This window comes from Spirillospora sp. NPDC047418 (assembly GCF_040643275.1).
Lineage (GTDB): Bacteria > Actinomycetota > Actinomycetes > Streptosporangiales > Streptosporangiaceae > Spirillospora.
The window spans coordinates 111,623-165,996 of sequence record NZ_JBEYTW010000009.1 but is presented as its reverse complement, the minus strand read 5'-3'; the positions used below and the strand labels follow the sequence as shown (position 1 = coordinate 165,996).

Here is a 54,374-nt window from a genome sequence, read left to right as displayed (position 1 = left end):
GACCGCGACCCGTGCGGGGTGCCGTTCGGGGTGATGTGGCGGGCGCCCCCGCCGGGGTGGTGCCCGGTCTCCGCGGGCCCGGCCCGGCGCCGGGCCGGGCCCGCGGATCAGCCCTGCCGCTCGGCCGACAGCCGCTGCCCGATCGTCTGGTGCAGCCGCTGGAGCCCGGACGTGCCGACCAGCCCGATCTGGCCTTCGAGGTCGCGCAGGAGGACGTCCTCGTTCATCACGGCCTCCGACGACTGCATCATGACGGTGCCCTGGCCGGTGAAGTCGAACTGGTGCTCCTCGCCGGAATGCCCGCCGATGCCGAACGCCATGCGGGCGGCGCCGAACGCCCCGCGCATGTAGGAGTGGTCGTAGTGGTGGCAGGGCGAGGGGCAGTCGGCCCAGCCGAGCAGCGCCTGCGGGTCGACCCGGATCGGCGGCTCGACGAAGTGGACGGGCCCGTTGGAGGCCGCCACGAACCGGCCCGTGCCGATCAGCGTCAGGAACCCGGGGATGATCGACTGCTTCAGCTCCAGGCCCGGCTCGAACGCCAGCAGGTTCCCGGCCCGGACGGTGAGGTTCCCGTTCTCCAGGTCGAAGGAGTTGACGTCGAACCCGCGGTCGGCGAGGACGAGCTTGCCCTGCCCCTGCGCGACGATCCAGTCCTGCGCGTACAGCGGGGAGTTGAACGTGTGCGCGACGAGGGAGTCCAGCGGCCCCGCCGACAGCGCCTCGAACCTGATCTGCCCGTAGTAGGCGATCATCTTGCCCTTCTGCGCGAACCACTGCCCGTTGAGGTCGACGCTGAAGGCGTAGGGGTTGACGTTGTCGTTGGACGGGAGCGTGTGCGGGTTCCAGGTCCGCGTGCCGAACGTGCTCACGGGTCAGATCTTCCTCTCACTGGCCTGGACGTAGACGACGCCGGAGCCGCTCAGCTCCAGCTGGAAGCCCTCGCCGGAGCCGCGTCCGATGATGTCGCGCAGCCCGACCGCCGTGGTCAGCTTGTTCTGCACCTGGCCGCGGTGGGCCACGTACGCCTGCGGGTCGACGTGGACGGGGCGCTGCGGGGTGATCGGCAGCTCCATCACGCCGCCGTGCGACAGCAGCGCGCACGAGCCGTGCCCGGTGAGCGTCGTGGTGAACAGGCCCTGCCCGGTGACCGCGCCGCGGACGATGCCGCGCACGCCGCCCTGCTCGCCCATGAACATCGTCCCGACCTGGAGCGTCGTGTCGTGGACGAGGAGCCGGTCGGCCTCGGCGTACAGGGTGTCGGCGCCGTTCAGGTCGAGGACGGCGACCTCCAGGCCGCCGTGCCCGAACAGCACGCCGCCCTGGCCGGTGACGTGCATCATCGCGCTGCGCTCGCCGGCGACGGCGCGCCCGAGCGCGCCGCCGATGCCCTGCCCGGCGGTGGCGGTCGGCGCGAACGACACGGACCCGGTGTAGCCGAGCATCGCGCCGCGCTTGCTGTAGACCTCCTGCCCCGGCCCGATCGGCACCTGGAGCATCTTGGAGTTGATCGACTGGTATCCGGGCATCAGATCTCCAAGATTCCGCCGCGTTCGGCCGGCTGGACGTACACCAGCCCGTGCCCCTGGTACCGGAACTGCACGCTCTCCCCCGATCCCTGGCCGATCACCGTCCGCCAGTTGACGTCGGTGACCACGTCCTGCTGGAGCTGCCCGTGATGGCACACGTACGCGTGGGGGTCGACGCACAGCGGTGTCTGCGGCGTCACCTCCAGCGCGATGGCCGGCCCCTCGGACAGGACCGCGACCGTGCCGTGCCCGTCCACCTTCGTGGTGGCGAGGCCCTGGCCGGTGCCCATGCCCCGCAGCCCGACGAACTGGACGCCGGTCTGCAGGTTCCCGTCGAGGGCCAGCAGGCTCTCCGACTCCACGAACAGGGTGTCGCCGGTGAGCTGGACGAGCGTGACCTCCGTCGCCTCGCTCGCCAGGTACACCGTGCCCTGCCCGGTGATCTCCATGAGGGTCATGCCCTCGCCGGCGATCCGCCGTTTGAGGGCGCCCCGCAGTCCCTCCCCGCCCGTCATGCCCTGCCGCTTGAACGCCATCTGGCCCTCGTAGGCGACCATGGAGCCGTTCAGCGCCCTGATGGTCTCGCCGGCGAGGTCGACGGCGAGCATCTTCGACCCGTTCATTCGAAATTGCGCCACGAAGCGAGAAGATACAGCCCGGCGCGTTGCCGGTCCCGCTCACGCGCACATCGGGAAGGATGAGCACCATGTGGATCGCTCCCGAACGCCGCAGTCTCAGCCGGTGGGCCGTGCCAGGGCTCGTCCTGGCCGCCGGTGTGGTGGTCGGGGCCGTGCTGGCCGCCGACGGGCGGTCCGGGACGGCCCTCGTAGCGCTGGGCGCGCTCGCCGGGTACGCCCTGTACCTGGGCTACCGGCGCAACGAGCCGGCGCTGCCGATCAGCGACGGGTTCGGGTCGGGCACCCGGGCCCGCGCCCATCTGCGCGCCGCCGCGACCACCGGCGACGTGCTGACGGTCGCGGTGGTCGGCGCCCTCGTCGTCCAGGCGCTGCGCGGCTCCGACATCACCGCCTTCGCCTGGCTCGCGGCGGTCGCCGGCGTCACCTACCTGCTCGCCGCCCTGGCCGGCACCCGCAGCCTCTGAACCTCCGCCGCCGGGGCATGGCGGGCTGAGCGCGCCGCTGCGCGATCAGGCCGGATCCGGCGGCCCCTCGGCGGGATCGTGCCGGGAAAGTCCGGTGGCGGCCGTTTCCTGGGCGAGGATGGCCGCCTGCACGCGGCCGGCCAGCCCCAGCTTGCCGAGGATGCGGCTGACGTGCGTCTTGGTCGTCGTCTCCGCCATGTCGAGGCGGGCCGCGATCTGCCCGTTCGACAGGCCCTCGCCCAGGCACGCGAACACCTCGCGCTCGCGCGGCGTCAGCTCCGCCAGGCCGGGCGCCTCCGGTTGGGCCGCGGGCCGGGCCGCGAAGGCGCCGATCAGCCGCCGGGTCACCCGCGGGGCGATGATGCCGTCGCCGGCCGCGACCGTCCGGACGGCCTCCACGAGCCGGTCGGCGTCCACGTCCTTCAGCAGGAAGCCGGCGGCGCCCGCGCGGAGCGCGCCGAAGACGTACTCGTCCATGTCGAACGTGGTCAGCACCAGGACGTCGGTGAACCCGGCGATCTCCCGGGTCGCGCTGATCCCGTCCAGGCGGGGCATGCGGACGTCCATGAGCACCACGTCCGGGCGCAGCTCCCGGGCCAGCTCCACCGCGCGCAGCCCGTCCTCGGCCTCGCCGACGACCCGCACGTCCGGCGCGCCGCGCAGGATCAGCACCAGACCGGCCCGCACCGCCGCCTGGTCGTCGGCGACCAGCACCTCGATCATGGCGTCCCCTCCAGCTCCACCGGCAGCTCGGCGTGCACCCGCCACCGCCCGCCGTCCGGGCCCGCGTCGAACTCCCCGGCCAGCATCACCGCGCGCTCGCGCATCCCGACCAGGCCGCTGCCGCTGCCCGGCAGCCGGGAGCCGTCCCGGCCGAGCGGGCTGGACACGTCGATCACGAGCCGCCGGCCGTACTCGACCCGGACCCGCGCGCGGCCGGGCCCGGCGTGCTTGAGCGCGTTGGTCAGCGACTCCTGGACGATCCGGTACGCGGCCAGCTCGACCGCCGCGGGCAGCTCCGCCGGCTCCCCCGTGACCTCCAGGCACGCCGACAGATCCGGCCGCGCGGTGTGCCGGACGAGCCGGTCCAGCTCGGCGATCCGCGGCCGGGCGGCGGGGTCGGCGTCGCCGCCGTCCCGCAGCAGCCCGATCATCCGGCGCATCTCGGCGAGGCCCTGCACGCTGTTCTCCCGGATGACCCGCATGGACTGCTCGATCTCGGCCCGGTCGAGGTCGGGGACGCGCAGCACCGCCGAGGAGTGCAGCGCCACCGCGCTCAGATGGTTGGCGATCACGTCGTGCAGCTCGCGGGCCATCCGGGCCCGCTCGGCGGTCACCGCGGCGCGCCGGTCCAGCTCGGCCAGCCGCGCCACCTGCTCGGCCCGCTCGCGCTCGGCCTCGGCCCGCCGCCGCTCCGCCTCCGCCCGGTACCGGTGCTCGCGCACCGCCATCGCGGTCAGCACCGGCGACACCCACACCAGCCCGGCGACCGCGCCCGCCACCACGCCGACCGCGACGACGCGCAGCGCGATCCAGACGCCGGCCGCGACCGCCAGCGACGCGAACACCGTCGACCCGAGCAGCCACTCCGCCGTCCGCCGCCGCCCGTACAGGCTCGCCGCGTACAGCGCGTCCCCGTAGATCATCGCGGTGGCGATGCTCGGCCCGAACGCCACGTCGGCGAAGTTGAAGGGGGTGGCCAGCGCCAGCCCGGTCAGCGGCGCCGTCCGCCGCAGCAGCATCGCCGCGCACAGCCCGAGCAGCGGGACGAGGCGCACCCACCGCGAGGGGTCCCAGCCCGGCGTCCACGTCGAGTAGCCGTGCGCCGCGAGCATCAGCAGCCCGCCGGCGAGGGCGGCCGCCACGATCAGCGCGTCCTGGCGCGTGGTCAGCCGTCGGATCTGGTGCACGGATACATCTCAGCATCCCGGCCGCCATGCCTCGTCCGCCCGGGTGAGGAGCGCGCGTACATCCTTCGGACGACCCGGGAACCTCACCGCGGACGACGATCCGGCGCCGTCCCGCCGCCAGGATGGAGACCGTGCTCATCGCCGTCATCGCCGGATGCGAGATCGGGTTCTGGATCGTCCTCGCCGCCGGCCTCCTCGCCCGCTACCCGCTGCGGCTGCGCCGCACCGGCGCGGCGCTGCTGCTCTGCGTCCCGCTGCTGGACCTGGTCCTGCTGGCCGCCACCGCGATCGACCTGCGGGGCGGGGCGACGGCCGGGACCGGCCACGGCCTCGCCGCCGCCTACCTCGGCTACTCGGTCGCGTTCGGGCACAGCATGGTCCGCTGGGCGGACGAGCGCTTCGCGCACCGCTTCGCCGGCGGCCCGCCGCCGCGCGGGAAACCGGAGTACGGCGGTGCCCGCACCCGCTACGAGTGGCGCGAGTTCGGCAAGGCGGCCCTCGCGACCGCCGTCGCCTGCGCCCTCCTCCTCGCCATGATCGTCCTCGTGGACGACCCGGACCGCACGCGGGCCCTCACCGCCTGGCTGGGCCGCCTCGGCACCGTCCTCGCGGTCTGGTCCCTCTGGCCGATCACCCACACCCTGTGGCCCGCCAAGCCGAAGGACCGCGCGGACCCCGCACCGCGGGAGTGACGACCGGGAGAGGGCGGTGGCCCGGGGGACGCGTGAAGGCCGCGCCCCCGGCCTGGGGCGCGGCCTTCACGCGAGGTGGTTCAGACGTTGAAGCCGAGGGCGCGGAGCTGGTCCCGGCCGTCGTCGGTGATCTTGTCGGGGCCCCACGGCGGGAGCCACACCCAGTTGATCTTGACGTCCTTGACGAGGCCCTCCAGCGCGCTGTGGGCCTGGTCCTCGATCACGTCGGTGAGCGGGCAGGCGGCGCTGGTGAGCGTCATGTCGATCGTGGCCACCTCTTCGTCGAGGTTGATGCCGTAGATCAGGCCGAGGTCGACGACGTTGATGCCGAGTTCGGGGTCGACGACGTCCTTCAGCGCCTCCAGGACCTCATCCTCCTGAGGGGCCGTGCCGGTCGCGGGCGTATCGGTCATGATGCCTCTCCGAGTGCGCGTGCGGTCGCGTCCTTCCACGCCATCCAGGCGAGGAGGGCGCATTTGATCCTGGCGGGGTACTTGGAGACCCCGGCGAAGGCGATGGCGTCCTCCAGGACGTCCTCGTCGGGCTCGACGTCCTGGCCGCGGGACTGCATCAGGGCCAGGAACTCCTCGCCGACGGCCATCGCCTCCTTCACTGACTTCCCGATGATCAGGTCGGACATCACCGAGGCGCTGGCCTGGCTGATCGAGCAGCCCATGGCGTCGTAGGACACGTCGGCGACCGTGGCGTCCTGGCCGCCGCCGTCCAGATGGACGCGCAGCGTCACCTCGTCACCGCAGGTCGGGTTGACGTGGTGCGCCTCACCCTCGAACGGCTCCCGCAACCCCTTGTGGTGGGGGTTGCGGTAGTGGTCCAGGATGACCTCCTGGTACATCGCCTCCAGCTGCATGTCGTCCCTTCCAAGCCTTTTTCGCTACAACCGGCCCGCGCGTCAGCGTGTTCCGAAGAACTTCTGCGCATGCCGTACCCCGTCGGCGAGCGCGTCCACATCGGCGAGGGTGTTGTAAAGGTAGAACGTCGCCCGGGTCGTCGCCGGAATGCCGAAGCGCCGGCAGATCGGCCACGCGCAGTGGTGGCCGACGCGGACCTCGACGCCCTGGTCGTCCAGGACCTGGCCGACGTCGTGGGGGTGGATGTCCTCCACGGTGAACGACACCGCGCCGCCGCGCGCCTCGGTCGTGCCGGGGCCGATGATGCGGACGCCGGGGATCTCGCCGAGCCGCTCGAGGGAGTAGCCGACGAGGGCCTCCTCGTGGGCGTGGACGCGGTCCATGCCGAGGTCGGCGAGGTAGTCGCAGGCGACGCCGAGGCCGATGGCCTGCGCGGTCATCGGGACGCCGGCCTCGAACCGCTGCGGCGGCGGCATGAACGTGGTCTGCTCCATGTGGACGACCTCGATCATGGACCCGCCGGTGATGAACGGCGGCATCGCCTCGAGGAGGTCGCCGCGGCCCCACAGGACGCCGATACCGGTCGGGCCCAGCATCTTGTGGCCGGAGAACGCCAGGAAGTCGGCCCCCAGCTCGGTGACGTCGACCGGCTGGTGCGGGACGGACTGCGCGGCGTCCAGCAGGACGAGCGCGCCGACGGCGTGGGCGCGCTCGATGATCCGCTCCACCGGCGGAACGGTGCCGAGCACGTTCGACTGGTGCGTCAGCGCGACGATCTTGGTGCGCTCGGTGACCAGGTCGTCGAGGTCGTCCAGGTCGAGGCGGCCCTCGTCGGTGATGCCGAACCAGCGCAGCGTCGCCCCGGTGCGCCGGCACAGCTGCTGCCACGGGACGAGGTTGGCGTGGTGCTCCATCTCCGACACCACGACCTCGTCGCCGGGGCCGACCGCGAACCGCTCGGCCTCCGGGCCGGCGGTCGCGGCGTTGCTCATCGCGTACGCGACGAGGTTGATGCCCTCGGTGGCGTTCTTGGTGAACACGATCTCGGCGGGCGACGCGCCGATGAACCGGGCGATGGACGCGCGGGCGTTCTCGTACGCCTCCGTGGCCTCCTCGGCGAGCAGGTGCGCGCCGCGGTGCGGGGCCGCGTTGTGCCGCTCGTAGAACTCCCGCTCCGCGTCCAGCACGCGGACGGGCTTCTGCGATGTCGCCCCCGAGTCGAGGTACACCAGAGGACGCCCGCCGCGGACCGTCCGGCCCAGCAGCGGGAAGTCCTTCTTCAGCTCCTCGGGCAGCATGGTCATAGGGTCGCGCCCGCCTTCGCGTACTTCTCGTAGCCCTCGTTCTCCAGCTCGTCGGCCAGCTCGGGGCCGCCCGCGGCGACGACGCGGCCGGCCGCGAACACGTGCACGAAGTCGGGCTTCACGTACCGCAGTATGCGGGTGTAGTGCGTGATGAGCAGGACGCCGGTGTCGCCGCCAGAGAAGCGGTTCACGCCCTCGGAGACGACCTTGAGGGCGTCGACGTCGAGGCCGGAGTCGGTCTCGTCGAGGATCGCGAACTTCGGCTTGAGCAGCTCCAGCTGGAGGATCTCGTGCCGCTTCTTCTCACCGCCGGAGAAGCCCTCGTTCAGGCTGCGCTGCGCGAACGCCGGGTCGATGGACAGGTTGTCCATCGCCGCCTTCATCTCCTTGGAGAACTCGCGGAGCTTCGGGGCCTCGCCGCGGACGGCGGTCACCGCCGAGCGCAGGAAGTTCGAGACGGACACGCCCGGCACCTCGACCGGGTACTGCATCGCCAGGAACAGCCCGGCGCGGGCGCGCTCGTCGACCGACATCGCGAGGACGTCCTCGCCGTCCAGCGTGACCGTGCCGGACGTCACCGTGTACTTGGGGTGCCCGGCGACCGCGTAGGCCAGGGTGGACTTGCCGGAGCCGTTCGGCCCCATGATCGCGTGGGTCTCGCCGGCCGTCACGGTCAGGTCGACCCCGCGCAGGATCTCCTTCGCCCCGTCGGAGCCGTCGCCGACGGAGACGTGGAGGTCGCGGATCTCTAGCGTGGCCATAGTGCGTGTGGTTCCTTCGTCGTCGGGTCAGTCGTCGCCGAGCGAGACGAAGACGTCCCCGCTCTCGACCTTGACCTTGTAGGTGGCGACCGGCTGCGTGGCCGGCGGGTTGGTGGGCTTGCCGCTGCGCAGGTCGAAGCACGACCCGTGCAGCCAGCACTCGATGGTGCCGTTGTAGATCTCGCCCTCCGACAGCGAGACCTCGGCGTGCGAGCAGATGTCGTTCAGGGCGTACACCTCGTCGCCGCTGCGCGCGATGACGACGGGCGTGTCGTCGACCTCGACGCCGAGGGCCCCGTCGGCGGGGACCTCGTCCAGCGCGCACACCTTCACGTACGTCATCGAGCGGCTCCCTGGTCCAGCTCTTCCTCGATGGCCTCGCGCACCTTGTCGCGGACCTCGGCGACCTCGATGCGCTCGACCAGCTGGCCGAGGAAGCCCCGGACGACCATGCGGCGGGCGTCGTCGAAGGTGATGCCGCGGGCCCGCAGGTAGAACAGGTGCTCGTCGTCCAGGCGCCCCGACGCGGAGGCGTGCCCCGCGCCGGTGACCTCGCCGGTGAGGATCTCCAGGTTCGGCACCGAGTCGACCCGCGTCCCGTCGGTGAGGACGAGGTTGCGGTTCAGCTCGTAGGTGTCGGTGCCCTCCGCCTCCGCGCGGATGATCACGTCGCCGATCCACACGGCGTGCGCGTCCTGGTCCTGCAGGGCGCCACGGTAGTCGACGCGGCTGCGGCAGTGCGGGACGGTGTGGTCGACGAGGAGGCGGTGCTCCAGGTGCTGGCCGCCGTCGACGAAGTACACCCCGTACAGCTCGGCGTCGCCGCCCGGCGCCGCGTAGGCGATGGACGGCGAGATCCGCACGACGTCGCCGCCGAGCGAGATGTTGTGCGAGACGAACCGGGCGTCGCGGCCGAGCCGGGCGTGCTGGTGAGCGACGTGGACGGCGTCGTCCGCCCAGTCCTGCAGGCTGATCACCGACAGCCGGGCGCCGTCGCCGACGACGAACTCGATGTTCTCGGCGTAGGTCGCCGAGCCGCGGTGGGTGAGTACCACCGTGGCCTCGGCGAGCGGCTCCACCACGACGGTGGTGTGGCCGTAGGCGGCGGCCGAGGCGTCCTCGCCGCGCCGCCGCAGGACGGTCGGCGCCGAGGCGACGGCCTCCTTCGGGACGGTCACGACGGTGGCGTCGGCGAAGGAGTTCCACGCCTGGGCGCTGACCCGGTCGGCGGGCACGTACGCCTTGCCGAGGCGCGGGTCGTCGCGCCCGACGGTCTCGACGGTGACCTCGGGGGCCGCCTCGACCTCCAGCAGGACCTTGCCGCCCTCCTGCGCGGTGCCCTGGTGCAGGCCGCGGAGGCGGCGCAGCGGGGTGAACCGCCACTCCTCCTCGCGGCCCGTCGGGACCTCGAAGTCGGCGACGTCGTAGGACGCCTTCTCGTGCAGCGTCGAGAGAGGCTTGGTGTCGAGCCCCATCAGCCGACGGCTCCTTCCATCTGCAGCTCGATGAGCCGGTTCAGCTCAAGGGCGTACTCCATCGGCAGCTCCCGCGCGATGGGCTCGACGAACCCGCGCACGATCATCGCCATCGCCTCGTCCTCGGTGAGGCCGCGGCTCATCAGGTAGAACAGCTGCTGCTCCGACACCTTGGAGACGGTGGCCTCGTGGCCCATCTCCACGTCGTCCTCGCGGACGTCGACGTAGGGGTAGGTGTCGGACCGGCTGATCTGGTCGACCAGCAGCGCGTCGCACTTGACCGTGGACTTGCTGTGCGCGGCGCCCTCCTGGATCTGCACGAGCCCGCGGTAGGAGGTGCGGCCGCCGCCGCGCGCCACCGACTTGGAGATGATCGTGCTGGAGGTGTTGGGCGCGGCGTGCACCATCTTGGCGCCGGCGTCCTGGTGCTGGTCCTCGCCGGCGAAGGCGATCGACAGGGTCTCGCCCTTGGCGTGCTCGCCGAGCAGGTAGACCGCCGGGTACTTCATGGTGACCTTGGAGCCGATGTTGCCGTCGACCCACTCCATGGTGGCGCCCTCGTAGGCGACGGCGCGCTTGGTCACCAGGTTGTAGACGTTGTTCGACCAGTTCTGGATGGTCGTGTAGCGGACGCGGGCGTCCTTCTTGACGATGATCTCCACGACCGCCGAGTGCAGCGAGTCCGACTTGTAGATCGGCGCGGTACAGCCCTCGACGTAGTGGACGTAGGAGCCCTCGTCGGCGATGATCAGCGTCCGCTCGAACTGGCCCATGTTCTCGGTGTTGATCCGGAAGTAGGCCTGGAGCGGGATCTCCACGTGCACGCCCGGCGGGACGTAGACGAACGAGCCGCCCGACCACACGGTGGTGTTGAGCGCGGCGAACTTGTTGTCGCCGACCGGGATCACCGAGCCGAAGTACTCCTGGAAGATCTCCGGGTGCTCGCGCAGGCCGGTGTCGGTGTCGACGAAGATGACGCCCTTCTCCTCAAGGTCCTCACGGATCTTGTGGTAGACGACCTCCGACTCGTACTGCGCGGCGACGCCGGCGATGAGGCGCTGCTTCTCCGCCTCCGGGATGCCGAGCCTGTCGTAGGTGTTCTTGATGTCGTCGGGGAGCTCCTCCCACGACGACGCCTGCTGCTCGGTGGAGCGCACGAAGTACTTGATGTTGTCGAAGTCGATGTCCGACAGGTCCGAGCCCCAGGTGGGCATCGGCTTCTTGTTGAACAGCCGCAGCCCCTTCAGGCGCAGGTCCAGCATCCACTCGGGCTCGTTCTTCTTCCCCGAGATGTCGCGGACGACGTCCTCGTTCAGGCCGCGGCGCGCCGCGGCGCCGGCTTCGTCCGAGTCGGCCCAGCCGAACTTGTACCTGTCGAGCCCCTCGAGTTCCGGGTGGGCTGCTGTAGTCATAGAACAACTCCAGAGAGTGATATGTTCGTCACGTCGCGATAGCCGAGCGACCGGCGGCAGGGCATGCCGTTGCAGGACGTGGAGACTTCGCTGCTGGGCGGTCTGTGAAGCGTCAACCTCGGCCCCCCGGGTCGGACCCCTCGGCCTCGGCCGCTGGGCGGATGTCAAAGGGAGATCCCTCCGGACCGCCCCCTCGGGCCCGGTCGGCGCACAAGTCGACCGGGCTGACGTGGGTGGTGCAGATCCCGTCGCCGTGGGCGATGGTGGCCAGCCGCTGGACGGGGGTGCCGAGCAGCCTGCTGAACGCCTCGGTCTCGGCCTCGCACAGCTGCGGGAACTCCGCGGCGACGTGCGCGACCGGGCAGTGGTGCTGGCACAGCTGCTCGCCGCCGCCCGGCTGGGGCGCCTTGGCCGCGGCGGCCGCGTAGCCGTCGCCGGACAGTGCCTCGGCGAGCATGCGGACCCGCTGCTGGGGCGGCGCGCCCTCCACGACCGGCCGGTACCGCTGCTCCAGGTCGGCGATCTGCCGCCGGGCGAACTCGGCGACGGCGTGGTCGCCGGCCTTCTCCGCCAGGAACCGCAGCGCGCTGCCCGCCAGGTCGTCGTAGGCGTGCACGAACGCGCTGCGCCCCGCGTCGGTGATGGCGAACCACTTGGCGGGGCGTCCCCGGCCGCGCCGGGTCTGCGGCACCCGCGCCTTGCGGACCTCGATCATGCCCTCGGCCAGCAGCGCGTCCAGGTGCCGGCGGATCGCGGCCGGCGTGAGGCCGACGCGCTCGCCCAGCGTGGACGCCGTGACCGGCCCGTGCTCGAGGATCAGCCGGGCCACCCGGGCGCGCGTGTCGCGCTCGGTGTGGCCGGGGCCGGACGGCATGCCGGAACGCCGCGCGGCGGCGGCTCCGGTGGTCGTCTGCTCCTCGCTCACGTATTTCACAACATCAGTGTGCCGTAATTCCTTCCCCCGAAACACCGGAACGCCGATGTCGTAGCTCACGCAGGCAAGCCTTACCTAACCTGGACGTTCTCCGGCGGCGGGCGCGGCGGCCCCGCGCGGCAGCAGCAGCACCGGGCACGGCGCGGCGCGCAGGATCTTGCCGGAGCTCTCCCCGAGGAAGACCTTGCGCAGCGGCCCGTCCTGGCCGGACAGGCAGGCCAGCACCTCGCCGTGCAGCATATCGACGGTGCCGAGCGTCTTGGCGATGTCGGTCCCGATCGCGGTGAGCCGCTCCACCGGCGTCCCGCCGCCGAGCAGCCCGGCGGCGTACCGCAGGTCCTCCTCGGCCTGGGCGAGCTGGCGGTCCAGCACGCCGCCCGGGGCGCGGAACCTGGCCGCCAGGCCGGGCGGCCGGATCAGGAGGGTGAGCAGCCGCAGCTCGGCGTCCAGCCGCTCCGCGACCGCGGCGGCGGCCGTCAGCGGCCCGTCGGCGTCCTGCCGCCGCCAGTAGGCGAGGGTCATCCGCGCGATGCGCCGCGGCGGGTGGGCCGCGTAGCCGCGCGGGGCGAGCATGACCGGGACGGGCGAGCCGTGCAGCAGCTGGTCGGCGGTGCTGCCGATCGCGACCCGGCCGCGCCGCCCGCGCGGCGCCGAGCCCGCCACGATCAGGTCGGCGCCCACGTCGCCGGCGACCTGGATGAGGCCGCGCCCGCTGCTGCGGTGGGCGTGGACGCGCACCTCGACGTCCCGCTTCGGGACGTCCATCTCCGCGAGGCGCGCGGCGGCCTCGTCGAGCGCCTCGTCCGACTGGCCCCTGAGCCAGGCGACCCATTCGGCGTCCACCGCGCCGGGACCGGGGGTCGGCCACGGCGGCGGATGGACGTGGACGGCCGTCAGCGGCGCGCGCATCGTCCGGGCGAGCAGGGCGGCCAGCGCGAGCGCGTCGGCGCCGCGCTCGTCCGGCGCGTACCCGACCAGCACCCGCATCGGCCTCGTGTCGTTCTCCTTCGCGGCGTTCACCGCCTCCCCCTTCCCGCGGATCGCTCCGCCAGGCGTGAATGCCGGTGGCCGTACAGGAAGTAGGCGGCCAGCCCGACGGCGCACCACAGCGCGAACACCACCCAGGTGACGCTGCCGAGGCCGACCATCAGGTACACGCAGAACCCGACGCCGAGCAGCGGCGTCACCGGGAACAGCGGGGTCCGGAAGCTGCGCGGCAGGTCCGGCCGGGTGCGGCGCAGCACGATGACGCCGACGCTGACCAGCGCGAACGCGAACAGCGTCCCGATGCTGGTGGCGTCCACGAGCCGGCCGAGCGGGATCACCGCGGCCAGGACGCCGATGAACGCCGCGACGATGACGGTGTTGGCGACGGGCACCCGCCGGCCCGGGCTGACCTTCTGGAACACGTCCGGGACGAGCCCGTCCCGCGCCATGGCGAACAGGATGCGGGTCTGCCCGTACATGACGGTGAGGACGACGCTGGCGATGGCGATCACCGCGCCGAGCGCGAGGATCATCGACGGCCAGGACCGCCCGGTCGCCACGTCCAGCACCTCCGCCAGGGACGCCTCCGAACCGCTCAGCGCGAACTTCTCCCAGTGCATCGCGGCGACGGCGGCGAGGCCGACCAGCACGTACAGGACGGTGACGATGGCCAGCGACAGGACGATCGCGAGCGGCAGGTCGCGGCGCGGGTTCTTCGCCTCCTCGCCGGCGGTGGAGGCGGCGTCGAAGCCGATGTAGGAGAAGAACACCTTGCCGCCGGCGGCGCTGATCCCCGCCCAGCCCATCGGCGCGAACGCGCTCAGGTTCCCCGCCTTGAACGCGGTGAAGGCGACCGCGCAGAAGAACAGCAGCACGGCGATCTTCAGGAACACCATGACCGTGTTGGCGGCCGCGCTCTCGGACGTGCCGCGCAGCAGGAGCAGCGCCGCGATCAGCACCACGACCACGGCCGGGACGTTGACCAGGCCGCCGTCGCCGGGCGGGTTGGCGATCTCCGCCGGGATCGTGAAGCCGAGCGCCGAGTCGAGGAACGCGTTGAGGTAGGAGCCCCAGCCGACCGCGACGGCCGACACCGACACCGCGTACTCCAGCAGCAGGCACCACCCGCAGACCCAGGCGACCAGCTCGCCGAGCGTCGCGTAGGCGTAGGAGTAGGACGAGCCGGACACCGGGATCGTCCCGGCCAGCTCCGCGTACGACAGCGCCGAGAACAGCGCGGTGACGGCCGCGAGCACGAACGCCAGCACGACCGCCGGGCCGGCCAGCGGCACCGCCTCGCCGAGGACGACGAAGATGCCGGTGCCGAGGGTCGCGCCGACGCTGAAGAAGGTGAGCTGCAGCAGGCCCATCGAGCGCTTCAGCTCGCCGCCCTCGCCCTGCCCGCCCTCGGCGACGATCCGGTCGACCGGCTTGGTGCGCAGCAGGCTGCGCGCGAACGACCCCGGCGCCGTCCCGGTGGTCACAGGGTGCTCTCCAGCGGCCAGGTGGCGTTGGGCGTGACGATCGTCCCGGCGGTGCCGGCGAGGATCTCCACGCACTGGTCGAGCAGCCCGATCGCGGCCATGTCGCCGGTCCGCTCGACGAAGCTCACCGCCGCCTGGACCTTCGGGCCCATCGACCCGGCGGGGAAGTCCTCGGCGCGCAGCTCGTAGGGGGTCGTGTGGCCGATCTCCTCCTGCTCCGGCGTGCCGAAGTCGCGCATCACGCGGGGCACGTCGGTGAGGATGAGCAGCGCGTCCGCGTCCATGCTCTCGGCCAGGACGGCCGCGGTGAGGTCCTTGTCGATCACCGCCTCGACGCCCTCCAGCCGCCCGACGTCGTTGCGGAACACCGGGACGCCGCCGCCGCCCGCGCACACCACCACGGTGCCGAGCCGGACCAGCTCGCGGATCAGCCGGGTCTCGATCACCCGCTGCGGGCGCGGGGACGGCACGACGCGGCGCCACTTCTCCCCGTCCTGCCGGACGGTCCAGCCGTACTCGCCGGCGAGCTTGTCGGCCTCCTCCCGGTCGTAGACCTGCCCGACGAACTTGGTCGGGTTCTGGAACGCCGGGTCCACCGCCGACACCAGCGTCTGGTTGATCATCGCCATCACCTGGCGGCCGGGCAGCGCGTTCTGCAGCGACTGCAGCATCCAGTAGCCGATCATGCCCTGGGTCTCGGCGCCGATCGTGTCGAGCGGGTAGGGCCGGGTGAGGTTCGGGTCGTTGACGCTCTCCAGCGCCAGCACCCCGACCTGCGGCCCGTTCCCGTGCGTGATGATCAGCTCGTGCCTCTCGGCGAGCGGCGCGAGCGCCCGCACCGCCCGGTCGACGTTGGCGCGCTGCGGCCCGGCGTCGGCCAGGTCCCCCCGTTTGACCAGCGCGTTCCCCCCGAGCGCGACGACGACGCGCATCCGTTCCCCCTTCACCCGCCCGGCCCGCCGAGCGTCGCGACCATGACCGCCTTGATGGTGTGCATCCGGTTCTCGGCCTCGTCGAAGACGATCGAGGCGCCCGACTCGAACACCTCGTCGGTGACCTCCAGCGCCTCCAGGCCGGTCTTCCGGTAGATCTCCTCCCCCACCGCCGTGCCCCTGTCGTGGAAGGCGGGAAGGCAATGCATGAACTTGACCTCCGGGTTGCCGGTCGCCCGCAGGACCCCGGTGTTCACCTGGTAGGGCTTGAGCAGCGCTATGCGCTCATCCCAGACTTCCTCGGGCTCGCCCATCGACACCCACACGTCGGTCATGACGAAGTCGGCGCCCCGGACGCCCTCGGACACGTCCTCGGTGAGGGTGATGTCCGCCCCGGTCTTGGCCGCCACCGCCTTGGACGGCTGGACGACCGTTTCCTCGTCCGGCCACAGGGTCCGTGGCGCGACGATGCGCACGTTCATGCCGAGCAGCGCCCCGGTGGCCACATAGGAGTGGCCCATGTTGTTGCGCGCGTCGCCCAGGTAGGCGTACGTGACGTCGGGCAGGGGCTTGTCGCTGTGCTCGCGCATGGTGAGCATGTCAGCGAGCATCTGTGTGGGGTGCCACTCGTCGGTCAGGCCGTTCCACACGGGGACGCCCGCGTACTCGGCGAGCTCCTCCACGAGCCTTTGGCTCGACCCCCGGTACTCGATGCCGTCGTACATCCGCCCAAGGACGCGGGCCGTGTCCTTCATCGACTCCTTGTGGCCGATCTGCGTCCCGCCGGGGCTGAGGTAGGACGTGTGGGCGCCCTGGTCGTGCGCGGCGACCTCGAACGCGCAGCGCGTCCGGGTGGACGTCTTCTCGAAGATCAGCGCGATGTTCCTGCCGGTCAGGGCCCGCCGCTCCGTCCCGGCGTACTTGGCGGCCTTCAGCTCGGCCGCGAGATCGAGCAGGTGCCCGAACTCCCCGGGCGTGAAGTCGAGTTCCTTGAGCAGGCTGCGGCCGCGGAGGTCGAGCGCCATTTCCGGTCTCCCGAGAGTCGTGGGTCGTCAGGCGTCCCGGACGAGCGGGCAGGTCATGCAGCGCGGGCCGCCCCGCCCCCGGCCCAGCTCGCTGCCGCGGACGGTGATGACCTCGATCCCGTTCCGGCTCAGATGGTTGTTGCTCGTCGCGTTGCGCTCGTAGGCGACGACGACGCCGGGCGAGACGGCCAGGACGTTCGCGCCGTCGTCCCACTGCTCGCGCTCGGCGGCGAACACGTCCTGCGTCGGGGTGAGGACCTTGACGGCGTCCAGGCCGAGCGCCGCCGCGATCGCCCGGTACATGTCCTCCGGGGGATGGTCGGTGATCTTCAGTTCCTTCTCGGTGTCGCCCGGCTCGACGGTGTGGGACGGCAGCATGCCGAGCCCCGCGTAGGCGGTGAACACGCCGTGGTCGACCATCGTCATGACCGTGTCCAGGTGCATGAACGCCCGCCTGTGCGGCATCCGCAGCGCGACGATCCGGGTGCACGACCCGGCGGCGAACAGCGACTGCGCGAGCATCTCCACGGCCTGCGGCTGCGTCCGCTCGCTCATCCCGACCAGCACGGCGCCGTTGCCGATGACCAGGACGTCGCCGCCCTCCAGCGTCGCCGGCGCCATCGCCGTCCCGCTGCTCCAGACGTGGAAGCCGCCCTCGGCGGGCCGCCCGTACCCGGCGGCGAACAGCGGATGCCAGCGGTAGACCGCCTCCATGTTCACCGTCTCGCGCAGCCGCGCCTTCTTGCGCATCGTGTTGATCGAGACGCCGTCGTAGATCCAGCACGAGGTGTCGCGGGTGAACAGGTGGTTGGGCAGCGGCGGCAGGACGAAGCCGTCCATGGGGATGGAGTGGAACGCGATCGACGCGGGCTCGGGGATCCGCTCCAGGATCTCCCGCTTGGTGATGCCGCCGATCAGGAACGAGGCGAGCTCCCGCACGTCCATGGAGTCGAGGCAGTTGCGGATCGCGTCGGTGGCGAGCGGGCCGAACCAGTGCGGGTCGACGACGGCGTCCATGATGTGCTTGCGCGCCTCGGGGATCCCGACGGTCTCGATGAGCAGGTCCATCAGCAGGTGCGTGCGGACGCCCTCAGCCCGCAGCACGTCCTCGAACTCCTCGTGCTCCTCCACGGCGCGCCTGACCCACAGCACGTCGTCGAACAGCAGCCCGGCCGCGTTGGACGGGGTGAGCCGCTTCAGCGACAGCTCCGGCCTGTGCAGCAGCACCTCCCGGAGCCGGCCGGCCTCCGAATCGACGTGGAACGCCATCCCCCACCTCCTCGGGGCCCGGCCGCGGCGCCGCACGGCCCCAGGTCACCGGGCACGGTCCGGCGACAGGTCCGCAATTCCCGCGGTCCGGCGCCCGAAACTGGGCCGGCGCGGCCCGCGGGCTTTGCCCGACCTTCACCCGGGCGGGCGGCGGGACCCGGCACGGACCTGCCGCGGCCCGGACCTAAACTCGTCTGCATGACACCCCCCGGAGGCGGCGGCCGAGACAGCGCGGTCGAGCTGCACTCTCTCGTGAAGCGCTACGGCGCGGCCACGGCCGTCGACGGCCTGTCCCTCAGCGCCGCCCGGGGCGCCGTCACCGCGCTGCTCGGCCCGAACGGCGCGGGCAAGACGACGACGATCGAGATCTGCGAGGGGTTCCGGCGGGCCGATTCGGGCACCGTCCGCGTCCTCGGCCTCGACCCGGTCGCCGGCGGCCGGGCGCTGAAGCCGCGGGTCGGCGTGATGCCGCAGTCCGGCGGCGTGCCGGGCACCGCCCGCGCCGGCGAGTTCCTGCGGCTCGTCGCCTCGTTCCACGCGACGCCGCTCGACCCGGACGCCCTGCTGGCGCGGCTCGGCCTCACCGAGCACGCCCGCACCCCGTTCCGCCGCATGTCGGGCGGGCAGCAGCAGCGCCTGTCCCTCGCCGTCGCCATCGTCGGGCGGCCCGAGCTGGTCTTCCTCGACGAGCCCACCACCGGGCTGGACCCGCAGGCCAGGCACGCCACCTGGGAGCTGATCGAGGAGCTGCGCGCCGCCGGGGTGTCGGTGGTCCTCACCACCCACAACATGGAGGAGGCCGAGCGCCTCTGCGACCGCGTCGTCATCGTCGACCACGGGCAGGTCGTCGCCGAGGGCGCCCCCGAGGAGCTCACCGGCGCCGAGCGGCAGCTGCGGTTCCGCGCCCGGCCCGGCCTCGGCCTGGACGAGCTGCTGGCCGCGCTGCCCGCCGGGAGCGCGGCCAAGGAGTCGCCCGCCGGGCACTACCTGATCGAGGCGGACGTGCGCCCCGAACTGCTCGCCACCGTCACCGCCTGGTGCGCCTCGCACGGCGTGCTGACCGAGGACCTGCGGATCGAGCGCCGCACGCTGGAGGACGTCTTCCTCGAACTCACCGGACGGGAGCTGCGGTCATGACCGCCCCACTGGACCTGTCCCCCGCGCCGGGGGCCGTGCCGCTGCCGCGGATGATCATGTCGCAGGCCGGCTACGAGTTCCGCACCGTGCTGCGCAACGGCGAGCAGCTGCTGCTGACGCTGATCATCCCGGTGGTGCTGCTCGTCCTGTTCAGCGCGACGTCCCTGCTGGACCTCGGCTCCGGCCGCCGCGTCGACTTCCTCGCGCCCGGCATCCTCGCGCTCGCGGTGATGTCCACGGCGTTCACCGGGCAGGCGATCGGCACCGGGTTCGAGCGGCGCTACGGCGTCCTCAAGCGGCTCGGCGCCACCCCGCTGCCGCGCGCCGGGCTGATCGGCGCCAAGACCGCCAGCGTGCTCGCCGTCGAGGCGGTGCAGGCCGCGGTGATCTGCGCGGTGGCGCTGGGGCTCGGCTGGGAGCCGCACGGCGACCCCGCCTCGGTGCTCGTCCTGCTGCTGCTCGGCACCGCCGCGTTCTCCGGGTTCGGGCTGCTCATGGCCGGGACGATGCGCGCCGAGGCGGCCCTCGCCGCCGCGAACCTCGTCTACATCCTGCTGCTGGCCGTCGGCGGCGTCGTGTTCCCGCTGGAGAAGTTCCCCGGCCCCGTGCGGGACGCCCTGGAGCTGCTGCCGATCTCGGCGCTGGCGGGCGGGCTGCGCGACGTCCTGCAGGACGGCGCCGCGTTCCCCGCGCAGCCGCTGCTCGTCCTCGCGGTGTGGGCCGTCGCCGGCCTCGCCCTCGCCGCCCGCTTCTTCCGGTGGGAGTGACGCGTGGCACTCGCTGAGGCGCCCGGCTCGCTCGGCGGCGCGAGCCGTCTTCCCGCCCGCACGCGCGCGCTGTCGCTGGGCTCGGTCCCGCCGCCCGCGCTGATCTTCCTCGGCATCGTCTCGGTGCAGGTCGGCGCGGGCCTGGCCAAGCACCTGTTCGAGCGGATGCCGCCGACCTCCGTCGTGTCGATCCGGCTGCTGGCCTCGGCGCTCGTGCTGGGCTTCCTGGCCCGCAGGGCGCTGCGGACCGTGCTGCGCGACCACTCCTGGACGAGCCTGGCCGTCGTCGCCGGGTACGGGATCTCGCTCGCCGGGATGAACTTCGCGTTCTACCAGGCGCTGGCGCGGATCCCGCTGGGCGTGGCGGTGACGATCGAGTTCCTCGGCCCGCTGTCGGTCGCGATCGTCGGCTCCCGCCGCGCGCGGGACGTCCTGTGGGTGCTGCTCGCGGGCGCGGGCGTGGTCATGCTCGCCCGGGGCGGCGGCGACGCCGACCTGCTCGGCATCGCGTTCGCGCTGCTCGCCGCGGTCGGCTGGGCGTCCTACATCCTGCTCACCGCCGCCACCGGGCGGCGCATCCAGGGCACCACCGGGCTGGCCCTGGCCAGCATCATCGGGACGCTGGTCGTGCTGCCCGGCGGCATCGCGACCGGCGTCGCGGCCGGCGGCGGCGCCCTGCTCGACCCGGAGCTGCTGCTGATCGGGCTCGGCGTCGGCCTGCTGTCGTCGGTGATCCCGTACTCGCTGGAGCTGGAGGCGCTGCGCCGGGTGCCCGCCCGCGTCTTCGGGATCCTGATGAGCCTGGAGCCCGCCGTCGCCGCGCTCGTCGGCCTGGTCGTCCTCGGCGAGATCCTCACCGGCCGCCAGTGGGTCGCGATCGCCTGCGTCATCATCGCCTGCGCAGGCGCCACCCGCGGTCAGAAGGAACCCGTGGAGGCTCCCGAGGCGTGAGTGGCGGCCCGATGTGGCAGCGTGGAAGGATCGGCGTGCAAGGATCAAGGCACGGGTCGTCCAGCGTGGGGAGAGGAGCCGCCGTGACCGGCCGGACCGAGGACCAGGGGATGCCGCCCGAGTTCTTCGAGGGAGGGTCGGCGTCCTTCGTCGACTTCCTGCGCCTGCACTCGCCCGAGCTGCTGCCGGTCCGCCGCGTCCCGGAGGGCGACGCGCCCGAGGTGCCGCACGGCACGACCGTCCTGGCGCTGGAGTTCCCCGGCGGCGTCATGATGGCGGGCGACCGCCGCGCCACGCAGGGCAACCGCATCGCCTACCGGGAGCTGGACAAGGTCCAGCGCGCCGACGAGTACTCCGCGGTCGCGTTCGCGGGGACGGTCGGGCTGGCGCTGGAGATGGTCCGGCTGTTCCAGGTCGAGCTGGAGCACTACGAGAAGATGGAGACGGTCCCGCTGTCGCTGCCGGGCAAGGCCCGCCGGCTCGGCGCCGTCATCCAGGCCAACCTCGCCCAGGCACTGCAGGGCCTCGCGGTCGTCCCGCTGTTCACCGGCTTCGACCCGGGCACCGGCGAGGGGCGGATCTACACCTACGACATCACCGGCGCCCCGCAGGAGGCCCGCGACTTCCACGCGGACGGGTCCGGCTCCCCCTACGCGCTGGGCGCGCTGAAGAAGCTCTACCGGCGCGACCTGTCCCTGGAGGACGCCGCCACCGTCTGCGTCCACGCCCTGTTCGACGCGGCCGACGACGACACCGCCACCGGCGGGCCCGACCTGATGCGGCGCATCTACCCGACGATCGCGGTCGTCACCGAGGACGGCTACCGGCGCCTCCCCGACGACCAGGTGTCCGCGATCGCCGGGGAGGTCGTGCGGGGCCGCATGGACGACCCCGGCGGCCCCACCGCGCCCCTGCGCTGACGGCGGGGCGCTGATCACCGGAAACGTCGTACCCGGCTTCTAGACTCGGCCGCATGGCACGCGCGAACGACGAGGCCGCAGCCCTCATCCAGGAACTGGCCGACCTGCTGTCGATCACGGGCGGCGACGCCTTCAAGATCCGGGCGTACGAGAAGGCCGCGCGAGCGATCGCCGGATACCCGGACGACATCGCCGATCTCGACCTGGCCGGGCTGCGCAGGATCCCGACCGTGGGCGAGGCGATCGCGAAGAAGGTCCTCGACTACACGACGACCGGCACGATCCGGCAGGTCGAGGAGCTGCGGACACAGATCCCCGCCGGGGTCCGGGCGCTCACCGCCATCCCGACGCTCGGCCCGAAGAAGGCCCTGGCCGTCTACGAGGAGCTCGGCGTCTCCTCGGTGGACGAGCTCGCGGCCGCCATCGGGGAGGGCCGCCTGCGCGGCCTCAAGGGCTTCGGCGCCAAGACCGAGGAGAACATCCTCCGCGGCATCGAGCTGATGCGCAGCTCCGGCGAGCGCGTCCTGGTCGACGCCGCCGCGGGCGTCGCCGACGAGATCGTCGCGGCCCTCTCGAAGCTCCCGCAGGTGGAGCGCTGCGAGCACGCCGGGTCGCTGCGGCGGATGCGCGAGACGATCGGCGACGTGGACGTCCTGGCCGCCTCCCGCGACCCGCGCCCGATCATGCAGGCGTTCACGGCGCTGCCGCTCGTCGCGGAGGTCGTCGTGAGCGGCGACAAGAAGACCTCGATCCGCACCGCCAAGGGCCTCCAGGTCGACCTGCGGGTCGTCCCGCCTGAGTCGTGGGGTGCGGCGCTGCAGTACTTCACCGGCTCGCAGGCCCACAACATCCGCACCCGCGAGATCGCGGTCAAGGCGGGCCTCAAGCTGTCGGAGTACGGCCTGTTCGACGCCGGGTCGGACGAGCTGATCGTGTCCGAGACCGAGGAGGAGGTCTACGAGCGGCTGGGCCTGCCCTGGGTGCATCCGGCCCTCCGGGAGGACACCGGCGAGATCGAGGCGGCCCTCAAGGACGAACTGCCGCGCCTCGTCACCGTCGAGGACCTGCGCGGCGACCTGCACAGCCACACCGACCTGACCGACGGCGTCGCGTCCCTCGCGGACATGGCCGCCGCCGCGCACGCCCGCGGCCTGGAGTACTACGCGATCACCGACCACGCGCCGAACCTGGTGATGCAGCGCATGACGGACGAGAAGATGCTCGCCCAGCGCGACGAGGTCGCCGAGCTCCAGCAGAGGTATCCCGGCCTCGTCCTGCTCCACGGCACCGAACTCAACATCGACCCGGACGGCGGCGTCGACTGGGACGCGGACTTCCTCTCCGGCTTCGACGTCTGCGTGGCGTCCGTCCACTCCCACTTCACCCAGGACCGGGACGCGATGACCCGCCGCCTCGTCCGCGCCTGCGAGAACCCGCACGTCCACGTCATCGGCCATCCGACGGCCCGCAGCATCGGCCGCCGCCCGCCCGTGGACGCCGACTGGGACGAGGTCTTCCGCGCCGCGGCCCGCACCGGCACCGCCATGGAGATCGACTCGTTCCCCGACCGCCTCGACCTGCCCGCCGACCTGGTCCGCCGCGCGAAGCGCCTCGGCGTGAAGTTCTCCATCGACACCGACGCGCACTCGCTGGGCGACCACCGCAACATCCGGTACGGCGTCGGCACCGCCCAGCGCGGCTGGCTGACCCCCGACGACGTCGTCAACACCTGGCCCCTCCCCCGCCTCCGCGAGTTCCTCCGGTCGAACTGACCGAGGCCGTCAGGCGGGCTGCGGGGCCTCCGCCTGCGGGACGGCGGCGGGCGCGGGCGCGGCGGCAGGGACGGGGCCCCGGTCGCGGAGGGCGAAGAAGAGGCGGAACGCGGCGATCCACATCAGCACCGAGCCGAGCATGTGCAGTAGGACCAGGCCCGCGGGGACGCCCAGGAAGTACTGGGTGTAGCCGATGGCGCCCTGGACCACGATCAGGGCCGCCAGTTCCAGCGCGCGGCGGCGCGCGGCCGCCGGGGCGCCGGTGCGGTAGAGGGCGACGATCACGGCCAGGGTCAGCGCGATGGTGAGCCAGGCCAGCTCGCCGTGGATGCGGGCGACGTCGGTGATGTTGAAGCCGTAGCGGCGGGAGTCGGCGTCCCCCGCGTGCGGGCCGGTGCCGGTGACGACGGTGCCCGCGACGAGGACGGCGGCGCAGGAGACCAGCAGCGCGGCGGCGAGGCGGCGCGTCCACGGCCCGGCGAGCCGGCGCGGCGGGGCGTCGCCCTCCCCGGCGCGGACCCACAGCGCCACGCAGCAGACCAGCAGCGCAGGCGAGACGAGGAAGTGCAGCGACACGGCCGCCGGGTGCAGCTCGGTGAGGACCACGATGCCGCCGATGACCGCCTGCGCGACCACGCTCATCGGCTGCGCCAGCGCCCACCACACCAGGTCCTTGCGGCGCGGCCGCAGCCGCAGGGCCGCGACGAACACCAGAATGCCGATGCCCAGCACCAGGAAGGTGACCATCCGGTTGCCGAACTCGATCGACATGTTCAGCAGGTGGTGCTCGGGGCTGTGCGTGGGGACGAGGCTGTCGCCGGTGCAGCGCGGCCACTCGGGGCAGCCGAGCCCGGACTTGGTGACGCGGACGGCGCCGCCGCTGATGACGATGAGCACGTTGCCGATGACGCCGAGCAGCGCGAGCAGCCGCAGCGATCCGGGGGTCGGACGCCACACGGCGTTCCAGGTCCGGATCAGGGGGTTCGACGACGGTCGCTCAGCCACGGCACCAATCGTATGGCCGGGTGCCCGTGCCCTCGACCCGACCCCCGGTTACGTGCCGTAAGGGCCGGGCGGCCGCGGCGGCAGGAAACCGGACGGCCCCTGCCCCGCCCACGGCGGGCCGGCCGGCCAGGTCACCCCGCGGCGCGGCGGCGTGCGCAGGAACGCCTGCCGGGCGAGCGACATCAGCTCCAGCAGCGAGTCGCGGCGGGTGACGAACCAGCGCTGCTCGGCCACCCCCCGGTCGGCGCGCTTGTGCAGCAGCGCCAGCTCCGTCGCGGCGAGCTGGTAGTCGGTCATGGCGCGGCCGGCGGGCGGGCCGCCGACCGACCTGGCCCAGCGGCGGGCGGCGCGGCGGGACGGGATGGAGCGCAGCATCCGCACGTCCTGCGGCGTCACCAGGCCCGTCCCGGCGTACATCGGCAGGTAGCTCTCGATGCGGCGGACGGTGCCGCGCCGCTCGACGAAGACGATCACGATCAGCGCGACCAGGACGCAGAAGTCCAGCAGGTAGACGATGCCGAGGCCGGCGAGCCCGAACGCGCCCGCCGAGCCGTTCCACAGCCCGTGCAGGATCATCGCGCCGAGCAGCCCGGCGAGCGGCGCGACGACCTGGCCGCGCCGGTGCGTGGCGGCGTAGGCGACGCCGAGCCCGGTCATGGACGTGAACAAGGGGTGGCTGAGCGGCGCGATGAGCCCGCGCAGGATGAACACCGCCTGGAGCTGCTGGGCGCCGCCGTCCTCGAACGCCCGCATGTAGTAGGTGATGTTCTCCATCATGGCGAAGCCGAGGCCGACCATCGCGGCGTAGATGATCCCGTCGGCGAAGCCGTCGATCTCGTTGCGGCGGAACCACAGCAGGCCGAACAGGACGGCGCCCTTCAGCGTCTCCTCGATGATCGGCGCGCCGAACGTGGCGCTGACGAAGTGGCCCTCGGTCTCCCCGAAGATCGGCACGGTCACGTAGAGCAGCCCGGCGGTGTTGAGGACGAGCGCGCCGAGCACGGCGATGCCCGCCCCCCACATGAACGAGAACGCCAGGGCGCGCGGCGGTTCCGGCTCCAGCCGGTCCAGCGTGAGGGCGAGCGCGACCAGAACCGGGATCGGCAGGATGGCGAGCAGCACCCCGACCCAGAAGCCCGCCCCGCCGAACGCGGCGTCCGCGCCGAACGCGACGAGGATGCACAGCCCGGACACGGTCATGCCGACGATGAGGCCGACCGGGGGCCTGCCGGGCACCCGGCCTTCGAGCACCGCTTTCGGATCCATGCGCGCCATGACGTGAGCGTAACGGAAGCCGGGCCCGGCGCCGGGCCGGAGCGTCACCGACGGTGACCGCCCGGCCGCGCCGGCTCAGTGCGGCGTCGGCTCAGTGCGGCGTCGGCTCAGTGCGGCGTCGGCTCAGTGCAGGAGCGGGTCGATCGCCACGGCGGTGAACAGCAGCGCCAGGTACACGTTGGAGAGGTGGAAGAACCGCATCGGCCGCAGGTGGACTCCGGTCACCCCGGCGAGCACCGCCTTCAGCAGCCGGTGCCCCTCGGCGAGGAACACCAGGCCGAGCACGACCGCGACGGCCCCGTACACCGGGCTCATCCCGGCGACCGGCCACAGCGCCAGCGACGCCGCGACGGTGGCGTAGGTGTAGGCGAGGCTCTCGGTGACGACGCGGCGCTCGGACGCGACGACCGGCAGCATCGGGACCTTGGCGACGGCGTAGTCCTCGCGGTACCGCATCGCGAGCGTCCAGGTGTGCGGCGGAGTCCACAGGAACACCACCATGAACAGCACCAGCGGCGTCCAGGCGACGGACCCGGTGATCGCGGCCCAGCCGATGAGGACGGGCATGCACCCGGCGATGCCGCCCCAGACGACGTTCTGGGAGGTGCGCCGCTTGAGCAGCAGCGAGTACACCAGGACGTAGAACAGGATCGCGAACACCGACCCGGCCGCGGCGACCGGGTTGACCGCCAGCAGGAACCCGGCCGTGGACAGCACGGCGAGCGTGACCCCGAAGATCAGGGCGCGGGCCGGGGTGACCTGGTGGCGGGCCAGCGGGCGGCGCCGGGTGCGGCGCATCTTGGCGTCGATGTCGCGGTCGATGTAGCAGTTGATCGCGTTGGCGGATCCGGCGGACATCGTCCCGAACGCCAGCGTGAGCAGCACGGTGGACAGCGGCGGGACGCCGTCGGCGGCCAGGAACATCACCGGGATGGTGGTGATCAGCAGCAGCTCGATGACGCGCGGCTTCGTGAGCGCCACATAGGCGCGCAGTCTCGTGCCCACCGTCCGGGGGGCGGCACTTTCGGCGGGGTCCGGCACGAGGGCCGGAGCGAGCGCCCGCGGCTCCCGCTCGTCGAGCTCGACCCCGCGCTTGTTACTGAGCACCGTCACAATCGGGTCCACGTCCAACTAGGGATGAGAAATCGGTCCACCTCGGCGGTGCCCCCGCGTTCCGGGCCGGCCTCGGGTTGATGCGACTTCGGCTTGGTGTTGTTGCCGCGACCGCTTGCCGTCAGCCGCGCAATCACTGTAGTCCGACCCCTCGGGGGGTCGTGCACCGGGTCACCGGACGCGCCGCACGGTGACCGCCGGGCCGGGCGGGCGCGTCCCCGGTTCACCCGCCGGATCACCCGTGCGGGGGGTTAGCGCGCGAGGCGTCCGGGCAAGGGTGCAGGGAGGTGCCGCGGGCGCCGCTCCCCCGGTGCGCGGCCCCTCCGGACGGCACCCGCACGGCCCCGGGCGGCCCCGTGCGGCATCGAGCAGCATTGTGCGGCCCGGACTGCGGCGGCCCTCCCGCGCGATAGGCTCGCCAGGGGCGCGGCATGATCTTCGCCCGCCGCGGACCGGGCGGCGGCACGGGGCAGGGGAAGCTGTGGCGCACAACCTTACAGAGTGGACTTGAAACACCGGTTCGAGAGGAGCCTGGCGTTCCGTGAGCAGGGACAACAGCACGTTTGAGTGGTCCGAGACGGACCGGCGCGCGGTGGACGTGATCCGCGCCCTCGCCATGGACGCGGTCGAGGAGGCGGGCTCCGGTCACCCCGGTACGGCGATGAGCCTCGCGCCCGCCGCCTACCTTCTCTTCCAGCGCTACCTCCGGCACGACCCGACGGACCCGCACTGGGCCGGGCGGGACAGGTTCGTGCTCTCCTGCGGGCACTCCAGCCTGACCCTGTACATCCAGCTGTACCTGTCGGGCTACCCGATGACGCTGGACGACCTGAAGGCGCTGCGCAAGTGGGGCAGCCTCACCCCCGGCCACCCCGAGCACGGGCACACCGCCGGGGTGGAGACGACCACCGGGCCGCTCGGGCAGGGCATCGCCAACGCGGTCGGGATGGCGATGGCGGCCCGCCGCGAGCGCGGCCTGTTCGACCCCGACGCGCCGCAGGGCGAGTCCCCCTTCGACCACATGATCTGGGCGTTCGCCTCCGACGGCGACGTCGAGGAGGGCATCAGCCACGAGGCGAGCGCGCTGGCGGCCCACCAGCGGCTCGGCAACCTGGTGCTGCTCTACGACGACAACAAGATCTCCATCGAGGACGACACCGCGATCGCGATGTCGGAGGACGTGCGGGCCCGCTACGCGGCGTACGGCTGGGACGTCCACCACGTCGACTGGACCGAGAACGGCGACTACGAGGAGAACGTGGCCGCGCTCGCGGCGGCGTTCGACGCGGCCAAAGCGGAGACGGCCCGCCCGTCGTTCATCGCGCTGCGCACGATCATCGGGTGGCCGGCGCCGAACAAGAAGAACACCGGCAAGATCCACGGTTCGGCGCTCGGCGCCGACGAGGTCGCCGCGACCAAGCGGATCCTCGGCATGGACCCGGCCGAGACCTTCCAGGTCCCCGAGGACGTGCTGGCGCACGCCCGCGAGGTGTCCGCGCGGGGCCGCGCCGACCACGCCGCGTGGAACGGGGTGTTCGACGCGTGGCGGTCGGCGAACCCCGACCGGGCCGCCGAGTACGACCGGATCTCCGAGCGCGCGCTGCCGCCCGGCTGGGACGAGGCGCTCCCCGCGTTCGAGGCCGGCAAGGACATCGCGACCCGCGCCGCGTCCGGGGAGGTCCTGGCGTCGCTGGCGCCGGTGCTGCCGGAGCTGTGGGGCGGCTCGGCCGACCTCGCCGACAGCAACAACACGACGATGAAGGGCGAGCCGTCCTTCATCCCCGAGGAGTTCCAGACCAAGGAGTTCCCCGGCGGGCGGTACGGCCGCACGCTGCACTTCGGCGTCCGCGAGCACGCGATGGGCGCGATCTGCAACGGCATCGCGCTGCACGGCGGCACCCGGCCCTACGGCGGCACGTTCCTGATCTTCAGCGACTACATGCGCCCGGCGGTCCGGCTGGCGGCGCTGATGCGGCTGCCGGTCACCTTCGTGTGGACGCACGACTCGATCGGGCTCGGCGAGGACGGCCCGACGCACCAGCCCGTGGAGCACCTGTGGGCGCTGCGGGCGATCCCCGGCCTGGACGTCGTCCGGCCGGGGGACGCCAACGAGACGGCGGTCGCGTGGCGGACCGTGCTGCGGCACACCGACCGTCCGGCGGGCCTCGCGCTGACCCGGCAGAAGCTGCCGACGCTGGAGCGCGGCGGCGAGATCGCGTCCGCGGAGGGCACTGCCAAGGGCGGCTACGTGCTGGCCGACGCCGACGGCGGGCAGCCCGAGGTGATCCTCATCGCGACCGGCAGCGAGGTCCAGCTCGCGCTGGAGGCCCGCACGGCGCTGCAGGCCGAGGGCACCCCGACCCGGGTCGTGTCGATGCCGTGCGTGGAGTGGTTCGAGGAGCAGACCGACGCCTACCGGCAGGAGGTCCTGCCGCCCGGGGTGAAGGCCCGCGTGTCGGTCGAGGCGGGCATCGCGCTCGGCTGGCGGGGCTACGTCGGCGACGACGGCGAGTCGGTGAGCCTGGAGCACTTCGGCGCGTCCGCCGACTACAAGACGCTGTTCCTGCAGTTCGGGATCACCTCCGAGCGGGTCGTCGCGGCGGCCAAGGCGAGCCTGATCAAGGCCGGCGTGCACGGCGCCGGGCGCGGCGAGACCACCGGCAACTAGGGGACCGGCGGGGCCCGCCGCCGCCCGCGGCCGGGCCCCGCCGCCGTCCCGCCCCCGGATCCGGCTGACACGATGACGAGGAGAAGAGCGATGAGCGACATTCTGAAGGAGCTCTCGGACGAGGGCGTGTCGATCTGGCTGGACGACATCAGCCGGGATCGGCTGCGGACGGGCAACCTGGCGGAGCTCGTCAAGGACAAGCACGTCGTCGGCGTCACGTCCAACCCGACGATCTTCGCGAAGGCGCTGAGCAAGGGGAACGCCTACGACGACCAGGTCCGCGACCTGGCCCTGCTCGGCGTGGACGTCGAGGAGGCGTCCCGCGCGATCACCACCCACGACATCCGGTGGGGCTGCGACGTGCTGCGCCCGGTCTACGACCGGACCGGCGGCGTGGACGGCCGCGTGTCGATCGAGGTCGACCCGCGGCTGGCCAAGGACACCGCCAAGACGGCCGCCGAGGCGCGGATGCTGTGGTGGCTGGTGGACCGGCCCAACCTGTTCATCAAGATCCCGGCGACCCGGGAGGGCCTGCCCGCGATCACCGAGACGCTGGCCGCGGGCATCAGCGTGAACGTGACGCTGATCTTCTCGCTGGAGCGGTACGGCGAGGTCGTCGACGCGTTCTTCGCCGGCATGGAGCAGGCCCGCGAGAACGGCCACGACCTGTCGAAGATGGCCTCGGTGGCGTCGTTCTTCGTCAGCCGGGTCGACACCGAGATCGACAAGCGGCTCGACAAGATCGGCTCGGACGCGGCGAAGAAGCTGCGCTCCAAGGCGGGGCTCGCCAACGCCCGGCTCGCGTACGCGCTGTACGAGGAGAAGTTCGGCACCGACCGGTGGAAGGCGCTGAAGGACGCCGGGGCCCGTCCCCAGCGGCCGCTGTGGGCCTCGACCGGGGTGAAGGACCCGAACCTCAGCGACACGCTGTACGTGGACGAGCTGGTCGCGCCGGGCACCGTGAACACGATGCCGGAGGCGACGCTGGTGGCCGAGGCCGACCACGGCCAGGTCCGCGGCGACACCGTCCGCGCCACCTACGACGACGCCCGCGCGCACATGGCGGCGCTCAAGGACGCCGGCGTCGACTACGACGACGTCGTGCGTGTCCTGGAGGACGAGGGCGTGGAGAAGTTCGCGGCCTCCTGGCAGGGCATGCTCGACTCCATCACCGGCGAGCTGGAGGCCAAGGCGGCCGGCGCGTGACCTCGGTGGTGACCGCCGGGGGGATCTCGGTCACCATCCGCGGCGCCGTCGTCGACGAGGGCGAGACGGTCCTGGACCGTCTCGTCTCCGACGGCGTGCCGGGCTCGCTCGCGTCCCGCAGCGCCAAGCTGTGGGGGCCGGACGCGGTCCCGCTCGCCGCCCGCCGGCTCGGCTGGCTGGACCTGCCGGAGACCTCGCGGTCGCTGCCGGACCGGCTCGCCGGCCCGCTGGGCGAGGCGCGCGACGCCGGCCTCGACCGGATCGTGCTGGCGGCGTCGGGGGGCGCGGCCCTGGCCGCCGAGGCGATGTGCCGGACGGCGGCCGCCGAGCTGACCGTCCTGGACACCACCGACCCGCACGAGGTGTCGGGCGTCCTGGCCGGCGACCTGGCCCGGACGCTCGTCGTCGTGGTGGGCGAGAGCATCGAGGCGGAGGCGCTGCGCCGGGTGTTCGGGCGCGCGTTCTCCGCGGCCGGGCTGGGCGGCGCCGAGCTGGCGCGCCGGTTCGTCGCGGTCGCCGAGGAGGGGTCGGACCTCGCGCGCGCCGCCGCGGACGTCGGCCATCATCTCGTCCCGGCCGAACCCGACGTCGACGGCCGGTTCGGCGCGCTCGGCGCCCGCTCGCTGGTGCCGGCGGCGCTCGCCGGTTTGGACGTGGGGGGCCTGCTGGACGAGGCGTCCGGCCTGTCCGCGGCGCTGCGGCAGCCCTATGACAACCCGGCGCTGGCGCTCGGCGCCGCGCTCGGCTCCTCGGCGCTCGGCGTCCGCGACAAGCTGGTGATCGCCGACCACGGCTCGGGCCTCGCCGGCCTGGACCGGTGGGCGGAGCAGCTGGTCGCCGGTTCGCTCGGCAAGGACGGCAAGGGCCTGCTGCCGGTCGTGGTGGAGAGCGTCGACGCGCCGGGCTTCGAGCTGGCCGGCGACCTGCGGCGGGTCATCCTCGGCCGCCGCCCGGACGAGCCGGGCCCCGGCCGCGAGGCGGGGGCGAGCGTCGCCGGCCCGCTCGGCGCGCAGTTCCTGCTGTGGGAGTACGCGGCCGCCGTGGCGGCCCGGGTGATCGGCGTGAACCCGTTCGACGAGCCCGACACCGAGCAGTCGCGGGCGAGCACGGCCGCGCTGCTGCGGTCGGAGGAGGGCACCGCGCCGACGGTGGTACGGCGGCCCCCGGAGCTGGTCGAGGGCGCCGTCGAGGTGCACGCCCGGGAGGAGGCGCTGCGCGGCGCGCGGACGCTGACCGAGGCGCTGGAGGCGGTCCTCGCGGACGTCCCGGGCGGCGGCTACCTCGCGGTGCTCGCCTACCTGGACCGCTCCGGCGACGCGGCGGCGGCCGGGCTGCGGCCGCTGCTGGCCGCGCGGGGCGCCGGGGTGCGCAGGAATCCGGCGCCGGTCACGTTCGGGTGGGGGCCGCGCTACCTGCACACGGCCGGGCAGTACCACAAGGGCGGGCCGCTGAACGGGGCGTTCCTGCAGATCACCGGCGCCGTCACGAGCGACGTGCCGGTGCCGGGCCGGCCCTACAGCCTGGGCGAACTCCAGCTCGCGCAGGCGTTCGGCGATCTGCGGGTGCTGCGCGCGCTGGGCTGCCCGGCCGTCCGGCTGCACCTGCGCGACCGCGCGGAGGGCCTGGCGCAGCTCGCCGCGGCGCTCGCCTGACGGCCCGTCCGGACGCACCGCGACCGGGCGGATCCGGCACGCGACCAAAGAAGATCAACGGAGATGGTCGCGAATGCCCGTTCTCTCCTGAAACGATGGGGGCCGGGAGGGAACGGTGTCCGGATTCGACGTATTGACGCGCGGTGAGGTGCTGGACTCGGCGCTGCGGGCGAGGGACTACCTCGTGAGCTGCGGCGTCCCCGGCGCGCTGGCCGCCAAGGACCCGCGGCTGTGGGGGCGGCGCGCGGTGGACCACAGCCGGCTCGGCTGGCTCGACCTGCCGTTCGCCTCCCGGGGGCTGCTGAACCAGGTGAACGGGCTGGTCGCGGAGGCGCGCTACTCGGGCCTCGACCACATCGTGCTGATCGGGGTCGGGGCGGAGAGCCTCGCCGCGCAGGCGATCATGGAGGCGCACGCGCCCGCGCTGGCCGGCGCGGGCGGCCCGGGCGCCGCGGCCGGTACCGGTACCGGGGCGGGCGGCGAGCGGACGACCGGCGAGCTGACCGTGCTGGACGGCGGCGACACCGCCGCGCTCGCGTTCGCGATGGAGCGGCTCGACCGCACCCTGGTCGTCCTCGCCAGCAAGGCGGGCGTGTCGCTGGAGGGCGACGCCTACCGGCGGATCTTCGCCGAGGCGTTCCGGGAGCGGGGCCTGTCGGAGCGGGAGATCGCGGGCCGGTTCCTGGTCATCACCGACCACGGCAGCCCGCTGCACGACTTCGCCCGGCAGTGCGGCTACCGGATCGGGCTGACCGACCCCTACCTGCCGGGGCACTACGGCGCGCTGTCGGCCTACGGGCTCGTCCCGGCGGTGCTGGCGGGCGCGGACGCCGACCGGCTGCTGGACGAGGCGGCGTCGCTGGTGCCGTCGCTGTCCAGGGACGAGGACAACCCGGGGCTGCTGCTCGGCGCGGTCATCGGCGGCTGCGCGCAGCAGGAGCCGGGCGGGCTCGCCCGCGACAAGGTGCTGCTGCGCGAGCCCGGCGGGCCGGGCGCGCTGAGCGCGTGGATCTCCCAGCTCCTCGCGGTCGGCACCGGCAAGCGGGGCCGCGGCGTGCTGGCGTTCGAGCCGCCCGGCGGGCGCGGGGAGTTCCCCGACGTGCACGGCGTGTCCATCAACCCGAAGTCGGCGGGGCAGGACGACGCCGACACCTCGGTGTGGGCGCCGCTCGGCGCGCAGTTCCTGCTGTGGGAGTACGCGACGGCGGTCGCCGGGTGGCTGCTCGGGGTGAACCCGTTCGAGGCCGGCAGCACCGTCGTGCAGGAGGCCGAGGACGACGCGGCGGCGCTGCTGCGCACCGCGTCCTCGGGTTCGCTGACGCAGGAGCGGCCCGTGTACGTCGAGGACGGCATCGAGGTGCACGCCGACTTCCCGTGGCCGCCGGGCGCCGAGCTGGTGACCGTCCTCGGCGGGCTGGTCGCCTCGGTCCCGGCCGACGGCTACCTGTCGGTGATGACGTACCTGTCGGGCGACTTCTCCGGCCGGTACCTGGCGCCGTCGCTGTCGCGCGCGTCCGGCCGCCCCGTCGCCTACGGGCCGGGGCCCGGCTACCCGCACGCGACCGGCCCGGTGCACAAGGACGGCCCCGGCAACGGCGCGTTCCTCATCATCACCGGCGACCCGGCGCCGGGCGACGCGCTCGCCGCCCACCCCGTCCCCGGCCGCCCCTACAGCCTGGCGCAGCTGCGGCTGGCGCGGGCCCTCGGCGAGCTGCGGGCGCTGCGCGAGCGGCGGCTGCCGGTGATCCGGCTGCACCTGCGCGACCCGATCGAGGGCGCGGGCAGGCTGACCGAGGCGGTCCGGGCGGTCGCGGGGGCGCGCAGGCCGTGAGCTTCACCGCCGTCGTCTCGGGGGAGACGGCCATCACGGCCCGCGGGCCGCTCAAGGAGGCCGCGGAGCGCGTCCTCGGCCGGCTGTGGATCGACCAGGTGCCGGTCCGGCTCGCCTCCGAGGACTCCTCGCTGTGGCCGTCGGCCGCCGCCGGGGCGGCGGGCGGGCCGCCGTGCTGGCCCGGCCAGCCCGGCCCGGGCCGCGCCGTCCTGGACCGTGCCGAGGAGCTGCGCGGGCGGGCCCGCGGCGGCGGGCTGACGGAGGTCGTGCTGCTCGGCGGCGGTCCCCCGGCCCGCGCCGCCGCGCTGACCGCCGCCGCGGGCGGCGTCCCGCTCACCGTGCTGGACGGGCCGGAGCCCGGCCCGCTGCTGCGCCTGCGCGACGACCCGGACCGGCTCGGCCGGACCGTGGTCGTGGCCGCCGGGGACGACCCGGGCACCGAGACGCTCCGCCGGGTGCTGGCCGGGATGCTCGGGGACGCCGGCCTGTCCCCCGCCGAGGCCGCGCGCCGGATCGTCGCGGTCGCCGAGCCGCGCTCGGCGGCGGCCAAGCACGCGGCCGAGGCGGGGCATCCGCTCGTCGAGGCCCCGGCCGCGACCGCGTTCGGGGCGCTGTCGCCCTACGCGCTGGTGCCCGCCGCCCTCGCCGGCGCCGACGTCCGGACGCTGCTGGGCGAGGCGGCCGCCGTGCTGCCGGCGCTGACCCGGCCGGAGAACAACCCCGGCCTCGTCCTCGGCGCGATCCTCGGCGGGGCCGCCCGCACGGGGCGCCGGACGGTGGTGCTCGGCGGCCGTCCGGCGGGCATGCCGGGCATCGCGCGCTGGGCGGCGGCGCTGCTGGAGGAGGCGACCGGCGGCCGGCTGGTCCCGGTCGTCCAGGACGGCGGCCTCCCCCTCGCGCCGGCCGGCGACCTGTTCCTGGTGACGTTCGGCGGGCGCCCGCACCAGGACGACGCCACCGTCACCGGGCCGCTCGCCGCCCAGCTGGTGGTGTGGGAGTACGCCGCCGCCGTCGCGGCCTACCTGCTGGAGGCGGATCCGCTGGCGCCCGCCGCCCGCTCCGCCCCGATGACGCTGGACGACGGCGCCGGCGAGCCGCTGTTCGCCGACGGCGACCACGGCCGGGCCGTCGAGGCGCACACGACCGTGCCCGCGCTGGCCGGCGCGGACGGGCTGGCCGCGCTGCTGGACGGGCTCACCGCCGGGATCGGCCCGGACGAGCACCTGGACCTCGTCGCCTACCTGGATCCGGACGAGGCCCGCGGCCAGGGCGCGCAGGTGCGGCGGCTGGCCGCGCTGCTCGCCGCGCGCTGCGGCCGGCCGGTGCGCACCGGCTGGGGCGCGCGGCCCCGCGCGGGCGGGAATGATCGAACCGGCGGGTGCGTATACCTGTTGGTGACCGGGAACGTCGTCCGCGACGTGCCGGTCCCTGGACGGCACCACCGGCTGGGCATGCTGCAGCTCGCGCGGGCGCTCGGGGACGCCCGCGACGCGCGCGCGGCGGGGCGCCCGGTGGTGCGGCTGCACCTGCAGAACCGCTGGGCGGGGCTCGCCCGGCTGCTCGATGCGGCCAGAGGCGTGCGATGACGCGCGGATCCGCGATTGCGGCCCGCGGGACGAGTTGGGGCAGGATGCTTGAAGCAGTGAGACGAGTAGGCCGAGCAAGACGAGTAGGCGCAGTTCGACCAGAGGGGGCCACGTGACCAACCCAGCCAATCCGCTCCGCGATCCGCGGGACAAGCGCCTGCCGCGGGTGGCCGGGCCGTGCGTGCTCGTGCTGTTCGGAGTCACCGGCGACCTGTCCCGCAAGAAGCTGCTTCCGGCGATCTACGACCTGGCGAACCGGGGGCTGCTGCCGCCGGGCTTCTCGCTGGTGGGCTTCGCGCGCCGCGACTGGGAGAACGAGGACTTCCGGCAGATCGCCTACGAGTCGGTCAAGGCGCACGCGCGCACCCCCTTCCGCGAGGACGTGTGGACGCACCTGTCGGAGGGCATGCACTTCGTCCCCGGCGAGTTCTCCGACCCGGGCGCGTTCGACGCGCTGTCGATGGCCGTGAAGGAGCTGGACGAGAGCCGCGGCACCGGCGGCAACTACGCCTTCTACCTGTCGATCCCGCCGAAGTTCTTCCCGCAGGTCGTCGAGCAGCTGCAGCGCAGCGGCCTGGCCGACCGCAAGGAGGGCGCCTGGCGCCGGGTCGTGATCGAGAAGCCGTTCGGCCGCGACCTGAAGACCGCGGTGGAGCTGAACGACACCGTGCACCGGGTCTTCCCCGAGGAGTCGATCTTCCGGATCGACCACTACCTCGGCAAGGAGACGGTGCAGAACATCCTGGCGCTGCGGTTCGCCAACACGATGTTCGAGCCGATCTGGAACCGCTCGTTCGTCGACCACGTGCAGATCACGATGGCCGAGGACATCGGGATCGGCGGCCGGGCCGGCTACTACGACGGCATAGGCGCCGCCCGCGACGTCACCCAGAACCACCTGCTGCAGCTGCTCGCGCTGACGGCGATGGAGGAGCCCACCTCGTTCAGCGCCGAGGCCGTCCGCGCCGAGAAGGCCAAGATCCTCGCCTCGGTGCGGGTGCCCGGCGACATCGCCCAGGCCACCGCGCGCGGGCAGTACGCGGCGGGCTGGCAGGGCGGCGTGAACGTCCGGGGCTACCTGGAGGAGGACGGCATCCCGGCCGACTCCCGCACCGAGACCTACGCCGCGATCAAGCTGGAGATCCAGAACCGGCGCTGGGCGGGCGTCCCGTTCTACCTGCGCACCGGCAAGCGGCTCAGCCGCCGCGTGACCGAGGTCGCGATGGTGTTCCAGAAGGCGCCGCACCTGCCGTTCTCCGAGACCGACACCGAGGAGCTCGGGCAGAACGCCCTGGTGATGCGGGTCCAGCCGGACGAGGGCATCACCGTCCGATTCGGCTCGAAGGTGCCCGGCACCTCGATGGAGATCCGCGACGTCAACATGGACTTCGCCTACGGCGAGTCGTTCACCGAGACCTCCCCCGAGGCCTACGAGCGGCTGCTGCTGGACGTGCTGATCGGCGACCCCCCGCTGTTCCCCCGGCAGGAGGAGGTCGAGCTGTCCTGGCAGATCCTCGACCCGATCACCGAGTACTGGGCGTCCCGCAGCGGGCTCGACCAGTACAAGTCCGGCGGCTACGGGCCCGCCAGCGCCGACGAGCTGATGGCGCGGGACGGGCGCACCTGGAGGCGGCTCTAAATGAACATCGATCTCACCGGCACCACCACCCGCAAGATCCAGGACGCGCTGACGCAGTCCCGGCACCTGATGGGCGGCCCGGCCGTCGGCATGGTGCTCACCCTGATCATCGTGACCGACGAGTCGGCGCAGTACGACGCGGTCCGCGCCGCGACCGAGGCGGCGCGCGAGCACCCGTGCCGGGTGCTGACCGTCATCTCCCGCGACCCGCGCGGCGGCTCGTCCCGGCTGGACGCCGAGATCCGGATGGGCGAGACCGGCCCCGGCGAGACGGTGCTGCTGCGCATGTACGGGCCGCTCGCCGAGCACGCCGACTCCGTCGTCGTCCCGCTGCTCATGCCGGACACGCCGGTCGTGACGTGGTGGCCGGGCGGCAAGGTGCCGAAGGTGCCGGCCGAGGACCCGCTCGGCGCGCTCGCGCAGCGCCGCGTCACCGACGCCTACGCGGCCCGCGACCGGCTCGGCACCCTCGCCCAGCTCGCGCGGGGCTACCGGCCGGGCGACACCGACTTCACCTGGACGCGGCTCACCGCGTGGCGGTCGCTGCTGGCCGCCGCGCTCGACCAGGACCACGACGAGATCGTGTCCGGCGAGGTCTCCGCCGAGCCGGACAGCCCGAGCGCGGAGCTGCTGGCCGCGTGGCTGTCGATCCGGCTGGGCGTGCCGATGCAGCGGACCGTGTCGGAAGGGCCCGGCCTCACCGGCGTCCGGCTGACCACGACCGGCGGCGACATCCAGATCCACCGCCCGGACGGGCGGGTCGCGACGCTGTGCCGGCCGGGCCAGCCCGACCGGCAGGTGTCGCTGCTGCGCCGCCCGATGCCCGAGCTGCTGGCCGAGGAGCTGCGGCGGCTGGACCCCGACGAGGTCTACCGCGACGCCGCCGGCCGGTTCGCCAAGGACCTCGCGCACGGCACGGCGGCGCCGGGCGTCGCCGGCGACCCGGTGTCGGCGACCCCCGAGGCGGCGGCGACCGAGGCCGCCGAGCAGCACGTGCAGGAGCGGCGGGGGGACGCGTGAGCGCCCCCGAGGTCCTGGTCCACCGCGGCCAGGACGTGCTCGCCGCGGCCGCCGCCGCGCGGCTGGTGACCCGGATCGCCGACGCGCAGGCGGCGCGCGGCTCGGCGTCGGTCGTGCTGACCGGCGGCGGCGTCGGTACGGCCGTGCTGGCCGCGCTCGCCGCCACCGCCGCGCGCGACGCGGTCGACTGGGGCCGGCTGGACCTGTGGTGGGGCGACGAGCGGTTCCGCCCCGCCGGGGACGCCGAGCGCAACGAGACGGGGGCGCGGGCGGCGCTGCTGGACCACGTCCCGGTCGACCCGGCGCGGGTGCACCCGATGGCGCCCTCGGACGGCCCGGACGGCGACGACCCGGAGGCGGCGGCGGAGCGGTACGCCGCCGAGCTGCGCGCCGCCGCCGGCCCGGCGGGCGGCCCGGTCCCGGTGTTCGACGTGCTGATGCTCGGCATGGGCCCGGACGCGCACGTCGCGTCGCTGTTCCCGGGCCTGCCGGCGCTGCACGACGAGCGCCCGGTGGTGGCGGTGCGCGACTCCCCCAAGCCGCCGCCGACCCGGATCTCGCTGACGTTCCCGTCGCTGCGCGCGGCGCGGGAGGTGTGGGTGCTGGCGGCCGGCGAGTCGAAGGCGGACGCCGTCCGGCTGGGCCTGGCGGCGGGCACGGAGCCGGAGAAGGCGCCGGTCGCCGGCGCGCGGGGCCGGGACCGCACCCTGTTCCTCCTGGACACCGCCGCCGCGTCCCGGCTGCCCCGCTGAGAGGAGACCGAAGAGTATCCGCGGTTCGGCATGCCTCGTGCTGAACCGTGCATAACCTGGGCACGTGAATATCTTGTGCACCCCTTGATCGGGGCATGACCCGCCGGTGCGGGTCGAGCAGGCGAGCGTGAGGAGTTCTCAGGTGCTCAAGGGTCGGACCGGGACGGCGGGCGCGGCGCTCGCAGGGGCGGTGCTGGTGGCCGTCGCGGGCTGCTCGTCCGGCGGCGGCGGCAAGGGCGGCGACGGCGGCGGGGCCAAGGCCGCGGACGCGGTGAAGCTGGCGATCACGCCCGCCACCGGGACGCGGCAGGCGGCGCCCGACAAGCCCGTCACCGTCACCGCGGACAACGGCAAGCTGACCAGCGTGACCCTCACCTACGGCCAGAAGGGCGCCAAGGCCGAGGGCACGCTGGCGGCCGACGGGAAGTCGTGGAAGTCGGCGTGGACGCTGCGTCCGTCCACGACGTACACGGTCACCGCGAAGGGCACCGGCGGGGGCGGCGAGGAGGTCACCGCGACCTCCACGTTCACGACGCTGAAGCCGGCGAAGAAGCTGACGTCCGGCATGTCGCCGCTGGACGGCGAGACCGTCGGCGTCGGCATGCCGGTGCAGCTGCTGCTGTCGCGGCCGGTGGGCACCAAGGCCGGGAAGATCGCGGTCGAGAAGGCCCTCGAGGTCCGCATGTCCGAGCCGGTCGAGGGCGCCTGGTACTGGATCAGCGACAAGGAGGTCGACTTCCGGCCCCGCGAGTACTGGCCGTCCGGGCAGAAGGTGAAGGTCGTCGCGCACCTGGCGGGGCTGAAGGTCGGCGACGGCGTCTACGGGGTGAAGGACCGCAGCGCGAGCTTCACGGTCGGACCGCGGCACATCACCACGATCGACGCGAAGAAGCACCGGGCGACGGTCACCGACGGCGGCAGGACCGTGCGGACGATGAAGGTCAGCCTCGGCAAGCCCGGCCACGACAGCTACAGCGGAACCATGATCGCCCAGGAGAAGGCGAAGGACATCATCATGGACTCCGCGACCACCGGCGACCCCGGCGAGTACCGGATCCCGACCAAGTGGAACGTCCGCCTCACCTACAGCGGGACGTTCGTCCACTCGGCGCCGTGGTCGACCGACGCGCAGGGCAACGACAACGTCAGCCACGGCTGCGTGAACGCCGCCCCCGCGGACGCCAAGTGGTTCTTCGACTTCACCAACCGGGGCGACATCGTCAAGGTGACCGGCACGTCGCGCAGGCTCCAGTTCGGCAACGGCCCCACACCGTGGGCGAAGTCGTGGGACGGCTGGCTGGCGGGCAGCGCCACCGGCCAGGCGGTGACGGGCAAGCCGCTCAAGTGACCCCCGCCCGTGTGCTCCCGGCGATCAAGGGCACACTTGGTGCCATGCAGAAGCTCTCCTTGGACGCACAGGTACGGGACCATCTGAAGCGCGCGGCGGCCGGCTCCACCGGGCGCAGCGCCGACACCGTCTACGGCGGGCATGAGCACGTCCTGCGCCAGACGCTCGTGGCCCTGACGGCGGGCACGTCGCTGTCGGAGCACGAGAACCCGGGCGAGGCGACCATCTACGTCCTGCACGGGCGGGTCCGGCTGGTGGCCGGGGAGAACCACTGGGACGGGATATCGGGCGACCTGCTGATCGTCCCCGACGCGCGGCACAGCCTGGAGGCGCTGGAGGACGCGGCGGTCCTGCTCACCGTCGCCAAGGCCGGCTGAGCCGCGCGGCCGGGGAGGTCAGTCGCGCCGCAGGTGCGCGTGGCAGGCGCCGGGTTCGGCGAAGGGCTCCAGCCGGTCGGCCTCGACCGGCGCGTCCAGCTCCTTCAGCGCGCCCTGCATCAGGCCGAGGTGGACGTCGCACACCAGCGGCCCGTACTCCTCGGCGAGCTCCAGGAACGGGCAGTGCCGCAGCCGGATGAGGTCGCCGTCGGGCCGGGGGGCGAAGTCCAGGTCGTCCAGCAGGGCGGTGAGCCGCTCGGTCGCCTCCGCGCCGGTGAGCCGCTGGAACGGCGGCGGCCGGTCGACCAGGAAGCGGCCCCACTCGCGGCCCGCCTGCGCGGCGCCCTCCCGGGCGGCGGGCCCCTCCGAGGCCAGCCGGCTGAGCAGGATCTGCGCGAGCAGCCGGTAGCCGCGGGCGCCGCCGCGGTCCATGCCGGCGCGCGGGGTGTAGACGGTGCGGGGCCGGCCGGGGCCGGTCGGCCGCTCGGCGGTCCGCTCGGCGGCGCCCTCGGCGGTCAGCGCGTCCAGATGGAACCGGGCCGTGTTGGCGTGGACGCCGAGCCGCTCGGCGACCTCGGCGACGCCCAGCGGGCCGCCGGCGTCGCGCAGGATGCCGAGGACCTCCTGGCGGCGGGAGTGTTCGGTGGACATGCCGCTCATCCCTCCCCCGCCGGCGGCTGGGCCGCGACCAGCGGATGGTCGCGGCTCTGCGCGCCGAGCCTGGACGCCCCGCCCGGCGAGCCGAGGTCGTCGAAGAACTCGGCGTTCGCCCGGGTGTAGGCCGTCCAGCGCTCCGGAAGGTCGTCCTCGAAGTAGATGGCCTCGACGGGGCACACCGGCTCGCAGGCGCCGCAGTCGACGCACTCCTCCGGATGGATGTAGAGGGCGCGCTCGCCCTCGTAGATGCAGTCGACCGGGCACTCGTCGACGCACGCGAGGTCCTTGACGTCGACGCAGGGTTCGGCGATCACGTAGGTCACGGGAGCTCCTCCTGGTCGGCCACGTTTCTAACAGTGCCACATGTAATAATAGGCGAACAGGGAGAGGAAAAGGGGTGACCATGCCAGACGTCTTCATCCAGGCGACCGAGACCGACCCCGCCGTCCGCGCCGCGGCCGTCGTCCGCCACATCCACGACCGGCTGCGCAACCGGCTGGCCTCACTGGCCGACCACGAGCCCGGCATCGTGGCCGGATTCTGCGCCGGCGAGCTGCGCCGCCACCTCGCCGCCGCCGACGAGGCACTGTACGCCCCGGCCGCGGGCTCCCCGGAGACCCGGCTGCTGGTCCGGGCGATGCGCACCACCGCGGCCGAGATCGAGCGGCGCATCGGCGTCCTGGACCCGTCCGGCGACCCGGCCGCGTTCGCCCGCAACATCGGCTCGGTGCTCGCCGTCCACTTCACCGTGGAGGAGACCGTCCTGCTCCCGGCCCTGGCCGAGATGCCCGGCGCCGACCTCGGCCTGCTGGTCGCCGACCTGCAGACGCTGCTGGACGGCGGGCGCCTGGAGCGGCCCGACGTCATCGACGTGCGCGAGATCCCGCGCGGGCAGAAGCATCCGCGCATCTTCGCACGGTTCTCCCGGCTGGCGCCCGGCGAGTCGTTCGCGCTGGTCAACAACCACGACCCGAAGCACCTGCGGCGCGAGTTCGAGGCCGCCCACCCCGGCGCCTTCACCTGGGAGTACGAGGAGACCGGCCCGGAGCTCTGGCGCCTGCGCATCGGCCGCCCCGCCTGACGCCCGCCCCCGCGCGGCCCTCCGGCATGTCGACCAAAGTCGGCGCCCCCCCTACCTGCGGCCGCTGGCCTGGGCGGACGGTGTGGCTACCGTGGGGCGCGTGGAACTCTTCCGGCGATCGTGGCGCGCATGGCTCGGCGACCTGGGCCTGACCGCCGCCGCGGGCGCGCTCGGCGTGCTGCTGCTGCTCGGGACGAAGGAGGACCCCCCTCCCGACGTGGCGATCGTGGTCCCGCGGGATCTCGCGATCGGCGCGGTCTGGCTGGTCTTCCTTCTGCTGTTCCGGCGCCGCCATCCGGTGGCCGTCGCGGTGACGATGATGTTCGCCCAGTGGACGGCGACGTCGGCGCTCGGCACGGCCGCGGTGGCCGTGTACTCCCTGGCGATGCTGCGTTCCTGGCGGGCCCTCCTGCCGGTCGCGGCCGCGAACATGGCGCTGATCGTCGCGCTGTTCTGGATCACCTCCACCTGGCAGCAGTTCCGCCAGGGCACCGTCGTCTTCGTGCTGATGTACGCGGTGCTGATCACGGCGGGCATGCTGGTCAGGTCGCGGCGGCAGCTGATCGCGTCGATGGAGGAGCGGGGCCGCGCCGCCGAGACCGAGCAGCGGCTGCGGGTCGAGGAGGCGCGGCTGCTGGAGCGCGAGCGGATCGCGCGGGAGATGCACGACGTCCTCGCGCACCGCATCTCGCTGCTGGCCGTGCACGCGGGGGCGCTGGAGTTCCGCCCGGACGCGCCCGCCGACCAGCGCGAGGCCGCCGGGGTCATCCGGCAGAGCGCCTACGAGGCCATGGAGGACCTGCGCGAGGTGATCGGCGTGCTGCGGGCCGGCGCGCCGGCCGCCGATCCGGAGCGGCCGCAGCCGACGCTCGCGGACGTGGCGGCGCTGGTGCTGGAGTCGCGGCGGGCCGGCGGGCGGATCACGCTGGAGGAGGACGTCCCCGACCCCGGCCGCGTCCCGGCCCGCGTCGGGCGGCACGCCTACCGGATCGTCCAGGAGGGGCTGACGAACGCGCGCAAGCACGCGCCGGGCGCGGACGTGCGGGTCGTCGTCCGCGCGGGCGCCGACCTGGACATCGAGATCGCCAACCGGCTGCCGCCCGGCCCGCCCGCCGCGCCGCTGCCCGGCTCGGGCACCGGGCTCGTCGGCCTCGCCGAGCGGGTCGCGCTGCTCGGCGGCACGCTGGAGCACGGCCGCACCGCCGGCGGCCGGTTCCGGCTGCGCGCCCGGCTGCCGCTCGGCGCCGCGCATGCCGCCGGGAGCGGCGGGAAGGGGGAGGTGCATGGCGAACTCCACTGACCGGCCCGTCCTGGAAGAGCTCGACCGCGCCGAGTGCCTGCGCCTGGTCTCCGGCGGCACCGTCGGCCGGGTCGCGTTCGACGACGGGGAGGGGCCGACGGTCATCCCGGTGAACTACGCCCTCGACGGCGACGCCGTGATCTTCCGGACGTCGTCGTCCGGCCGGATGAACCGCAGCCTGCTGACGTCGGTGGTCGGCGGGGAGGTCCGCGCGGCGTTCCAGGTGGACCGGTTCGACGAGGCCGACCGCATGGGGTGGAGCGTGCTGCTGCGCGGCGGCGTGCATCCGCTGTCGGACGAGGAGGTCGCGAGGGTCGCCCAGGTCGAGCCGTGGCCGGGCGACGACCGCGACGAGTGGTTCCGGCTGGCGGCGCACGAGGTCAGCGGCCGCCGCCTGCGCCGCCCCTGAGCGGCCCGTAGGGTGGCGGGATGGACTCCCCTCCCGTCCGCGTGCTGATCGTGGACGACGACGCGCTGGTGCGCGCCGGCCTGTCGATGATGCTGGCGAACGCCGGCGACCTGGAGGTGGTCGCGGACGTCGCCGACGGCGCCGAGGTCGTCGCCGCCGTGAACCGGCACCGGCCCGACGTCGTCCTGATGGACATCCGGATGCCGCTGCTGGACGGGCTCGCGGCGACCGAGCTGCTGCGCTCCCGCCGCGACCCGCCCGAGGTCATCGTCCTGACGACGTTCGACACCGACGACCACATCCTGCGAGCGATGCGGGCGGGCGCGAGCGGCTTCCTGCTGAAGCACACCCCGCCGCCGGAGATCATCCGCGCGATCCGGCAGGTCGCGGCAGGCGAGCCGATGATGTCCCCGGCGGTGCTGCGCAAGATGATGGCCTACCTCGCCGAGAGCGGCGGCGACCCGCGCCGGGACCGCGCCCGCGAGCTGCTGGCCCGGCTGAGCGACGGGGAGCGCGCGGTGGCCGCCCTCGTCGGCCGGGGCCGGACCAACAGCGAGATCGGCCGGGAGCTGTCGCTGAGCGTCGCCACCGTGAAGGCGTACGTGTCGCGGCTGCTGGCGAAGCTCGACCTGAACAACCGGGTGCAGGTCGCCCTGCTCGTCCACGACGCCGCCCTCGGCGACTAGCGCTCGGCTAGCGTCCCCCGGGGCGCCAGCGGGACGTCCCGGAGCAGCAGCGCCGCCGCGAGGCCGGCCGCGAGGACGGGCAGCGCGGCGACGAAGACGCCGGAGAACGCGTCCGCGAAGGCGGCGGCGACGCCGTCCCGCACGGGTCCGGGCAGGGTGGCGAGGACCTCCGGGCGGACGGCGTCGGCGAACGCGGGGACCCGCCCGTCCGGGACGCGCCGGACGACCTCCGCGGCGAACCGGTTCGTCATGATCGCGCCGAAGACGGCCATTCCGGTGGCGGTGCCGAGCATCCGGGTCGCGAACACGCCGGAGCTCGCCGCGCCGAGGTCCCGCTGCGGCGCGGCGTTCTGCGCGATCAGCACGACGACCTGCTGCGACAGCCCCGCCCCGAACCCGAGGACCGCCATGAAGCAGCCGGCGGTGAACAGGCTGGTACCGGCGTCCATCGTGGCCAGCAGCGCGATGCCGGCCAGGCTGATCGCCATGCTCGCCGCCGGGAGCCGGTGGTAGCGGCCGGTGCGGTGGATGTAGCGGCCGGCGCCCATGGAGGCGGCCAGCAGGGCGGCCATCATCGGCAGGAGCAGCAGGCCGGACCTGGTGGCGTCCACTCCCCCGACGACCTGGAAGAACATCGGCAGGTACGTCGCGAGCCCGAACCCGGTGGCGCCGCCGACGGCCGCGACGACGCAGGCGACGCCGAACGACCGGTCGCGGAACAGCCGGGGCGGGATGACGGGTTCGGCGGCCCTCCGCTCGGCGAGGACCCACACCGCGAACAGGGCCGCGGCGCCCGCCGCCAGCGCGAGGACGACCGGCGAGCCCCACGCGTAGCGCGTCCCGGCCCAGCTGGTGAACAGCGTGAAGCAGGTGACCGCCGCGCCGAGCAGGACGATGCCGGGGTAGTCGATCCGGGACCGTCCGGCCGGCTCCGGCAGGCGCAGGAACAGCAGGGTCGTCGCGGTGGCCGCGATGCCGAGCGGCATGTTGAGGTAGAACACCCACCGCCACGACGCGTGGTCGGTGAGGAACCCGCCGACCAGCGGCCCGGCGATGCCGGACACCGCGAAGATCAGCGCGGAGTACCCCTGGTACTTGGCGCGCTCGCGGGGCTCGAACAGGTCCCCGGTCACCGCGAACATCGAGCTCATCAGGCAGCCGGCGGCGGCGCCCTGCACGACGCGGAACGCGATCAGCCAGTCCATGCCCGGCGCCGCGCCGCACGCCGCCGACCCGGCCAGGAACCCGATCAGCCCGGTCAGCAGGACCGGCCGGCGCCCGAACAGGTCGCCGAGGCGCCCCGACAGCGGGACGGTGACGCTGGTGGCCAGCACGTACGCCGTCGAGACCCAGGCGATCCGGTCGAGGCCGCCGAGGTCCCCGACGATCGTGGGCAGCGCGGTGCCGAGCACCGTCGCGTCCAGCGAGGACATGAGCCCGGCGAGCATCAGCCCGCCGAACACCCAGAGCCGCTCGCGGCGGCCCATCGACACGGTCGATCCGATCATGTGCACCTCACATTCATATGCGTTTCTCAGATAAATGCTAAGAGCACACAGATGAGTTGCGCAAGCCCACTAGACTGAGTGCCATGGGCGAGGAGGCACTGGACTCGGTCGAGCGGAGCATGGTCCGGCTGCGCCGCGGCATGTCCCGGCAGCGGCTCGGCAAGGCCGCGATCCGGGACCACAACCTCCCCGTGGACGTGCAGGTCCTGCACGTCGTGGACGTCGTCGACGAAGGCCCCGACCGTCCCGGCGAGGAGATGAGCGTCGGCCTGGTCGCCGCCCGCCTCGGTGTGGACGCCTCGCGCGGCAGCCGCATCGTCGCCGAGGCGGTCAAATCCGGCTATGTCCGGCGCGTCGCGTCCCAGGAGGACGGCCGCCGCATCCACCTGGAACTCACCGACGCCGGCCGCAGCGTCGTCGAGGCCACCCGCCGCACCCGCCAGGAGCACTTCGCCAAGGCCATGGGCGGCTGGACGCCCGCCGAGCGCGCCGAGTTCGCCCGCCTCCTCGCCCGGTTCGTCCACACCTACGAGGACTGACCCGCCCGCCGCGCCCGGCGGGAGTGCGCCCGGCCTCTCGTGCGGGGCCGACGTCCACCGCGCATCATCCCCTGGTCGCAGGTCGGAGGCGTCCGGATACATCCGGAGTTGCGGGCCCGCGGCCGTGAGCCGCGACCGGCGGCGGACGGTGCGGGGCGGATCGCCCGCCTAGGCTGGTCGCATGGGTGGTCACCGCGGTCTGCCGGTGCCGCACGGCCGGTTCCGGGACGCGGCGCTGGCCGGCGGCGTGCTCCTGGTGGTGGCCGTCAGCAGCCTGAACTCGTTCATCGGCGCGGCCGAGGAGTCGCCGGGGCGGAAGGCGGCCGGCTGGGCGCTGATCGTCCTCGCCTGCGGGGCGCTGTACTTCTCCCGCCGGTTCCCGGTCGCCGTCGCGTCCCTCGCCCTCGTCGCCACCGGCGCGTACTACGTCGTCAGCGTCAACGACGGCGGGCTGATGATCGCGCTGATCGTGGCGCTGTACATGACCGCGGCGTGCGGCAGGCTCCAGGCGGCCGTCGTCCTCGCTGCGCTGACCGTGATCGGGACGGGCACCGGGACGCTGGCCGGGAACGACGACGTCAACGCCGTCGCCCTGTTCATGCTGGCCGGCTGGGTGGTGGCCGTGGTCGCGCTCGGCCGGGTCTGGCACGGCCGCCTCGCCTACCTGCGGGAGGCCGAGCGCCGCGCCGCCGGCGAGGAGCGGCTGCGCATCGCCCGCGAGCTGCACGACGTCGTCGGGCACCACCTGTCGCTCATCAACGTCCAGGCGGGGACGTCGCTGCACCGCTTCCACCGGGACCCGGCGCAGGGCGAGGCCGCGCTCGCCGCGATCAAGGAGTCGAGCCGGGAGGCGCTGCGCGACCTCCGCGCGACGCTCGGGATCCTGCGGCAGGCCGACGAGGAGGCGCCGACCGCGCCCGCGCCCGGCCTGGACGGGATCGCCGAGCTGATCGGGTCCGCGCGGTCGGCGGGGCTCACGGTGCACAGCCGTGTCGCGGGCGCGGCCGATCCGCCGACCGAGGTCGGGCTCGCCGCCTACCGGATCGTCCAGGAGTCGCTGACGAACGTGTCGCGGCACGCCCCCGCCGCGCAGGTCACCGTCAGCGTCGAGGACGCCGGCGCCGCGGACGGGCCGGGCGAGCTGCGCATCGAGGTGGCCGACGACGGCCCCGGGCAGGGCGCGGGCGCGCCCGGTCACGGCGTGCGGGGCAGCGGCGTGCGGGGCATGCGGCAGCGGGCCCGCGCGCTCGGCGGGGAGCTGACCGCGGGCCCCGGGCCGGACGGCGGCTTCCTCGTCCGGGCGCGGCTGCCCTACCGGAACGGGGCGTCCGGCCGATGATCGAGGTCCTGCTGGCCGACGACCAGGGCCTGGTCCGGGCCGGGTTCCGCTCCATCCTCGACGACGAGGACGACATCACGGTCACCGGTGAGGCCGCCGACGGCGAGCAGGCCGTGGCCGCCTGCCGCGCGCTGCGTCCGGACGTGGCGCTGCTCGACGTGCGGATGCCCCGGATGGACGGCCTGGAAGCCGCCCGGCGGATCACCGCCGACCCGCGCCTCGACGGCGTCCGGGTCGTCATCCTCACCACGTTCGACCTGGACGAGTACGTGTACGGCGCGCTGCGCGCCGGCGCGACCGGCTTCCTGCTGAAGGACACCGAGCCGGCCGAGCTGATCCAGGCCGTCCGGGTCGCGGCGCGCGGCGACGCGCTGATCACCCCGTCGGTCACCCGGCGGCTCATCGGGGAGTTCGCCGGGCGCGTCGAGGTCCCCGATCCGGGGCCCCGGCTGAGGTCGCTGACCGAGCGGGAGCGCGAGGTCATGCTGCTCGTCGCCGCCGGGCAGAGCAACGACGAGATCGCCGCCCGGCTGGTGCTGAGCCCCGCCACCGTGAAGTCGCACGTGAGCCGCGTCATGGCGAAGGCGGGCGTCCGCGACCGCTCGCAACTGGTCGTGCTCGCCTACGAGTCCGGCATGGTCAACCCGCGCTGGATGCGACCCGGGCTGTAGCCGGGCCGCCGGGCCCGCAACTTCCGGGGTGGCCCGGATGCCGACCGCAGGCCGATGCCGGGCGGCACGCCGCGCGCCGACGCTGGAGGCATGAACCTTCCCGGCGCCCTCATCGGTTTCGCCGTCGGCGGAGCCGCGGGCTTCCTGCTGACCGAGACGGTGGGCGCGTTCTTCACCTTCGTGATCGACCGGACGCTCGACGTCGACGGCACGCCCGTGCTGCTCGCCGCCTTCATCGCCGTGCCGATCCTGACCGCCCTGCTCGGCGCCGTGATCGGCGCCCGCTTCACGAACCGAGGTTGACGTGCCGATACCCACCTCCCCGGGCCGCTTCGGGCGCCTGGCCGGCTGGTCGCAGCGCCACCGCTGGACCGCGCTCCTGCTGTGGGTCGCGGTGGTCGCGGCGATCACGGTCGGCTCGCAGGCCGCCGGCAGCGCCTACCACAACGACTTCGCGCTGCCCGGCACCGAGTCGCAGGCCGCCGCCGACCTGATGACCGAGCACGGCTCCCGGCAGGCGGACGCCACCGTCCAGATCGTCGCGGCCGACGAGCGGGGCCTGGCCGGCGACCGCGCGGACATCGGGCGGATGCTCGACCAGGTCCGCGGCCTGCCCGGCGTGACCGGCGTCGGCGAGCTGTCGGTCTCCGGGCCGGGGACCATCGGCTACGCGACGGTCACCCTGGACGGCACGGCGCAGGACGTCCCCGCGGAGCAGGTCACCAAGATCATCGAGACCGCCCAGGGCGCCGCCGGGGACGGGCTGCGCGTCGAACTCGGCGGCGACCCGGTGCGCGGCGCCGAGGAGGGCGGGGGCGGCGCGGCCGAGGGCGCGGGCATGCTCGCGGCCCTGGTCATCCTCGTCCTGCTGTTCGGCTCGCTCGTCGCCGCCGCGCTCCCCCTCGTCACCGCCCTGTTCGCGGTCGGCGGCGCGGTCGGCCTGATCGCGCTCGCCTCGCACGTCTTCACCGTCGCCGACTTCACCCCGCCGATCATGATGCTGATCGGGCTCGGCGTGGGCGTCGACTACGCGCTGCTGATCTTCTACCGGTACCGGCAGGAGCTCCGCGACGGCGCCGGCCCGGCCGCCGCGACCCGCCGCGCGCTGGACGCCGCCGGGCGCACCGTCTTCTTCGCCGGCTGCACCGTCATCATCGCCCTGCTCGGCCTCATCGCCCTCGGGCTCGGCTCCCTGCAGGGCGTCGCGCTCGCCGTGGCCCTGACTGTGCTCGTCACGATGGCGGCGTCGCTGACGCTGCTGCCCGCGCTGCTCGGCGTCTTCGGGGGCCGGATCCAGCGGCAGGTGCTCAAGCGGGCGGCGAAGGCCCGGCCCGGTGAGAGCCGCTGGCACCGGCTGGCGGCGGCCGTCCAGCGCCGTCCGGTCCCGGCGCTGCTGGCCGCCGTCATCGCGCTGCTCGCGCTGTCGGCGCCCGCGCTGCACATGCGCCTGGGCTTCGCGGACGCCGGAAACGACGCGCCGTCCAGCACCAGCCGCCAGGCGTACGACCTGCTCGCCGAGGGCTTCGGGCCCGGCTTCAACGGCCCGCTCATCATCGTCGCGAAGGGCGACGCCGCGCCGCTCCAGTCGACGCTGACCCAGACGAAGGGCATCGCCGCGGCGACTCCCCCGATCCCGTCCGAGGACGGCGCGGTCTCCGCCGTGATCGCCTACCCCGCCACGGCCCCGCAGGACGAGGCGACCACCGACCTCGTCCACGAGCTGCGCGACCGCGTGCTCCCATCACTCTCGGCCCGGACCGGCACCGACTACCTGGTCGGCGGCCCGACCGCGGCGACCCAGGACTTCTCGGACGCGGTGTCGGCGCGCATGCCGCTGTTCGTCGCCGTCGTCGTGGGGCTGTCGGCCCTGCTCCTGATGATCGTGTTCCGCTCGGCGCTGATCCCGGTCAAGGCCGCGCTGCTCAACCTGCTGTCGATCTCCGCCGCCCTCGGCGCGATCACCCTGGTGTTCCAGGACGGCCGGTTCGGCGCGCAGAGCGGCCCCATCGAGGCGTTCATCCCGGTGATGATCTTCGCGATCGTGTTCGGGCTCTCCATGGACTACGAGGTCTTCCTGGTCTCCCGCATCCACGAGGAATGGGAGCGCACCCGGGACCCGTCCCGCGCCGTCCGCGAGGGCCTGGCCGCCACCGGCAAGGTGATCACGGCCGCCGCCGCGATCATGATCGTCGTGTTCGCGGCGTTCATCCTGAGCCCGGACCGGATGCTCCAGCAGTTCGGCCTGGGCCTCGCCGTGGCCGTCCTGCTGGACGCCGTGATCATCCGCTGCCTGATCGTCCCGGCCGTCATGCAACTCCTGGGCAGGCACGCCTGGTGGCTGCCCGCGCCCCTCGCCAGGCGCCTGCCGAGGGTCGCGTTGGAACATCCGTGACCGGTGGCCGGGGCCGGCCCGCGACGGCCCCGGCTCATTCGCCGAAGTCGCGCTCCAGCACGGTGAGGGCCGCCGGCGGATTGAGGCGCCGCGCGTTCTCCAGGACGCTCTCCCCACCCTGGTCGCCCTGGAGGATGTTCACCACCACCCGCTCGCGCTCGGCGCCCCGTCCGAAGACCCCCTCCTCGGCCAGCCGCGCCACCAGTGCATCGAACGACAGCCCAAGATCGTCCCAGACCCGGGGACGGCTCTCAGCCCAACCGGGTGCGGAGGAGGCAGAACTCGTTGCCCTCCGGGTCTTGCAGGACGACCCAGCTCTCCTCCCCCGTCTGCCCGACGTCCGCGTGCCGCGCGCCTGCCGCCAGCAGCCGCTCGAGCTCGGCGTCCTGGTCGCGGTCGGTGGCGTTGACGTCGAGATGCAGTCGCAGCTTGCCGGTCTTCGGCTCATCGGTGCGGTCGAACACGAGCGTCGGCTGCAGCCCTCCGAACCCTTCCCGGGGCCCGATCTCGACGGCCTCCCCCTCCCGGCCGAGCACCTCGAACCCCAAGATCTCGCACCAGAACGCCGCGAGCCCTTCCGGATCCCGGCAGTCGACGACCAGCTCACTGATCCTGGAGGCCATACCCGCTCCCTCCTCGCCGTCCCGTCTCACGGAACGTTCCCTGGGACCTCATCGCGTAGAACCCCTGGCGATCTGCGCGATCGTGGACGCGGACACGTACATGCGGCCATTGGAGCAGCACGCGAGCGCCTTCGCCGCTGCAGACCACCCCAGGGGCGGCCTCCGGCTCGGGGACACCGGCGGCTTGGGAGAGCGAACCGATGTCCATCCGCCGGTGGTCGAGCAGCCGCGCCAGCAGCAACCCGAATGCCGGAAATTTCACCACCACAGCATGCCAGCCACCGGCACCGGATGGCGGGATGGGCTTGATCTCGGCTCCGCTCCGGGTCACTCTGCCGATATGCGCGTCCTCCCGGAGTGAAGGCGGGGCCGGCCCATGGCCGAAGGTGTCTCTAGGCGGTCCGATGAGGTGGCCGGCTCCTCGCTTCACTATCAGGCCTCCCCGCCCGCAGGGCTCGGCTTCCTTGCCCTGCTCCTGGCGATAGGGACGCTGGTCGCGCTCGTCTCGCCCGCCTTGGACGCGGGCCTGCCGGCGTTCTGGCTGACCTTCGCCGCGGCCCTGACCGGCGCGCTCATCACGTCCGTGCCGGAACGCCGCGTCGTGCTGACGGAAGGCGGGCGGCTGCTCATCACCGGGTTCGGGCAGCATGTCGACATTCATGCGGGCCGTATTCTCGCGGTCAGCCTGCCGCGGAGGGCGCGTCTCGGGTTCGGGTTCGCGGTGCTCCGCTGGGACGGCGGGAAGCTCAAGGTCTGGCAGACCATGAAGTACGCGCCCGAGCAGCACTCCAGGTGGTCCTTCAAGCACGTCTCCGGGCACGGCGGCAAGGACTTCGGTGACCTGGTGTACCGCCTCCGCCTGCACAATCCGGCGCTGGTCATCGAGGGCGTCGAGCCGCCGCCGTGGGCCGTCCCGCCGCCCGTACCGCCGTATCCGCCCTGGCGGCGGTCGTGATCAAGGAGGACGTATCGTCGCTTTTGTGAAGCCGATCATGCTCGGTGAGGTGGATCCCGAGGACGCGCGGACGGTGGTGGGCGGCAAGGCGCGGGGGCTCGCCGTGCTGCGGCGGCACGGTTTCCGAGTCCCCGCGACCTGGGTGGTCCCCGCCGGCCCGGCCGCGGCCGATCCGGACCTGAGCGGGCTCGCCGGGCCCGGCCTGTGGGCCGTCCGCAGCTCCGCCTCCGTCGAGGACGATCCGGTCCACTCCTTCGCCGGGCTGTTCCGCACCGAACTCGGGGTCGGCTTCGGCGGCCTCCCGGCGGCCATCGCCCGGGTCGCCCGGTCGGGGGCCGGTGCGCGCGTCCGGGCCTACCAGGCGAGGGCGGGCCTCGCCGTCCGGGACGTCGAGGTCGCGGTCGTGCTGCAGCGGTACGAGCCGCCGCGGGAGTCCGGGGTGTGGATCGGACGGGGCCTGGAGGCCGGCCGGCTGGAGTGGGCGTCCGGCGCCGCCGAGGAGTGGACGGCCGGGAGCGGAGCCGGGCCGGTCGGCCGTGCCTGCCTCGGTGTGCAGCGCGCGCTGGGGGCCGCGGCCGATCTGGAGTTCGCCGTGCTGGCCTCCGGTCTGGTCTGGGTGCAGTACAGACCGGTCACCCGGCCGGTGCCGGAGCCCGCCGCCGGCGGTGGCGGGCCGCTCACCGGCGTCCCGGCGGCTCCGGGCGTGGCCGAGGGGACGGTGGTGTGCGCGTCCGATCCGGGCGATCCGGCGTGGCGGCCCGGGTCGGTGCTGGTGATCGCGGGTAACGGCCCGGAGTGGGTGCCGCTCATGGCGGAGGCGGCCGCCGTGGTCACCACCGCCGGCGGGAGCCTCTGCCATGCCGCCATCGTCGCCCGCGAGCTCGGGGTGCCGTGCGTGACCGGCGTCGGGGACGCCCTCGTCCGGCTGCGCACCGGGATGCGCGCCGAGGTCGACGGCGCCCGCGGCGCGGTCAGCGTGACGGGCCGGTGAGCAGGACGAGCAGTGCGTACAGGTCGCCCACGGTCTCCACGTCGGCGATGGCGGGCGCGTCGATCAGCGCCGCGCCGTAGGTCTGCTCCAGGACGAGGAGCAGCTCCATCGCGTCGAGGGAGTCGATCCCGAGACCCCGCGCGATGTCGTCCTCCATGCGGATGGTGCGCCGGATCCGCTTGGCGGCCTCGTAGGCGTCCTCCAGGACGGTGAGGAACTCATCCCGTGAAGGTGGGCTCGGCATGGACCTCTCCCGTCGTGCCGTCGATGGTGATCATGTCGCCGGGGCGCAGGGCGGCGGCGCCGGGGTGGCCGACCACGGCCGGGACCCGGTGCTCCCGGGCCAGGATGGCGATGTGGGACATCGCGCTGCCGCGGCCGGTGACGACCCCGCCGACCAGGCCGAGCAGCGGGGCGACGTCGGCGTCCGCCGACTCGCAGACCAGGATGGCGGTGCGGTCGCCGGGGATGTCGTCGGCGGGCGGGCGCACCACCACGCCGGTCACGCGGCCGGGCGACACG

At 73.7% G+C, this 54,374-nt stretch carries 56 protein-coding genes (1 of these 56 cut by a window edge); 28 read left to right on the top strand and 28 right to left on the bottom strand.

Annotation, left to right across the window (positions count from 1 at the left end; translation table 11 throughout):
- Positions 1–107: 107 nt before the first annotated feature.
- The 3 genes from ABZ806_RS08390 to ABZ806_RS08380 are packed head-to-tail and all read right to left on the bottom strand — an operon-like array spanning position 108 to position 2,164.
- Complete coding sequence (locus tag ABZ806_RS08390) at positions 108–869, bottom strand: AIM24 family protein (protein ID WP_500216184.1); 762 nt, start codon at positions 867–869, stop codon at positions 108–110.
- A 3-nt stretch (positions 870–872) separates the two neighbouring features.
- The gene (locus ABZ806_RS08385) at positions 873–1,526 is read right to left on the bottom strand and encodes an AIM24 family protein (RefSeq protein WP_500216183.1); all 654 of its coding nucleotides are present in this window, start codon (positions 1,524–1,526) and stop codon (positions 873–875) included.
- On the bottom strand, positions 1,526–2,164 hold the full coding sequence (locus tag ABZ806_RS08380; protein WP_243714440.1) for an AIM24 family protein: 639 nt from the start codon (positions 2,162–2,164) through the stop codon (positions 1,526–1,528). The genes ABZ806_RS08385 and ABZ806_RS08380 overlap by 1 nt, the downstream gene beginning before the upstream one ends.
- Before the next feature lie 68 nt (positions 2,165–2,232).
- On the opposite strand from ABZ806_RS08380, the gene ABZ806_RS08375 reads away from it, so the two are divergent.
- Complete coding sequence (locus ABZ806_RS08375; RefSeq protein WP_500216182.1) at positions 2,233–2,628, top strand: ABC transporter permease; 396 nt, start codon at positions 2,233–2,235, stop codon at positions 2,626–2,628.
- A 45-nt stretch (positions 2,629–2,673) separates the two neighbouring features.
- Here the strand turns inward: ABZ806_RS08375 and ABZ806_RS08370 are convergent, their stop codons facing one another.
- Complete coding sequence (locus ABZ806_RS08370; protein ID WP_500216181.1) at positions 2,674–3,351, bottom strand: response regulator; 678 nt, start codon at positions 3,349–3,351, stop codon at positions 2,674–2,676.
- A complete protein-coding gene (locus ABZ806_RS08365) occupies positions 3,348–4,538 on the bottom strand; it encodes a sensor histidine kinase (RefSeq protein WP_500216179.1) in 1,191 nt (396 codons plus the stop codon). The genes ABZ806_RS08370 and ABZ806_RS08365 overlap by 4 nt, the downstream gene beginning before the upstream one ends.
- A gap of 122 nt (positions 4,539–4,660) precedes the next feature.
- Between ABZ806_RS08365 and ABZ806_RS08360 the strand changes: the two genes are divergently transcribed.
- Positions 4,661–5,230 carry a hypothetical protein gene (locus tag ABZ806_RS08360; protein ID WP_500216178.1) on the top strand — a complete coding sequence of 190 codons (570 nt, stop codon included), beginning with the start codon at positions 4,661–4,663 and terminating at the stop codon, positions 5,228–5,230.
- Positions 5,231–5,310: 80 nt separating this feature from the next.
- On the opposite strand, the gene ABZ806_RS08355 is transcribed toward ABZ806_RS08360, so the two are convergent.
- The 13 genes from ABZ806_RS08355 to ABZ806_RS08295 form a co-directional block, all read right to left on the bottom strand.
- Positions 5,311–5,643 (bottom strand): metal-sulfur cluster assembly factor, encoded by a 333-nt coding sequence (locus tag ABZ806_RS08355; protein WP_500216177.1) that lies wholly within the window; start codon positions 5,641–5,643, stop codon positions 5,311–5,313.
- Positions 5,640–6,098: a Fe-S cluster assembly sulfur transfer protein SufU gene (gene sufU, locus ABZ806_RS08350; protein ID WP_500216176.1), complete on the bottom strand. Its 459-nt coding sequence runs from the start codon at positions 6,096–6,098 to the stop codon at positions 5,640–5,642. The genes ABZ806_RS08355 and sufU overlap by 4 nt, the downstream gene beginning before the upstream one ends.
- 42 nt (positions 6,099–6,140) lie before the next feature.
- Entirely contained in the window at positions 6,141–7,403 is a 1,263-nt protein-coding gene (locus ABZ806_RS08345) for a cysteine desulfurase (protein ID WP_500216175.1), read from the bottom strand.
- On the bottom strand, positions 7,400–8,164 hold the full coding sequence (sufC, locus tag ABZ806_RS08340; RefSeq protein WP_500216174.1) for a Fe-S cluster assembly ATPase SufC: 765 nt from the start codon (positions 8,162–8,164) through the stop codon (positions 7,400–7,402). The genes ABZ806_RS08345 and sufC overlap by 4 nt, the downstream gene beginning before the upstream one ends.
- A 27-nt stretch (positions 8,165–8,191) precedes the next feature.
- On the bottom strand, positions 8,192–8,506 hold the full coding sequence (locus tag ABZ806_RS08335; RefSeq protein WP_500216173.1) for a non-heme iron oxygenase ferredoxin subunit: 315 nt from the start codon (positions 8,504–8,506) through the stop codon (positions 8,192–8,194).
- Positions 8,503–9,639, bottom strand: coding sequence for a Fe-S cluster assembly protein SufD (gene sufD / locus ABZ806_RS08330; RefSeq protein WP_500216172.1), 1,137 nt, complete (start codon positions 9,637–9,639; stop codon positions 8,503–8,505). Before sufD ends, ABZ806_RS08335 begins: the two co-directional genes overlap by 4 nt.
- Complete coding sequence (gene sufB / locus ABZ806_RS08325) at positions 9,639–11,051, bottom strand: Fe-S cluster assembly protein SufB (RefSeq protein WP_500216171.1); 1,413 nt, start codon at positions 11,049–11,051, stop codon at positions 9,639–9,641. The genes sufD and sufB overlap by 1 nt, the downstream gene beginning before the upstream one ends.
- A gap of 112 nt (positions 11,052–11,163) precedes the next feature.
- The gene (locus ABZ806_RS08320; protein ID WP_500216189.1) at positions 11,164–11,976 is read right to left on the bottom strand and encodes a helix-turn-helix transcriptional regulator; all 813 of its coding nucleotides are present in this window, start codon (positions 11,974–11,976) and stop codon (positions 11,164–11,166) included.
- Between the two features lie 84 nt (positions 11,977–12,060).
- Positions 12,061–13,005 carry a universal stress protein gene (locus ABZ806_RS08315; protein WP_500216170.1) on the bottom strand — a complete coding sequence of 315 codons (945 nt, stop codon included), beginning with the start codon at positions 13,003–13,005 and terminating at the stop codon, positions 12,061–12,063.
- Complete coding sequence (locus ABZ806_RS08310; RefSeq protein ID WP_500216169.1) at positions 13,002–14,456, bottom strand: amino acid permease; 1,455 nt, start codon at positions 14,454–14,456, stop codon at positions 13,002–13,004. Before ABZ806_RS08310 ends, ABZ806_RS08315 begins: the two co-directional genes overlap by 4 nt.
- Positions 14,453–15,388, bottom strand: a complete 936-nt coding sequence (arcC, locus tag ABZ806_RS08305) for a carbamate kinase (RefSeq protein WP_500216168.1) — start codon at positions 15,386–15,388, stop codon at positions 14,453–14,455. The genes ABZ806_RS08310 and arcC overlap by 4 nt, the downstream gene beginning before the upstream one ends.
- 11 nt (positions 15,389–15,399) lie before the next feature.
- Positions 15,400–16,413: an ornithine carbamoyltransferase gene (gene argF / locus ABZ806_RS08300; RefSeq protein ID WP_500216167.1), complete on the bottom strand. Its 1,014-nt coding sequence runs from the start codon at positions 16,411–16,413 to the stop codon at positions 15,400–15,402.
- Between the two features lie 27 nt (positions 16,414–16,440).
- Positions 16,441–17,682: an arginine deiminase gene (locus ABZ806_RS08295; RefSeq protein WP_500216166.1), complete on the bottom strand. Its 1,242-nt coding sequence runs from the start codon at positions 17,680–17,682 to the stop codon at positions 16,441–16,443.
- A gap of 198 nt (positions 17,683–17,880) precedes the next feature.
- Here ABZ806_RS08295 and ABZ806_RS08290 point away from each other — a divergent pair, with 198 nt between their 5' ends.
- The 5 genes from ABZ806_RS08290 (at position 17,881) to polX (ending at position 23,229) form a co-directional block, all read left to right on the top strand.
- Positions 17,881–18,819 carry an ABC transporter ATP-binding protein gene (locus ABZ806_RS08290; RefSeq protein ID WP_500216165.1) on the top strand — a complete coding sequence of 313 codons (939 nt, stop codon included), beginning with the start codon at positions 17,881–17,883 and terminating at the stop codon, positions 18,817–18,819.
- Positions 18,816–19,586 (top strand): ABC transporter permease, encoded by a 771-nt coding sequence (locus ABZ806_RS08285; protein ID WP_500216164.1) that lies wholly within the window; start codon positions 18,816–18,818, stop codon positions 19,584–19,586. The genes ABZ806_RS08290 and ABZ806_RS08285 overlap by 4 nt, the downstream gene beginning before the upstream one ends.
- Positions 19,587–19,589: 3 nt before the next feature.
- Entirely contained in the window at positions 19,590–20,537 is a 948-nt protein-coding gene (locus tag ABZ806_RS08280) for an EamA family transporter (protein WP_500216163.1), read from the top strand.
- An 83-nt stretch (positions 20,538–20,620) separates the two neighbouring features.
- On the top strand, positions 20,621–21,457 hold the full coding sequence (gene prcB, locus ABZ806_RS08275; protein ID WP_500216162.1) for a proteasome subunit beta: 837 nt from the start codon (positions 20,621–20,623) through the stop codon (positions 21,455–21,457).
- Positions 21,458–21,510: 53 nt separating this feature from the next.
- Positions 21,511–23,229, top strand: a complete 1,719-nt coding sequence (gene polX / locus ABZ806_RS08270; RefSeq protein ID WP_500216161.1) for a DNA polymerase/3'-5' exonuclease PolX — start codon at positions 21,511–21,513, stop codon at positions 23,227–23,229.
- A gap of 9 nt (positions 23,230–23,238) precedes the next feature.
- Here the strand turns inward: polX and ABZ806_RS08265 are convergent, their stop codons facing one another.
- From ABZ806_RS08265 to ABZ806_RS08255, 3 genes are all read right to left on the bottom strand, one after another.
- Complete coding sequence (locus tag ABZ806_RS08265) at positions 23,239–24,234, bottom strand: COX15/CtaA family protein (protein WP_500216160.1); 996 nt, start codon at positions 24,232–24,234, stop codon at positions 23,239–23,241.
- Positions 24,235–24,282: 48 nt separating this feature from the next.
- On the bottom strand, positions 24,283–25,509 hold the full coding sequence (locus ABZ806_RS08260; RefSeq protein WP_500216159.1) for a PrsW family intramembrane metalloprotease: 1,227 nt from the start codon (positions 25,507–25,509) through the stop codon (positions 24,283–24,285).
- Between the two features lie 123 nt (positions 25,510–25,632).
- The gene (locus ABZ806_RS08255; protein ID WP_500216158.1) at positions 25,633–26,622 is read right to left on the bottom strand and encodes a heme o synthase; all 990 of its coding nucleotides are present in this window, start codon (positions 26,620–26,622) and stop codon (positions 25,633–25,635) included.
- Positions 26,623–27,163: 541 nt separating this feature from the next.
- Here ABZ806_RS08255 and tkt point away from each other — a divergent pair.
- The 10 genes from tkt to ABZ806_RS08205 all read left to right on the top strand — a co-directional run bounded on the left by tkt (position 27,164) and on the right by ABZ806_RS08205 (position 40,701).
- Entirely contained in the window at positions 27,164–29,290 is a 2,127-nt protein-coding gene (tkt, locus tag ABZ806_RS08250) for a transketolase (protein WP_500216157.1), read from the top strand.
- A 90-nt stretch (positions 29,291–29,380) separates the two neighbouring features.
- Entirely contained in the window at positions 29,381–30,496 is a 1,116-nt protein-coding gene (gene tal / locus ABZ806_RS08245) for a transaldolase (protein ID WP_500216156.1), read from the top strand.
- On the top strand, positions 30,493–32,148 hold the full coding sequence (locus ABZ806_RS08240) for a glucose-6-phosphate isomerase (RefSeq protein ID WP_500216155.1): 1,656 nt from the start codon (positions 30,493–30,495) through the stop codon (positions 32,146–32,148). The genes tal and ABZ806_RS08240 overlap by 4 nt, the downstream gene beginning before the upstream one ends.
- A gap of 115 nt (positions 32,149–32,263) precedes the next feature.
- Entirely contained in the window at positions 32,264–33,979 is a 1,716-nt protein-coding gene (locus ABZ806_RS08235; RefSeq protein WP_500216154.1) for a phosphoheptose isomerase, read from the top strand.
- Positions 33,976–35,565, top strand: a complete 1,590-nt coding sequence (locus ABZ806_RS08230) for a glucose-6-phosphate isomerase (protein WP_500216153.1) — start codon at positions 33,976–33,978, stop codon at positions 35,563–35,565. Before ABZ806_RS08235 ends, ABZ806_RS08230 begins: the two co-directional genes overlap by 4 nt.
- Positions 35,566–35,677: 112 nt before the next feature.
- Positions 35,678–37,204 (top strand): glucose-6-phosphate dehydrogenase, encoded by a 1,527-nt coding sequence (gene zwf / locus ABZ806_RS08225; protein ID WP_500216152.1) that lies wholly within the window; start codon positions 35,678–35,680, stop codon positions 37,202–37,204.
- The gene (locus ABZ806_RS08220; protein WP_500216151.1) at positions 37,205–38,224 is read left to right on the top strand and encodes a glucose-6-phosphate dehydrogenase assembly protein OpcA; all 1,020 of its coding nucleotides are present in this window, start codon (positions 37,205–37,207) and stop codon (positions 38,222–38,224) included. It abuts the gene before it with no gap.
- On the top strand, positions 38,221–38,976 hold the full coding sequence (pgl, locus tag ABZ806_RS08215; protein WP_500216150.1) for a 6-phosphogluconolactonase: 756 nt from the start codon (positions 38,221–38,223) through the stop codon (positions 38,974–38,976). The genes ABZ806_RS08220 and pgl overlap by 4 nt, the downstream gene beginning before the upstream one ends.
- Positions 38,977–39,118: 142 nt before the next feature.
- Complete coding sequence (locus ABZ806_RS08210; protein ID WP_500216149.1) at positions 39,119–40,324, top strand: L,D-transpeptidase; 1,206 nt, start codon at positions 39,119–39,121, stop codon at positions 40,322–40,324.
- Positions 40,325–40,368: 44 nt separating this feature from the next.
- Positions 40,369–40,701 carry a cupin domain-containing protein gene (locus ABZ806_RS08205; RefSeq protein ID WP_500216148.1) on the top strand — a complete coding sequence of 111 codons (333 nt, stop codon included), beginning with the start codon at positions 40,369–40,371 and terminating at the stop codon, positions 40,699–40,701.
- Positions 40,702–40,719: 18 nt separating this feature from the next.
- On the opposite strand, the gene ABZ806_RS08200 is transcribed toward ABZ806_RS08205, so the two are convergent.
- Both ABZ806_RS08200 and fdxA read right to left on the bottom strand, forming a co-directional pair.
- The gene (locus ABZ806_RS08200) at positions 40,720–41,352 is read right to left on the bottom strand and encodes a helix-turn-helix transcriptional regulator (protein ID WP_500216147.1); all 633 of its coding nucleotides are present in this window, start codon (positions 41,350–41,352) and stop codon (positions 40,720–40,722) included.
- A 5-nt stretch (positions 41,353–41,357) separates the two neighbouring features.
- Positions 41,358–41,681: a ferredoxin gene (fdxA, locus tag ABZ806_RS08195; RefSeq protein ID WP_500216146.1), complete on the bottom strand. Its 324-nt coding sequence runs from the start codon at positions 41,679–41,681 to the stop codon at positions 41,358–41,360.
- Positions 41,682–41,761: 80 nt separating this feature from the next.
- Between fdxA and ABZ806_RS08190 the strand changes: the two genes are divergently transcribed.
- The 4 genes from ABZ806_RS08190 to ABZ806_RS08175 all read left to right on the top strand — a co-directional run bounded on the left by ABZ806_RS08190 (position 41,762) and on the right by ABZ806_RS08175 (position 44,834).
- Positions 41,762–42,439, top strand: coding sequence for a DUF2249 domain-containing protein (locus ABZ806_RS08190; protein ID WP_500216188.1), 678 nt, complete (start codon positions 41,762–41,764; stop codon positions 42,437–42,439).
- Between the two features lie 100 nt (positions 42,440–42,539).
- Positions 42,540–43,739 (top strand): sensor histidine kinase, encoded by a 1,200-nt coding sequence (locus ABZ806_RS08185; protein ID WP_500216145.1) that lies wholly within the window; start codon positions 42,540–42,542, stop codon positions 43,737–43,739.
- Positions 43,723–44,148, top strand: coding sequence for a pyridoxamine 5'-phosphate oxidase family protein (locus ABZ806_RS08180; protein ID WP_500216144.1), 426 nt, complete (start codon positions 43,723–43,725; stop codon positions 44,146–44,148). The genes ABZ806_RS08185 and ABZ806_RS08180 overlap by 17 nt, the downstream gene beginning before the upstream one ends.
- 20 nt (positions 44,149–44,168) lie before the next feature.
- Positions 44,169–44,834 (top strand): response regulator transcription factor, encoded by a 666-nt coding sequence (locus ABZ806_RS08175; protein WP_500216143.1) that lies wholly within the window; start codon positions 44,169–44,171, stop codon positions 44,832–44,834.
- Here the strand turns inward: ABZ806_RS08175 and ABZ806_RS08170 are convergent.
- Positions 44,831–46,342 (bottom strand): MDR family MFS transporter, encoded by a 1,512-nt coding sequence (locus tag ABZ806_RS08170; protein WP_500216142.1) that lies wholly within the window; start codon positions 46,340–46,342, stop codon positions 44,831–44,833. The genes ABZ806_RS08175 and ABZ806_RS08170 overlap by 4 nt on opposite strands.
- A gap of 83 nt (positions 46,343–46,425) precedes the next feature.
- Here ABZ806_RS08170 and ABZ806_RS08165 point away from each other — a divergent pair, with 83 nt between their 5' ends.
- The 5 genes from ABZ806_RS08165 to ABZ806_RS08145 all read left to right on the top strand — a co-directional run bounded on the left by ABZ806_RS08165 (position 46,426) and on the right by ABZ806_RS08145 (position 51,283).
- Positions 46,426–46,881 (top strand): MarR family winged helix-turn-helix transcriptional regulator, encoded by a 456-nt coding sequence (locus ABZ806_RS08165; RefSeq protein ID WP_500216141.1) that lies wholly within the window; start codon positions 46,426–46,428, stop codon positions 46,879–46,881.
- Between the two features lie 181 nt (positions 46,882–47,062).
- Positions 47,063–48,220, top strand: a complete 1,158-nt coding sequence (locus ABZ806_RS08160) for a sensor histidine kinase (RefSeq protein WP_500216140.1) — start codon at positions 47,063–47,065, stop codon at positions 48,218–48,220.
- The gene (locus ABZ806_RS08155) at positions 48,217–48,891 is read left to right on the top strand and encodes a response regulator (RefSeq protein WP_500216139.1); all 675 of its coding nucleotides are present in this window, start codon (positions 48,217–48,219) and stop codon (positions 48,889–48,891) included. The genes ABZ806_RS08160 and ABZ806_RS08155 overlap by 4 nt, the downstream gene beginning before the upstream one ends.
- 90 nt (positions 48,892–48,981) lie before the next feature.
- Positions 48,982–49,194 (top strand): hypothetical protein, encoded by a 213-nt coding sequence (locus ABZ806_RS08150; RefSeq protein ID WP_500216138.1) that lies wholly within the window; start codon positions 48,982–48,984, stop codon positions 49,192–49,194.
- 1 nt (position 49,195) lies between these two features.
- Positions 49,196–51,283, top strand: a complete 2,088-nt coding sequence (locus tag ABZ806_RS08145) for an MMPL family transporter (RefSeq protein WP_500216137.1) — start codon at positions 49,196–49,198, stop codon at positions 51,281–51,283.
- A gap of 34 nt (positions 51,284–51,317) precedes the next feature.
- Here ABZ806_RS08145 and ABZ806_RS08140 read toward each other — a convergent pair whose 3' ends face one another.
- Complete coding sequence (locus tag ABZ806_RS08140) at positions 51,318–51,485, bottom strand: DUF4303 domain-containing protein (protein ID WP_500216136.1); 168 nt, start codon at positions 51,483–51,485, stop codon at positions 51,318–51,320.
- Positions 51,486–51,534: 49 nt separating this feature from the next.
- Complete coding sequence (locus ABZ806_RS08135) at positions 51,535–51,906, bottom strand: VOC family protein (RefSeq protein ID WP_500216135.1); 372 nt, start codon at positions 51,904–51,906, stop codon at positions 51,535–51,537.
- A gap of 376 nt (positions 51,907–52,282) precedes the next feature.
- Between ABZ806_RS08135 and ABZ806_RS08130 the strand changes: the two genes are divergently transcribed.
- Together ABZ806_RS08130 and ABZ806_RS08125 are read left to right on the top strand one after the other, a co-directional pair.
- Positions 52,283–52,861 (top strand): hypothetical protein, encoded by a 579-nt coding sequence (locus tag ABZ806_RS08130; RefSeq protein WP_500216134.1) that lies wholly within the window; start codon positions 52,283–52,285, stop codon positions 52,859–52,861.
- A 25-nt stretch (positions 52,862–52,886) separates the two neighbouring features.
- On the top strand, positions 52,887–53,852 hold the full coding sequence (locus tag ABZ806_RS08125; protein ID WP_500216133.1) for a PEP-utilizing enzyme: 966 nt from the start codon (positions 52,887–52,889) through the stop codon (positions 53,850–53,852).
- Here ABZ806_RS08125 and ABZ806_RS08120 read toward each other — a convergent pair.
- Entirely contained in the window at positions 53,833–54,096 is a 264-nt protein-coding gene (locus ABZ806_RS08120) for an acyl carrier protein (protein ID WP_500216132.1), read from the bottom strand. The genes ABZ806_RS08125 and ABZ806_RS08120 overlap by 20 nt on opposite strands.
- Positions 54,071–54,374: the end of a PEP-utilizing enzyme gene (locus ABZ806_RS08115; RefSeq protein WP_500216131.1), read on the bottom strand. 1,208 nt of this gene lie beyond the right edge of the window; 304 of the gene's 1,512 nt are visible here — the last part of the coding sequence; the start codon falls outside the window, past its right edge; its stop codon occupies positions 54,071–54,073. The genes ABZ806_RS08120 and ABZ806_RS08115 overlap by 26 nt, the downstream gene beginning before the upstream one ends.

Excerpts from the sequence above, each read along its gene's own strand:
- ABZ806_RS08385 (WP_500216183.1), bottom strand. The coding sequence starts at position 1,526 with ATGCCCGGATACCAGTCGATCAACTCCAAGATGCTCCAGGTGCCGATC.
- ABZ806_RS08375 (WP_500216182.1), top strand. The coding sequence starts at position 2,233 with ATGTGGATCGCTCCCGAACGCCGCAGTCTCAGCCGGTGGGCCGTGCCA.
- ABZ806_RS08370 (WP_500216181.1), bottom strand. The coding sequence starts at position 3,351 with ATGATCGAGGTGCTGGTCGCCGACGACCAGGCGGCGGTGCGGGCCGGT.
- ABZ806_RS08360 (WP_500216178.1), top strand. The coding sequence starts at position 4,661 with ATGGAGACCGTGCTCATCGCCGTCATCGCCGGATGCGAGATCGGGTTC.
- ABZ806_RS08355 (WP_500216177.1), bottom strand. The coding sequence starts at position 5,643 with ATGACCGATACGCCCGCGACCGGCACGGCCCCTCAGGAGGATGAGGTC.
- sufU (WP_500216176.1), bottom strand. The coding sequence starts at position 6,098 with ATGCAGCTGGAGGCGATGTACCAGGAGGTCATCCTGGACCACTACCGC.
- ABZ806_RS08345 (WP_500216175.1), bottom strand. The coding sequence starts at position 7,403 with ATGACCATGCTGCCCGAGGAGCTGAAGAAGGACTTCCCGCTGCTGGGC.
- sufC (WP_500216174.1), bottom strand. The coding sequence starts at position 8,164 with ATGGCCACGCTAGAGATCCGCGACCTCCACGTCTCCGTCGGCGACGGC.
- ABZ806_RS08335 (WP_500216173.1), bottom strand. The coding sequence starts at position 8,506 with ATGACGTACGTGAAGGTGTGCGCGCTGGACGAGGTCCCCGCCGACGGG.
- sufD (WP_500216172.1), bottom strand. The coding sequence starts at position 9,639 with ATGGGGCTCGACACCAAGCCTCTCTCGACGCTGCACGAGAAGGCGTCC.
- sufB (WP_500216171.1), bottom strand. The coding sequence starts at position 11,051 with ATGACTACAGCAGCCCACCCGGAACTCGAGGGGCTCGACAGGTACAAG.
- arcC (WP_500216168.1), bottom strand. The coding sequence starts at position 15,388 with ATGCGCGTCGTCGTCGCGCTCGGGGGGAACGCGCTGGTCAAACGGGGG.
- argF (WP_500216167.1), bottom strand. The coding sequence starts at position 16,413 with ATGGCGCTCGACCTCCGCGGCCGCAGCCTGCTCAAGGAACTCGACTTC.
- ABZ806_RS08295 (WP_500216166.1), bottom strand. The coding sequence starts at position 17,682 with ATGGCGTTCCACGTCGATTCGGAGGCCGGCCGGCTCCGGGAGGTGCTG.
- ABZ806_RS08290 (WP_500216165.1), top strand. The coding sequence starts at position 17,881 with ATGACACCCCCCGGAGGCGGCGGCCGAGACAGCGCGGTCGAGCTGCAC.
- ABZ806_RS08285 (WP_500216164.1), top strand. The coding sequence starts at position 18,816 with ATGACCGCCCCACTGGACCTGTCCCCCGCGCCGGGGGCCGTGCCGCTG.
- polX (WP_500216161.1), top strand. The coding sequence starts at position 21,511 with ATGGCACGCGCGAACGACGAGGCCGCAGCCCTCATCCAGGAACTGGCC.
- ABZ806_RS08260 (WP_500216159.1), bottom strand. The coding sequence starts at position 25,509 with ATGGCGCGCATGGATCCGAAAGCGGTGCTCGAAGGCCGGGTGCCCGGC.
- tal (WP_500216156.1), top strand. The coding sequence starts at position 29,381 with ATGAGCGACATTCTGAAGGAGCTCTCGGACGAGGGCGTGTCGATCTGG.
- ABZ806_RS08220 (WP_500216151.1), top strand. The coding sequence starts at position 37,205 with ATGAACATCGATCTCACCGGCACCACCACCCGCAAGATCCAGGACGCG.
- ABZ806_RS08205 (WP_500216148.1), top strand. The coding sequence starts at position 40,369 with ATGCAGAAGCTCTCCTTGGACGCACAGGTACGGGACCATCTGAAGCGC.
- ABZ806_RS08200 (WP_500216147.1), bottom strand. The coding sequence starts at position 41,352 with ATGTCCACCGAACACTCCCGCCGCCAGGAGGTCCTCGGCATCCTGCGC.
- ABZ806_RS08190 (WP_500216188.1), top strand. The coding sequence starts at position 41,762 with ATGCCAGACGTCTTCATCCAGGCGACCGAGACCGACCCCGCCGTCCGC.
- ABZ806_RS08180 (WP_500216144.1), top strand. The coding sequence starts at position 43,723 with ATGGCGAACTCCACTGACCGGCCCGTCCTGGAAGAGCTCGACCGCGCC.
- ABZ806_RS08175 (WP_500216143.1), top strand. The coding sequence starts at position 44,169 with ATGGACTCCCCTCCCGTCCGCGTGCTGATCGTGGACGACGACGCGCTG.
- ABZ806_RS08170 (WP_500216142.1), bottom strand. The coding sequence starts at position 46,342 with ATGATCGGATCGACCGTGTCGATGGGCCGCCGCGAGCGGCTCTGGGTG.
- ABZ806_RS08165 (WP_500216141.1), top strand. The coding sequence starts at position 46,426 with ATGGGCGAGGAGGCACTGGACTCGGTCGAGCGGAGCATGGTCCGGCTG.
- ABZ806_RS08160 (WP_500216140.1), top strand. The coding sequence starts at position 47,063 with ATGGGTGGTCACCGCGGTCTGCCGGTGCCGCACGGCCGGTTCCGGGAC.
- ABZ806_RS08155 (WP_500216139.1), top strand. The coding sequence starts at position 48,217 with ATGATCGAGGTCCTGCTGGCCGACGACCAGGGCCTGGTCCGGGCCGGG.
- ABZ806_RS08150 (WP_500216138.1), top strand. The coding sequence starts at position 48,982 with ATGAACCTTCCCGGCGCCCTCATCGGTTTCGCCGTCGGCGGAGCCGCG.
- ABZ806_RS08135 (WP_500216135.1), bottom strand. The coding sequence starts at position 51,906 with ATGGCCTCCAGGATCAGTGAGCTGGTCGTCGACTGCCGGGATCCGGAA.
- ABZ806_RS08130 (WP_500216134.1), top strand. The coding sequence starts at position 52,283 with ATGGCCGAAGGTGTCTCTAGGCGGTCCGATGAGGTGGCCGGCTCCTCG.
- ABZ806_RS08120 (WP_500216132.1), bottom strand. The coding sequence starts at position 54,096 with ATGCCGAGCCCACCTTCACGGGATGAGTTCCTCACCGTCCTGGAGGAC.